The sequence below is a fragment of the Cryobacterium sp. Sr8 genome (assembly GCF_004403225.1).
GTDB classification, from domain to species: Bacteria; Actinomycetota; Actinomycetes; order Actinomycetales; family Microbacteriaceae; genus Cryobacterium; species Cryobacterium psychrotolerans.
Genome location: NZ_SOHO01000044.1, coordinates 1 through 56,142, shown reverse-complemented (window position 1 = coordinate 56,142; position 56,142 = coordinate 1). Strand labels below are relative to the sequence as shown.

Sequence of the window (56,142 nt, the reverse complement as noted above, 5' to 3'; positions counted from 1 at the left end):
AGGAAGAGCGAGTAATTGTTCCAGCCGGTTTCCTTCAGCGCCCGCAGCATGTCCGGCCAGACCGCCGCATGGCGCCCGGCGTACTCCTCGATCCGGTCGGGCTTGACCTGCAGCTGGAAGCACACGCGCTGCACAGTCATCGCCCCCCGAGGGTGACGTGGCGGTGCTCGATTCCGAGCAGGTTCGCGGCCGCCTTGATGTCGGCCGCGCGATGGCCGAGGCACAGCGCCCAGTGATGGCCGATGCCCGTCTGGCTCCACTCGTCGACCCAGGCGCCCGGGTCGCCGCCGAAGTCCACCCGGGAGGTAGTGTTGCCGATCGCGAGGAGCGGGCCGGGAGTGACCTCGCCCTCCGAGGTGACGAAGACGAAGCTGCCGTCACGGTCCTGGCCCACGCCGAAGGTGGTGACCGGTCCCGGTCGCACGTCGAACTCGACCGAGACCCCCCAGCCGCGCTTGCCGTGGTAGACCCCGAGCCCGCGCAGGAGCGGATCGTTCGAGCTGACGGCGAGGTGCGCGGGGCCGTCATGGCCCATCTCCACGACACCGTCGAAAAAATTCAGCGCCTGGATCTCGGTGAACGATCCGCCGGCGCCGATGGCGTGGCCGGCAAGCATGGCAATGGAGGTGCGCAGCTCGTATTCCCCGGCCATCGGGATGCCGCGGGCGGTCAGGATCGACGAGCCGAGGATCATGCCGGCACCAAGGCGCTCGTGCTGCTCGCCGGCGAGGCCGCGGTGGTAATAGGCGACGGAGTCGAGGTCGAAGTCGTCGACCAGCCGGTCCAGCCCGACCGAGACCTTGGCGCCCCACGCGAAGTCGTCTTCATTCACGGACTCGTCGAGCCGGAAGAGTTGCCGCGCGAGGTCCATGCGGTCGGCGACCTGGGCATCCGTCACCTCGTTCACGCGTTCGCGCAGGTCATCGAACTCGAGCACCTCGACGTGCGAGCCGAAGGTGGTCGAGACGGTGGTCAGGTCGGTCGAGACGTCGAGCATCCCCGGGTAGAGGTGGCCCATCAGGCCGTGCCGTGCGGTGCGGAGCGTTGCGCGTACGCCCGCGGCGTGCACCCACTGGTTGATCCGGTCCCACGCGCTGTCCTGGCGCAGGTAGCCGGAGACGGAGCGGAATGGGATGCCGGCCCGCCGGAACACATTGGCGACCTCCGGCACGGGGCACTGCCCGCAGTAGGCGAGCCACTTGCCGGTGTCGAAGTTTGCGTGGTCCATTGCCTCGGTCGGTTGAAGATCGATCACCAGGACCGGTGTCTTCGACTTCTGGGCGATGGGCAGCACCATAGAGGAGGTCAGGTAGGTCGCGAGGAAGACGACGATGAGGTCGCAATCGGCTACCCGCAGCTTTTCGGCGGCGACGCCGGCCTCCTGAGCGTCGGAGATGAAACCGACGTCGACCACATCGACGCCCAACTCGTTGAATCGGCCGGTCACGTAACGCGCGGATTCCTGCAGCTGGGGGAGAAGGTCGGGGAACTGCGGCCAGTACGCGCCGAGCCCGCCGGAGACGAGCCCGATCCGGGTCGGTGTGCGCTTCTTCGGCACGAGCAGCTCGCCGACTGAGCGGCGGGGGCTCTCGGTCATGGGTGTCTCCTGGTGATCCGGGGCGAGCAGTCGAAGGGGAAGAGGGGGTGGGGCGGATGCGTGAACATCCGCCCTCACCACCCCATGGTCACGGCGAGTTAGAAGTCGTACTCGTCGATGTTGTTCTTGTCGAACGTTGTCGGCGGGCCGACGATCACGATGCCGTCCTTGCCGACGGTGCGCTCGCCCATCTCTCCGGCGGTGAAGGTGTCGCCCTCCTTGCCGGTGATGTCGCCGTCGACGAGTGCCTTGCCGGCGAATGCGGCGACGTAGCCGAGCTGAGCCGGGTCCCAGAGCGCGAACGCGGTGACAGTGCCGTCCTTGACGAACGGACGCATTTCGTTCGGCAGGCCGAGCCCGGTCAGCATGACCTTGCCCTTGTAGTCCGAGGTGGAGAGGTAGCGAGCGGTCGCGGCGATACCGACGGTCGTGGGCGAGATGATGCCCTTGAGGTTCGGGTAGGCCTGGAGCAGGCCCTGGGCCTCCTGGAACGACTTGGTGTCGTCATCGTCGCCGTAGACCTTGGCGACGAGCTTGATGTCCTTGTAGTCCGGGTTGGACGCCAGCTCCTCCTCCATGAACTTGATCCACTCGTTCTGGTTGGTCGCATTGGCGGTGGCCGACAGGATCGCGATCTCACCCTTGCCGCCGATCTGCTCCGAGATCAGCTTGGTCTGGATCAAGGCGACATCCTTGGCCACGACCTGGCTGATGAACACGTCCCGGTACTTGGGGTTCGTGTCCGAGTCGAAGGCGACGATCTTGGCGCCCGCGTCTCGCGCCTCCTGGAGGGCCGGCCCGACGGCATCCGGGTCGTTCGCCGCGATCACGATGACGTTCGTTCCGGCCTGGGTCTCCGCGTTGATGAAGGAGACCTGGCTGGACGCGCTGGCCTCGAGCGGCCCGACGACCTGCGTCGACGCGAATCCGGCCTCCTTGGCGCCGTCCTCGCCGCCGCCGAGAACGACGTCGGTGTACGGGTTGTTGAGCTGCTTGGGGATGAAAGTGATGCTGAGGTCGCCGTCGGCGGCGGCCCCGTCGGTGCTGTCGCCCGTGCTGCCGGTTGCGCAGCCCGTCGCGACGAGGGCGAACGCGGTTGCCGCTGCGGCGAGGACGGAGACGCGTCGTGCGGTCCTGCCCTTCCGGGCGCGATTGCTAATGAACTCCATTGTCATTTCCTTTCCTGGACGCCTGGTGCGGAGGCGTTGGTTTCTCCCGAGGCGGGTACCTGGGGAAGACTGCGTCGGAGCCGGCGATTGTGTTGCCATCGCTTGATCCCCTCGAAGACGCTGGGTGCGACGACGGATGCGATCAAAAGCGTTCCGGTCACGATGATGAGTACGACATCGGAGACACGACCGAGCCGAAGTGCGAAGTTGATTGTTCCGATCAGGAGGACGCCCGCGATGACGCCGGGGATGGATCCCTTGCCGCCGAAGATTGAGACTCCGCCGAGCAGTACGGCCGCGATCACGGTGAGTTCGAGCCCGCTGGCGTTGTCGCTTCGGGCGCTCGAGTAGCGCAGGGTCCAGTAGATTCCGGCCAGGGCGGACACGGATCCGGACCCGACGTAGAGCCAGAACTTGGCGCGGGCGACCTTGATGCCGACGAACGTCGCGGCCTCCTTGCTGAAGCCGAGGGCGTAGAGTCCGCGGCCGAAGGGGGTAAAGTGCAGCAGGACGCCGAAGAAGAGGGCGACGAGCAGGACTCCGATCATCACCGTCGGGATGCCCGTGCTGCCGAGCTTCGAGGTGAAGAACGCCGTCAGTTCGGGCGGGAAGTTGGCCACGGCGTTGTCGCCGATGACGACAAGGGCGAGGCCGCGGAAGAGCGCCAGGGTGCCGATCGTCACGGCGAGGGAGGGGAGCCCGACCACCGCCACGAGGAAGCCGTTGAACGCGCCGGCGGCGACACCGGCCAGGAGGCTGATCGCCAGAACCGTGCCGATGTCGAGTCCGGCGGCCCAGAGTACGCCCATCAGGGCGCTGGTGAGTCCTGCGATGCTCGCGACCGAGAGGTCGATCTCACCCGTGATGATGATGAGGGTCATCGGCAGGGCGATCAGCAGCACCGGGATGACATCCAGAAGCAGGAAGCCGACCGTGACCGGTGAGGCGAACCGCGGGATGGCGATCATCCCGTAGAGGACGAAGGCGAGGAGCGCGTAGATCATCACGGCGTCCCGGCCGAGCAGCAGCCGGGCGGCGCCGGTGCGGCCGCGGGGTTCGGCGGCCAGTGTCTTGCTGGTGTCGAGGGCGGGGGTGGTGGTGACGGTGTTAGACATCGCGTGCCTCACTTACTCGGAGCTTCTTTGCCGTTCGCAGGCCGGCGATGCGGTCGATGATGATGGCCGCCAGGATGAGCGCGCCCACGATCGCCTGTTGCCAGAACTTGTCCACCCGGAGGGCGGTCAGGGCGCTGGTGATGGTGGTGAGCAGGACCGCCCCGATGGCCGCGCCCACGACGGAGCCGCTGCCTCCGAAGATGGCGACGCCACCGACGACGGCCGCGGCGACGACGTCCAGTTCGAGGCCGGATCCGGTGGTTGCGCCGACCGAGTTGAAGCGGCTGGCGTACAGCACCCCGGCCAGGCCGGCCAGGACGCCGTTGGTGAGGAATGCCAGGAACACGCGGCGGTTGACCGGGATGCCGAAGAGTTCGGCGGCTGCGGGGTCGGAACCGATCGCGTAGAGATCGCGGCCGGGCCGGGTGCCGACCATGTACACGGCCACCACGACGACGACGACGATCGCGATCAGGGTGATCAGCGGAAAGCCGAGGACAGTGTCGACCGAGAGCGAACCGAAGGTATCCGGTCGGTCGCCAGCGAAGTACTGCTTGCCGCCGGCCCAGGCGTTGTTCAGGCCCCGGTAGATGTACAAGGTGCCGAGGGTGATCACCAGGGCGGGGACCTTCGCGACGGTCACGAGCAGGCCGTTGACCGCACCGAGCAGGGCTCCGAGGGCCATGCCGGCGAGGAAGACGACGACGATCGGGATTCCTGGGAAGGTGGCGAACAGCGTGCCGGTGCTGAAGGCGACGAGGCCGAGGATCGAGCCCACCGAAAGGTCCACGTTGCGCGTGATGATCACGAGCGCCTGCCCGACGGCGAGGATGATGACGATCGTCGCGTTCAGGAGTAGATCCTTGACCCCCTGGGTGCCCAGGAAGAGAGGGTTGGCCAGGTAGGTGACCACCACGAGCACGATCAGAGCGAGCGTCACGGGGACTTCCCGGAGCCGGAGCAGGGCGCCCAGCAGGCGTGCGCCTCCGCCGGCTTTGCGTTCCGGGGCGGTCGGCGTGGATGTGGGTGTGGTGGTCACGGTGTGCGCTCCAATGATGCGGTCGCTGCGTGCATGATCGACTCTGGTGTCGCATCCGCCCGGTCGAGCTCAGCGGTAATTCGGCCTTCGTGCATCACGAGCACGCGATCGGCCATGCCGAGTACTTCGGGCAGCTCGCTCGAGATCATCAGGATCGCGATCCCCCGGCCGGCAAGGTCGGACAGCAGCCGGTGGACCTCGCTCTTGGTGCCCACGTCAATCCCGCGGGTGGGCTCGTCGACGATGAGGAATTTCGGCTCGGTGGCCAGCCACTTCGCGAGCACGACCTTCTGCTGGTTGCCGCCGGAGAGGGTGGAGACCTTGAACTCGGGGGAGCCCGTCTTCACCTGCAGCCGGCTGGTCCACTCGGCGGCGACGCGGCGTTCGGCCCGGGCATTGATCAGGCCGAAGCGCGCGAGGCGGTTGCGCAGCGTGAGTGCGGCGTTGCGTTCGACGGAGAGCTCCATCACGAGGCCCTGCTTGCGGCGGTCCTCGGGCACGAAGCCCATGCCGACGTCGATGGCGGTCTGCGGGTTGTGTGACTTGAGTCGCTTGCCGAGGAACTCGACGCTGCCGCGGTCGTACGGGTCGATGCCGAAAACCGCGCGGGCTACCTCGGTGCGGCCGGCGCCGACGAGGCCCGCCAGCGCGACGATCTCGCCCGCCCTGACCTCGAAGCTGATGTCGGAGAAGACGCCGGCGCGGCCGAGGTCCTTCACCTGCAGAACCGGGGCGCCGATCGCGGCGACCTCCTTCGGGAAGAGCTGGGCGATGTCGCGACCGACCATTTCGCGCACGATCTGCGGCACCGTGACCGCGCTGGTCCGGTGGGTCGCGATGTAGCGGCCGTCGCGCATGACCGTGATCCGGTCGCAGAGCGCGAAGACCTCGTCGAAGCGGTGTGAGATGAAGAGGATGCCCGCACCCTTCTCCCGCAGGCCGCGCGCGACCTGGAAGAGGCGTTCGACCTCGACGCCGGAGAGTGCGGCGGTCGGTTCGTCCATGACCAGCACCTTGGCGTCGAGGGAGATGGCCTTCGCGATCTCGATGATCTGCTGGTCGGCGATCGACAAGCCCTCGGCGACCCGGTCGGGGTCGATTCGCACGCCGAGGTGAGAGAACAGCGCCCTGGCCTGCTTGCGCATCGTGGCCCGGCTGATGAGGCCCAGGCGGCCCTTGGGCTGGCGCCCGATGAAGATGTTTTCCGCGACGGTCAGGTCGGGGAAGAGCGTGGGCTCCTGGTAGATCACGGAGATGCCGGCGGCCTTGCTGTCGGCGACGCTGCGGAACGCGACGGCCTCGCCGTCCACCCGGAAGTCGCCCGCGTCGGGGTGGTAGAGCCCGGCCAGCACCTTCACGAGGGTGGACTTTCCCGCCCCGTTCTCGCCCACGAGGGCGTGGATCTCGCCGGGCCGGATCTCGATCGTGCCTTCGGCAAGGGCGACAACGGCACCGAAGGCCTTGACCCCGCCGTGCAGGGACAGGACCGGCGCAGGTTCGAACGCGCCGCCTGTCAGGTCCGGGGCTGGGTGCATGAGCTGCCGCCTCCACGTTGAGGGAATGAAACTTGGGTAATGAATCGTTTCAAAGTGTGTGTTGCGAATATACAACGACCGCGCCGGGCACGTCAACACCGAATCCCGGCGGCCAGGCCAGCCGAGATGCAATTGAGATAAATCCAGAGCGCCCAGGAATGATTCGTTTCATTCGACGCTGACATAAACTGCGACCACGGGCTGTGTGCGAGAGGGAGACCGGTGACGTCGATCAGTGTGCGCGAGGTCGCGGCCGAGGCCGGGGTCTCGGTCGGGACGGTGTCCAATGTGCTCAATCGCCCGGGCAAGGTCTCTCCGGACACGGTCGCCAGGGTGCAGGCGGCGATCTCCCACCTGGGCTTCGTCCGCAATGACGCGGCCCGTCAGCTCCGCGCCGGTCGCAGCCGGAGCATCGGCCTCGTCGTGCTCGACGTCGCCAACCCGTTCTTCACGGATGTCGCCCGTGGGGCCGAGGACCGCGCCGCCGAGGAGGGCCTCGCCATCCTCCTCGGCAACAGCGACGAGACGCTCGACCGCGAAAACGCCTATCTCGACCTGTTCGAGGAGCAGCGCGTTCACGGCGTGCTGATTACGCCCCTGGGCGACCTGGGTGACCGGCTCACGCGTCTCCGCGAGCGGGGAACGCCCACCGTCCTCGTCGACCGCCAGGCAGAAGATCGCCGCTTCTCCTCTGTTGCCGTCGACGACGTCGCCGGCGGCTACCTCGCCGCCGACCATCTAGCCTCGATCGGGCGAGCGCGCCTCGCCTTCGTCGGCGGCCCGGCCAGCATCCGCCAGGTGACCGACCGGCTGGAGGGAGCGCGCAAGGCGGTGGCGGGGCATCCGGGCGTCTCGCTCGAGGTCATCGAGACCGAGTCCCTGACCGTGCTCGCGGGGCGTGATGCCGGGGAACGTATTCTCGCCCGGCCGGAGAATGAGCGCCCGGACGCGGTCTTCGCGGCGAACGACCTGCTCGCGATGGGGGTCCTCCAGGCGCTCAACATGTTCGGCGACGTGCGGGTGCCCGGTGACATCGCGCTCATCGGGTACGACGACATCGCCTTCGCCGCGGCAGCGGTCGTGCCGCTGTCGTCCATTCGGCAGCCCAGCGCCCTGATCGGCTACACCGCGGTCGACCTGCTGCTGCGCGAGGCCGCGGCCGGCGAGGGGTTCGAGCACGAGCAGATCGTGTTCCAGCCCGAACTCGTCGTGCGCGCGTCGACCATGCCCCGCTGAGGCAACCCGCGAGGTGATCCCGTGCCCCCCACCAGGGGGACTCGCGGGTAGGCTCTCCTGATGGCCAAAAGCGCTGAGCAGGAAGTGCCCTCCCACCCGGACCGCAGCTTCTTCGGACAGCCTCGCCCTTTCGCCAACATCTTCGGCGTAGAGATGTGGGAGCGCGTTTCCTTCTACGGCATGCAGGGCATCCTGGTGTTGTACCTGTACTACTCGGTTGCCGAGGGTGGTCTCGGTATCTCTACCTGTCGACGATCCTCGGCGCCTGGGTCGCCGACCGCCTGCTCGGCACCGAGCGGGTGCTGTTCTTCAGCGCCATCGTCATCATGCTCGGCCACGTCACGCTGGGGTTCGTGCCGGGCGTCCCGGGGGGGTCACGGCCGGGCTCATCCTGATTGCGGTCGGAAGCGGCGGGCTGAAGGCCAACGCGACCTCCGTCGTCGGCTCGCTATACAGCCGGGAAGACCCGCGCCGCGACGCCGGCTTCTCGCTGTTCTACCTCGGCATCAACCTGGGCGCCTTCATAGGCCCGATCCTGACCGGCCTGCTGCAGAGCACGGTCGGGTTCCACTTCGGCTTCGGGCTCGCCGTGGTCGCGTACTCCGCAGTGATCCTGACGAACCGGCAGGTCACCGCGGTCGAGCGCAAGCGGGTCTTCGCCTTCCTTCCCTTGTTCGTCGCGAGTGCGGCGTTCCGGTCGCTCTACCAGCAGCCGTCGACGACGATGAAATTCGCGATCGGCACCGCGGCCATGGGAGCGGCCTTCCTGCTCTTCCTGCCGTTCGCGGACGGGGGAGCCAACTCCACGCCTCTCCTGGCGATGATCGGCATCCTGCTGGCCTTCACGGTCGCCGAGCTGCTTCTCTCGCCGGTCGAACTGTCGGTCGCCACCAAGCTGGCGCCGGGGCCGTTCCAGACGCAGATGGTCGCGCTGTTCTTCCTGTCGATCGCACTGGGTTCGGCCGTGCCCGGCCTGCTCGCACAGTGGTACGCGACCGTGCCGGAGACCGTCTACTTCGGCGTGCTCGGCGGGATCGCCATCCTGCTCGCCCTGATCGCGCGCCCGATCCTTCGCCTGATGGGCGGTGTCGGCGAGGCTTAGCGCTGAGGCGAGCGACTCGGCTATTTGGCTGGGGATGGGGTGTGAGTTCGAGTGCGTCGCTGCCCGATGAGCAGGAGTACGGCAGTCACGGGCCCCCACAGCACGAAGATGAAGCCGGGGCCGAAGCCCTCCGGACCGACGAGGACGCTGGAGAGGGCGAATGCGCCAGCAAACACGGCAAGGCCGGACATCACCCAGTGCCCCCACAAGTCGCTGTTGGCCAGCAGCCACGCGATGAGCAGGACTGAGATCCCGAGGAGGACAGAGGCGGGGGCATGGAGTCCGTCACGCGAGAGTACCGCCGCCTGAGCGAGTCCGGGATCGAGGTCGTCGCGGAGCTTGCTGGCGCTCCTGTCGGCTGCCATGACGGGCCACAGGAGGGCACCCTCGGCGCCCACGTAGATGGCCGTCGCGGCTCCGGCCAAGGTGGTGGACAGGATGGCTGCGAGGTCCAGCCTCCCGCACGCGGCACGGACGACGGACACCAGCAGCACCAGGAGGATCACCCATTGCCCGATGAACAGCGTGGTGTTCAGAGGGATGCGGGAGACGTTGTCGACGTAGAAATCGATGAACTCCTGGTCAGGGGCGCCGAGCGCTGGGGATACGGGCCGGAAGCCCGCAATCGCCTCGATGACCCAGAACCACGGCAGCAGGCCCAGCCCCGCGACGGCCGCGACCAACCCTGCCCGCCGCCGCACCGCGGTCACGGCGGCTTCACATTCCTGAGGCGCAGCAAGCATCGGGCAGCCTTCCAAAGGATCGACGGGCGTGTCCATCGTACCCGCACACCGAGTTCAGCCCGTGGGTGGGCAGGGCGATCCGGACCGTTGATGCCCCCTCCTCACTCCATGCTCCCACCGGGAGGCTTAGCGGGGGGTGGTTGCCTCGACGATGGCGATCTCCCGGGTTGCCGTCTCGCGGTCGCGGCCGGCCCCGTCGTGCCGCACGAGCAGCCGCGGCGTGCCGCGGGGGCGGAAGCGCACGCGCAGCCGGCGGTACTTGATCATCCAGAACAGCACGGCTGCGGCGGCCAGGATCCCGGACAGGGCGGCGACCCCGAGCCCCCAGCGTGGGCCGTACTGGTCGGTGACCCAGCCCACCAGCGGGGCGCCGAGCGGGGTGCCGCCGGCGAAGATCGCCATGTACAACGCCATGACGCGGCCGCGCATGGCAGGGGTCGTCGTCGTCTGCACGTAGGCGTTCGCGGTCGTCATCAGGGTGATGGCGGAGAACCCGACGAGCGCCAGCGCGATCGCGAAGGCGGCGTAGGTGGGCATCAGGGCCGCAATCCCGCAGGCGATACCGAATGTCGCGGCGCCGACGACCACGAGCCGGAGCCGCGGACGGCTGCGGTGCGCCGAGAGCAGCGCCCCGGCCACCGACCCGATGGCCATGATCGAGCTGAGCAGGCCGAATTCCCCGGCGCCCATCCCGAACTCGACGGTCGCCATCGTCGCCGTGAAGATCGCGAAGTTGAAGCCGAACGTGCCGACCAGGAACACGGTGATCAGCACGACCACGATGTCCGGCCGGCGCCAGACATAGTGGAACCCGGCCACCAGCTGGCCTCGCTCCCGGGATGCCTTCGGTTGCGCGCGGAGTTTCTCCCGGCGCAGCAGCATCATCGCGAGCACGGTTACGGCGAAGGTCAGCGCGTTGATCAGGAAGACCCAGCCCGCACCGACGGCGACGGTGAGGAGGCCCGCGGCGGCCGGTCCGATCAGGCGGGCGCCGTTGAATGACGCCGAGTTCAGCGCGACGGCGTTCGACAGGTTGTCATCGGTGACGAGCTCGGAGACGAACGTCTGCCGTGCCGGCGCGTCGATCGCCGCGACGACGCCGAGGGCGAGGGCGAACAGGTAGACGTGCCAGAGCTCCACCACCCCGGTCACCGTGATGATGCCGAGCCCGAGGGCGAGCATCGCCATCAGGGTCTGGGTGAGGATGAGCAGCCGGCGCCGGTTGAAGCGGTCGGCGATCAGGCCCGACCAGGGCATCAGGAGCAGCTGCGGCCCGAACTGGAGCGCCATGACGATGCCGACCGCGGTGGCATTGTGATCGGTCAGCTCGGTGAGCACGATCCAGTCCTGCGCGGTGCGCTGCATCCAGGTGCCGATGTTCGACACGAGGGCGCCGGCGAACCAGATCCGGTAATTCACGCCGCCCAGGGAGCGGAACATCGCACTCAACTGTCGGCCAGTCCCCTCATGATCAGCGTCGCCTCGGCGAGCACGCGGCGACGCTCGGGGGTGAGGGCGCTGACGCGCGTGGCCAGCCAGGCGTCCCGGCGCATCCGGGTCTCGCGCATGAGCGTCTGGCCCTGCTCGGATGCACTGAGCACGACCTTGCGGCCGTCGTCTTCGGCTCCGGCCCGCTGCACGAGGCCCGCCTCGACGAGGCAGTTGACGGTGCGGTTCATCGAGGGCGGTGTGACGTGCTCGAGTTCGCTCAACTCGCCGAGGGTGAGCGGTCCGTCGACGAAGAGGGTGCCGAGGGCAGAGAACTGGCCGCCGCTGAGCTCGTTCTCCGCCTTCTCCTGGCGGAGGCGCCGGGCCAGCCGGCCGTTGGCGATCCGGAAGTCGTGGCTGAGTTCGGCAACGCTGCTGCGCCGGGCCGGCATCGGGGCGGGGGCAGGGGTCGCGGATTCCATAGGTATTGAGCATAACCAATTAGCATTGCTAAGTATTCCTCTGCGCTGCCGTCTGCTGCCAGAATGACACCGTGCCCACCTTCACGGATGATTACGGCGTCGAGATCACCTACTACGCCTGGCCGGTCCCGAACGCGAGGGCCGTGGTTCAGCTCGCTCACGGGGTGGGGGAGCACGCCGGCCGCTACGCGGACCTCGCGCGGGCGCTCAACGCCGCCGGCTACACGGTCTACGCGGACGACCACCGCGGCCACGGCCAGACCGGACTCGATCAGCACGGAGGAGACCTGTCGAAGATCGGTCGGCTCGGGCCGGGCGGGATGCGCGCGGCCGTCGCCGGCGTGCACCAGCTGAGCGGGATCATCCGCTCCCAGCAGCCGGGGCTGCCCCTCGTGCTGCTCGGGCACAGCTGGGGGTCGTTCATGGTGCAGATGATCATGAACCAGTACCCGGCTGACTACGACGCCATCGTGCTCAGCGGCACGGCGTATCGCTGGCCCGGCTACCTCGACAGCGGCGACCTCAACCGCAAACACACGCACCTCGGCACGACGGGCGTCGAGTGGCTGAGCCGCGACCCCGCGGTGGCCGACGCGTTCATCGCGGATCCGCTCACCACGACGACCCCCCTGGCCCGGCTTTTCGGGCTGCGCGAGGCGGCCCGGATCTTCGGTCGACCGGCCCAGGGGCTGCCGCCCGCCCTCCCGCTGCTGATCCAGGTGGGCGGCGACGACACCGTCGGCGGAGAGCGCAGCGCACGCATGCTCGTCAAGGCATATACGCGGCGATCCGGCCTGCGCGACGTGAGGCTGGTCGTGTACCCCGGCGCCCGCCACGAGGTCTTCAACGAAACCAACCGGGCGGACGTCGTCGCCGACCTCGTCGCCTGGCTCGATGAGCGCTTCCGCGCGCACACGGATGTCGGGGGCCCGGGCGATTAGGCTTGCCCCATGCACGGTGAATACAAGGTTCCAGGTGGCAAGCTCGTGGTTGTCGATCTCGACGTGGTCGACGACAAGATCGTCAACTTCCGGCTGGCCGGAGACTTCTTCCTCGACCCGGACGACGCCCTCGAGGACATCAACGCCGCGGTGAACGGCCTGCCGGTCGGCAGCGACGCCGCGACCATCGCCGCCGCGGTGCGGGGGGCGCTGCCCGCGCACGCGACCCTGCTCGGCTTCTCGCCGGAGTCCGTGGCGGTCGCGATCCGCCGGTCCCTGGCCCAGGCCAGCGGCTGGCGCGACTACGACTGGCAGCTCATCCACTCCAAGCCGGTTGCGCCGATGATGCAGATGGCGCTGGACGAGGTGCTCGCGATCGAGGTCGGCGAAGGACGCCGCAAGCCCACGCTCCGCATCTGGGAGTGGAGCGAGCCGGCCGTGGTGATCGGCAGTTTCCAGTCACTGAAGAACGAGGTCGACCCCGCCAACGCCGCCCTGCACGGCTTCACCGTCGTGCGCCGGATCACCGGCGGCGGCGCCATGTTCATGGAGGCCGGATCGGTCATCACGTATTCGATCTACGCGCCGGTCGAACTGGTCCAGGGGATGACCTTCGCCGACTCGTACGCCTTCCTCGACGACTGGGTGCTCACCGCGCTCAAGTCACTCGGCATCGACGCGTACTACCAGCCGCTCAACGACATCACGAGCCCGAAGGGCAAGATCGGCGGAGCCGCGCAGAAGCGGCTCGGCAGCGGCGCCGTGCTGCACCACGTCACCATGAGCTACGACATGGACGGCGACAAGATGGTCCAGGTGCTGCGCATCGGCCGCGAGAAGCTGAGCGACAAGGGCATCACCAGCGCGGCCAAGCGGGTCGACCCGCTGCGCAGCCAGACCGGCCTGGGCCGCGACGAAATCATCGAACGGATGAAGGACACCTTCATCGAGCTCTATGGTGCGCGTTCCGGCGACATCACCGACGAGGAGTACGCGAAGGCGGCCGAGCTTGTCGTCACCAAGTTCGGCACGGACGAATGGATCACCCGCGTTCCCTGACCGGATGCCGCCCGGCGGACTGCGCGCAGCTCGGTAGACTGGCGGAATGGAGTGGTGGTTTCCGATCGGCCTGGCCGGCTTTGTGCTGCTCGGATACCTGGCCAACCGGCTCGGCTGGATCGACCTTTCGAACAAGAACCATCGCCCTGGCGGCGGCGGAAGCATCGTGAGCATCGGCGACGAGGTCTTCGCGCCCGCTCGGCATGAGGCCGCCATCGAGCTGGACCGCCAGAGCGTGCTCCCGGCGCCCGCGCCCCTCGCCGGGGATCCGGCCGCAGACAAGGTCTACGACGGCCGCATCACCATCCAGCTGCGAGACGACGACCAGCTGCGAGACGACGAGCCGCGAATCGACCGGCGACCGGGGCCGGATCCCAGCTAGCTCCCGCGGGCTATGTCGACTGGCAGAATGAGGGAATGCCTATCGCGTGGTCACAGACGTCTCCCAGCCGCGTCATCCACGCCGACAACCTCGAGGTGCTCCCCGCACTGCCGGACGAGTCCTTCACTCTGATCTACCTCGACCCCCCGTTCAACACGGGCCGGGTGCAGAATCGCCGCACAACGACGTCGGTGCGCCTGCCGCCGCCGGCAAGCCCGGGCAAGGGCGCGCGTGCGGCCGGCACCATCACCGGCTTCAAGGGTCAGCTCTACGAGCGGATCAAGGGCGACCTGCTCGGCTACGACGACCAGTTCGAGGACTACTGGGCCTTCCTCGAACCGCGCCTGATCGAAGCCTGGCGCCTGCTCGCCGACGACGGCACCCTGTACCTGCACCTCGACTACCGGGAGGCCCACTACGCCAAGGTGCTGCTCGACGCGCTGTTCGGCCGGGACTGCTTCCTCAACGAACTGATCTGGGCCTACGACTACGGCGCGAAGTCGAAGAACCGCTGGCCGACCAAACACGACACGATCCTCGTCTACGTGAAGAACCCGGCCCGCTACTACTTCGACTCGAGCACCGTCGACCGCGAGCCGTACATGGCGCCCGGGCTGGTCACGCCCGAGAAGGTCGCGCGCGGCAAGCTGCCGACGGATGTCTGGTGGCACACGATCGTGTCGCCAACGGGCAAGGAGAAGACCGGGTACCCCACCCAGAAGCCGATCGGCATCCTGCGCCGGATGATCCAGGCCTCCAGTCGCGAAGGCGATTGGGTGCTCGACTTCTTCGCCGGCAGCGGCACCACCGGCGCGGTCGCCGCCGCCCTCGGACGCCGCTTCGTGCTCGTCGACCAGAACCCGGAGTCGATCGCGGTCATGCGCACGCGGTTCACGCCCCTGCCCGACGTCGAGTTCCTCGGCCCGCCCGCCCCGGAGGCCGAGCCTGTCGAGACCTGAAACACTGAACCCATGAGACTTCGCATCTTCACCGAACCGCAGCAGGGCGGCACCTACGACGACGTCCTCGCCGTCGCCCAGGCCACGGAGTCGCTCGGCTTCGACGCGTTCTTCCGCTCCGACCACTACCTCGCGATGGGCGACGCCTCCGGTCTTCCGGGCCCGACGGATGCCTGGACCACCCTGGCCGGGCTCGCCCGCGAGACGCGGCGCATCCGCCTCGGCACCCTCGTCTCGTCGGTGACCTTCCGTCCGCCGGGGATCCTCGCGATCCAGGCGGCCCAGGTCGACCAGATGTCGGGCGGCCGGGTCGAACTCGGCCTCGGCACCGGCTGGTTCGAGAGGGAACACCTCGCCTACGGCATCCCGTTCCCGCGGAAGCGCTTCGGCATGCTCGAGGAGCAACTCGAGATCGTCACCGGACTGTGGGAGACCCCGGTCGGACAGAGCTACAGCTTCGCCGGCGAGCACTACAGGCTCGTCGACTCCCCGGCGCTGCCGAAGCCCGTGCAGGCGCGCGTTCCGGTCATCGTCGGCGGCGGCGGGCGTAAACGCACCCCGGCCCTGGCCGCCCGCTTCGGCACCGAGTTCAACCTGCCGTTCCCCGAGTTCGCGGACATTCCGGGCAAGTTCGCCGGCGTCCGCGCGGCCTGCACGGCCATCGGCCGCGACCCGCACGAGCTCGTCTACTCGGCCGCCCTGATCGCCGTCGCGGGGCGGGACGAGGCAGAGTTCGCCCGCCGGGCCGCCGCGGTCGGCCGCGAGCCGGCCGAGCTGCGCCAGCACGGCGTGGCCGGCACCGCATCCGAGATCGTGGACCGGCTGGGCGCCCTCGCCGCCGACGGCGTGGAGTGCGTCTACCTGCAGATCATGGATCTGTCCGACCTCGACCACCTGGACTTCATCGCCCGCGAGGTCGTGCCGCAGCTGGACTGATCCCGACTGGCCTCGACCATCGGTGGTCGAGCTTGTCGAGACCCCGGCCCGATCACCGGTGGCCGGGCCCGTCGAGGCCCGGTGCCGATGGACGCCGCCGAATGCTGATCCTGTCGTAGGACCGCTCGAGGATCGCATCCGTCGGCCATCCCGCGATGAGGGCCAGTTGATCCCGCGCGAGCCCCTCGGCGTCTGCGGGATCCCAACCCTGGGCGGAGAGACCGGATGCGAGTGCAGCGACGTAGTCGCCGACCGTGAAGCCGGGAATCTCAGCGATCCGCGCAGTTGTCGTCGCGCGCTGGGAGCTCAGGCCGGCGAATGCGCGGGAGCAGCCGCAACCGGACTCCGGGTGGACGCTGTCGCACGCGCACGGTTCCTGGATCGTCACCAATTCGCCTTCGACGCACCAGTGGTAGTCGTCGTCTCGAGTGCCCTGGGACAGGGATGTCGCCACGAGAACGTTCATGTCGCTTCCTCTTTTGTTGGGATTCATTGCGACCGTTCTATCGGCACCGTCCGACATTCCTCGTCGTCGGTGCTAGCCCAGCGCCGCCACGGCGTCGGCGACGGGAACCGTGCCCGAGAGCAGGTGCAGCACCTGCCGCGTGCCGGCGCCGGTTCGCACCAGCTCGGCGAGCACGGCTGCGACGTCGGCGCGAGGAACGGTCCCTCGCGGCTCGGACCGGCCGGGCTCGAGGTGTCCCGGGCCGGTGAGGTCGAGCCGCACGGCCCCGGTGCCCGGGTCGTCGATGAGCCCGCCGGGGCGAACGATGGTCCAGGCCAGCGGGCGCGCGGCGAGATCCTCCTCGGCGGCCAGCTTGGCCCGGAGGTACGCAACGAAGTCGGCGGGCACCGAGTCGGGCACGGCACCGCCCCGCACCGATTCGACCCCGGTCGAGGAGATCTGGATGAAACGCGGCACGCCCGCGGCCTCGGCCGCGTCGGCCAGCAGCACGGATGCGCCGAGGTCGACCGTCTCTTTCCGGGCGTCTCCGCTGCCGGCCCCAGCCCCGGCGGCGAACACCGCAACATCCGCGCCGGACAGGACCCGGGCCAGATCAGCGACCGAGGCGCTCTCGAGGTCGAGCACTACTGGAGCCGCGCCGTCGACCATGAGGTCGGCGCCCTGCGCCTCGCCCCGGATCAGCCCGGTCACCTCGTGCCCGTCCCGAACCAGCGCCCGGGTCAGGTGTCGGGCGATCTTTCCGTGTGCACCAGCAATGACAATACGCATCTCACCGACAACCCGGTGCGGCCACCGTTCATTCCCCTCGGCGGTGCAGCTCACCGGAGCGGGCCGTTCCGCCTTCGCCGACGCGGGCGGCGCCGGTTGCCGCCGCGCGGCCGAGGGTAGGCTCGACCTCGTGCCTGACCAACGCCTGCCCGGTTCCGGCCCGGGAGGGCGGTGGCGCGTCCGCCGCGCCGTCGTGCTCGTGCCGGTGGCGGTCGTCCTGGCTGCCGGCGCCCTGATCGCCGGCGTGCTCTCCGCGTCCGCCCCCGCGTCCCGCAACTCCCCGGCGCCCAGCCCCGCGTCGGCCGAGCCGCCGCGGCCGGCGCCGTCCGCCGCGCCGACCGCGGTGCCGACGTTCGACCGGGGCGCCCGGTCGACCGACGACCCGGCCAGCCTGTGGGTCGTCGTGAACAAGAGACGTCCGCTGACTCCGCCGGACTTCGCCCCGACCGACCTCGCGGATGTCCCGGTGCCGCACGTGTACGAGCCGAGGCTGCGGCAGGAGGCATCCGTCGCAGCCGTGGCGATGTTCGCGGGCATCACCGAGGCGACCGGACTCCGCCTGCAGTCGCAGAGCGCCTACCGCGGCTTCGAGGCGCAGACCCGGGTGTACGACCGGGCGGTGCGCGCGAACGGACAGGCGTCCGCGGACGCCGCCATCGCCCGCCCCGGCTCGAGCGAACACCAGACCGGCCTGGCCCTGGACATCAGTTCGGTTCCGTCACGGTGTGCCCTGAGTGCCTGCTTCGCCGACACCCCGCACGGACGGTGGCTCGAGGCGAATGCGTGGCGCTACGGGTTCCTGCTGCGCTACCCGGCCGACAAGGTCGCCATCACCGGGTACGAGTTCGAGCCCTGGCACTTCCGCTACATCGGGGTGCAGCTGGCGGGCGAAATGCACCGCACCCGCGTGAGCACACTGGAGGAATTCTTCGGACTCCCCGCGGCGCCGGACTACGACTAGCGACGGGTCCGCCGCACCGGCGCCCATGGGTTTCGGATGCTTCGCACAGGGGTTTGCCATGGGGCGATGTTTACCTTTTGGGTCCCCTCCCCCCGAACAGAGACGATTTTGTGCGCCTGAATTCACCCCGAGACACCCGCAACCGGCCCCGCCACTCCACCGAGAGGCCCCGCGAGAAGCGGCACATCCTCCTCCCCGGAAGCATCATCGCAGCCAGCAGTGCCGTCGCCCTGTCGGTCGGCCTGGCCACCGGCGGAGGCGCGATCGGTGCGGTTTCCGAGCCGGGACCCTCGGCCGCCGCGGGCAGCGCCCCGGCCTGGCAGCCGGAGCCGATCGTGCGCAGCAGCATCATCGCGGCCAATGGCACCTCTGCCGGCTCCGTCGCCGGAGGCACCGTCGTGACCGTGACCGGCGCGGACCTGAACAAGGTGGCCAGCGTGAACTTCGGCGCCAACCCCGGCACGGTCGTCTCGGTCACGAGCGACACGGCCACCCTCAGCACCCCGGCCTCGACGCGCCTCGGAGCCGTCCCGGTGGAGCTCTTCGACGCCGACGGCGTCGCCGTACCCGTCCACTCGGCCGCGACTCCGTCCCTGGCCACCGCGCCGCTGAGCTTCCGCTACATCCCCGACCCGAAGGTCGCCGCGCAAACCGCCTATGTGCTGGCCCACTGGAAGGACTACAACTCCGCCGAGTACGGCCGGCTCCCCGGTAACGACTGCGTCAACTTCACCAGCCAGTCGCTGATCGCACGCGGCTGGACCATGGATGCCGAGTGGTCGTTCAACGCCGGAACCAGCCAGTACAGCGCGGCCTGGGCCAGTTCCACGGCCTTTGCCGCCTACCTGGCCGCACATCCGAACCGCGCCACCGCGCTCGGCGACGACCGGCGCGCGCAGGTCAAGGTCGGGGACGTCGTGCAGTTCGACTGGAACAGCTCGGGCGACCGCGACCACACCGGGATCGTCACCCGCGTCGAGAAGACGGGCGGCAGCGCGCGGATCTACTACGCCAGCCACACGATGGACAACGACTTCAAGTCTGTCGACGAGTCGCTCGCGAACGCCGGAGGAACGGTCTCATACTGGAGTATCACCTAAAGGCGGACCCGCATCCGCAGCCGACCAGGTGAACTCACCCCCAATGAATCGAGGATATCGTGGCGCTCTCCCGGCCCATCCGGATCGGCCTCGTGGCGCTCGCCGTCGGCGGCCTCATCGCGGGAGCGGCAGCGCTGACCTCGGTTGTGGTTGCACAGGATTCACCCTCCGCCGGCCGGGCGGCCACATCGGTGCCGACGGATACCGCGACCCCCCGAGCCACCCCGGACAGCCCGAACGCGCCGGTCCCGGTCGACCTCGCCGTACAGAAGCAGCTGGCCTATGCGCTGGCGCACTGGAAGAACTACAACGTCGCCGACTACGGGGTCGTCACCGGAAACGACTGCGTCAACTTCACCAACCAGTCGCTGATCGCGCGCGGCTGGGAGATGGACGCCGAGTGGCGCACCGCGGGCACCGGCTCCAGTTTTTCCTTCTCCAAACCCTGGGTGAGTTCGACCGCGCTGATGCGCTACCTCGCCGACTCCGGCCGGGCCACGGCCCTGACCGACGCCCAGCGTGACCAGGTGAAACTTGGCGACGTCGTGCAATTCGACTGGGACAAGTCGGGTGACCGCGACCACACCGGAATCGTCACCCGCGTGGAGAAGACCGCGGCGGGCGTGCAGATCTACTACGCCGGGCACACCGACGACAGCGACTACCTCTCGGTCGACTACGCGATCACGACGAAGCACCCGGGCGGCCGGGCGTACTACTGGAGCATCCCCTAGCGCGGGTCTCGACGAGATCAGGCGATCGCCGCGTCGACGATCGCCTTCGCCTCGACCTGCACCTGCTTCAGGTGCTCCGGGCCGAGGAACGACTCCGCGTAGATCTTGTAGACGTCTTCCGTGCCGCTCGGCCGGGCCGCGAACCAGGCGTTCTCGGTGACGACCTTGACCCCGCCGATGGCCGCGCCGTTGCCGGGCGCGTGGCTGAGCTTGGCGATGATCTTCTCGCCGGCCAGCTCGGTGGCCGTGATGGCGTCGCCGTCGAGCTTGCCGAGCTGGGCCTTCTGCGCCGGCGTCGCCGCGGCATCCACCCGCGCGTAGGCGGGCGTACCGAAGTGCTCGGCGAGTTCGGCATAGCGCTGGCTCGGCGTCTTCCCGGTTACCGCGAGAATCTCCGAGGCGAGCAGGGCGAGCAGGATGCCGTCCTTGTCGGTGGTCCAGACCGTGCCGTCGAAGCGCACGAAGCTGGCTCCCGCGCTCTCCTCGCCGCCGAACGCGACCGACCCGTCGATCAGGCCGGGGACGAACCACTTGAAGCCGACCGGAACCTCCCAGAGTTCGCGGCCGAGGAAGCCGGCGACGCGGTCGATCATGGTGGACGAGACGAGGGTCTTGCCGACCCGGGCGTCCGCCCGCCAGCCGTCGCGGTGGCTGTACAGGTAGTCGATGGCGACGGCCAGGAAGTGGTTGGGGTTCATCAGCCCGTCATCCGGGGTGATGATCCCGTGCCGGTCGGCGTCGGCGTCGTTGCCGGTGAGGATGTCGTAATCATCCTTGTGCGCCAGCACGGATGCCATCGCCGAGGGGCTCGACGGGTCCATCCGGATCTTGCCGTCCCAATCCAGGGTCATGAACCGCCAGGTCGGGTCGACCTTCGGGTTCACGACGGTCAGGTTGAGCTCGTACCGGTCGCGGATGGCGCCCCAGTAGCCCACGCTCGCGCCGCCGAGCGGGTCGGCGCCGATCCGGATGCCGCTGTCCTTGATGGCCTTCATGTCGATGATGTTCTCGAGGTCATTGACATAGTTGCCGCGGAAGTCGTAGGTCTCCACCGCGCTCGGCTCGCTCATCCTGACGTCTTTCAGGCCGCCCGCGATGAGCTCGTTCGCGCGGTTCGCGATCCAGGAGGTGGCGTCGCTGCCGGCCGGGCCGCCGTGCGGCGGGTTGTACTTGAAGCCGCCGTCGGAGGGCGGGTTGTGGCTGGGGGTCACGACGATCCCGTCGGCCTCGTCGCCGTTCCCGGCCCGGTTGTAGGCGAGGATGGCGTGCGAGAGGGCCGGCGTCGGCACATAGTCGTCGAATTCGTCGACCAGGGCGCGAACGCCGTTGGCGACGAGCACCTCGAGGGCGGTCGTGTACGCGGGGGCGCTGAGCGTGTGCGGGTCGGTGCCGATGAACAGCGGCCCGGTGATGCCCTGGGCGGCTCGGTACTCGACGATCGCCTGCGTCGTGGCGATGATGTGGTCCTCGTTGAACGCGAGGTTGAGCGAACTGCCGCGATGGCCCGATGTGCCGAAGACGACCCTCTGCGCCGGGATGGAGACATCCGGTTTCAGCGCGTAATACGCGTTGACGAGCGCCTCCGCGTCGATGAGGTCTGAGTCCTGGGCCGGGGTTCCCGCACGTTCATTCATGCCCCCATCTTGGCACTGCAACTAGGCTGTGAGCCATGGCCGAGTCCCCTAATGTCACCTACAGCTTCCTGGGGCCGGTCGGCACCTTCACGGAAGCCGCGCTGGCCCAGGTGCCCGAGGCGCAGGGAAAGCCGTGGCGTGCCGTCAACAACGTGGGCGAGGCCCTCGCGGATGTCCTCACCGGGCGCAGCGTCGCCGCGATGATCGCGATCGAGAACTCGGTCGACGGCGGTGTCTCGGCCACCCAGGACGCCCTCGCCGGCGCCCCGAACCTGCGGATCATCGGCGAATACCTGGTCCCGGTGAACTTCGTGCTCGTCGCCCGCCCCGGCACCGCGCTCGCCGACGTGCGGGTCATCAACGCGCATCCGGTCGCCTACGCCCAGTGCCGCACCTGGCTCGAGTCCACTCTGCCGCGCCACGGCCACATCCCGGCGTCGAGCAACGTCGCCGCGGCGGCATCCCTGTTCGAAAACAGCCAGGCGGATGCCGCCATCGCCCCGCCCGGCATCGAGAAGCACCACGACCTCGACGTGCTGGCCACGGACATCGGCGACAATCCCAACGCGGTCACCCGATTCGTGCTGGTGAGCCGCACGACCGAGCTCCCGGCCAGGACGGGCGCCGACAAGACGAGCGTGATCGTCGAATTGCCCGAGGACAGGTCGGGCGCCCTGCTCGAAATGCTCGAACAGTTCGCCACCCGCGGGGTCAACCTCAGCCTGATCCAGTCGCGGCCGATTGGCGACGCCCTGGGGCGCTACCGCTTCGTGATCGACGCCGACGGCCACATCCTCGACGAGCGTGTCGCCGACGCCCTGCTGGGCCTGCGCCGCTCGAGCCCCAACGTGATCTTCCTCGGCTCGTACCCGCGCGCCGACAAGCGGCCGATCGAGTTCACGTCCCGCTACGACGACGAGATCTTCATCGAGGCCCGCGCCTGGCTCAGCACCCTCCTCCCCTAAACCCCCCTTCCCCTCCCCCTAAAGAACCCCCCTTTTCCTTCCGCGAAACCGCAGTTGTGCGCGTTATTCGGGCGTTTTAGCGCGCACAACTGCGGTTTCGCGGGGAGGAAAGTCAGACGGGAGGGGACCAGGCGGGCACCCGCACGGCCAGCGCCTGCGGGTCCGACCGGAGGAACACCGACCGCACCATCCCGAATCCGTCGCCGTCGAGTTCGAGCGGCTGCGGGCTGTCCAGCCTGATCCGGATGTCGGTGCCGCGGAGCGTTTTCATCATGCGCTGGTTCCCCTTCTCGCGCAGGCGGATCACCTCGCGGCCCGCCGCCGAGCGGCGCAGCACGCCGTTTTCCCACATCACCCGCAGCCAGATCCTGAACCAGCCGCGCACGCCCTTGACCTGCATGATCGCCGTGTCGAGGATGCCGTCGTCGAGCCGGGCGTCGGGCAGGAACAGCATGTTCCCGGTCAGGGTGCCGCAGTTCGCGACGAGGATCGTGCTGATGTGCGCATGCCGCTCGGGACGGCCGTCGAGGCTGTAGCCGATGCGGAAGGGTTTGGCCCGGGGGATGACCCGTGCCCCCGCGTCGACGTACGCGAGCCAGCCGAACTGCTTCTTCAACGACGGCCGGGTCTTCGCGATCATCTGCGCGTCCAGGCCCACCCCGGCCATCACGACGAAGGCGTGCTCGATGGTCCGCCCGCCGGGGGTCGTCATCTCAGCGACGCCGACGTCCACCGGCCTGTCGATCCCCCCGAATGCGATCGCGGCCGACTCGTCGATGCTGCCCAGGGGCAGCCGCAGGTTTCGCGCGAGCAGGTTGCCGGTGCCGAGCGGCACGATGGCCAGGCTCACCTCGGAGCCGCGCAGGGCTTCGGCCACGGCCCGCACGGTGCCGTCGCCCCCGGCTGCGATCACGAGGGATGCCCCGCGGCGCACGGCTCGACGGGCGGCCTCGTTTCCGAAATCCTCGGCGCTCGTTTCGAACCAGAGTGTCGGGGCCCAGCCCGCGGCGGACTGCGCAGCGTGCACGCTCCTCCGAAGCCTGGCCAGGTCGACCTTGATCGGGTTGTAGACGACGGCGGCATACCGGTCGATGCGGGGCGGACCGGAGGCTGTCACGGGGCAAGGCTAGCAAGCCGCCCCGGTTCGCGCTTGTAGACTCGATGCTGTGATTGATCCGGTGCTGTTACGCGAGAATCCTGAGCTCATCAAGCGTTCGCAGGAGGCGCGCGGCGACTCCGTCGCGGCGGTCGATTCCGCGCTGTCCGCGGACGCCGCCCGCCGGGCGGCGATCACCTCCTTCGAGGCGCTGCGGGCCACGCAGAACCAGTTCGGCAAGCGCGTCGCCTCCGCCCCGCCCGAGGAGAAGAAGGCGCTCGTCGCGGAAGCGCAGAGCCTGGCCGCCGAGGTGAAGGCGGCCGGTGCCGCCGCGGCGGATGCCGAGGCGCGCTTCACCACGATCGTGCGCAGCATTGCCAACCCGGTCATCGACGGCGTGCCGTCGGGCGGCGAGGAGAACTTCACCACCCTCCGCACCCACGGCGAGACCCCCACCTTCGACTTCGAACCGCGCGACCACCTGGAGCTGGGCGAGCTGCTCGGCGCCATCGACATGGCCCGCGGCGCGAAGGTGTCCGGATCGCGCTTCTACTTCCTGCGCGGGATCGGCGCTCGCCTCGAAATCGCCCTGATGAACATGGCGCTCGACCACGCGCTCGCGGCCGGTTTCGTCCCCCTGATCACGCCGACGCTGGTGCGGCCGGAGATCATGGACGGCACCGGATTCCTCGGCGAGCACAACGACGAGGTCTACTACCTGCCCGGCGACGACCTCTACCTCACCGGCACCAGCGAGGTCGCGCTCGCCGGCTACCACAAGGACGAAATCCTCGACCTCTCGGCCGAGCCGCTCCGCTACGCCGGCTGGTCGACCTGCTACCGCCGCGAGGCCGGCTCCGGCGGCAAGGACACCCGCGGCATCATCCGGGTGCACCAGTTCAACAAGCTGGAGATGTTCACCTACGTGCTCCCGGAGAACGCCGAGGCCGAACACGATCGCCTCGTCGCGCTGCAGGAGGACATGCTTCAGGCCCTCGGACTGAGCTACCGGGTCATCGACGTCGCAGCCGGGGACCTCGGCTCGAGCGCCGCCCGCAAGTTCGACATCGAGGCGTGGGTGCCCACCCAGGGCGCCTACCGAGAACTGACCAGCACGAGCAACTGCACCACCTACCAGGCCCGCCGCCTCGACATCCGCTACCGCACGGAATCCGGCAAGACCGCGCCGGTCGCGACCCTCAACGGCACCCTGGCCACGACCAGGTGGATCGTCGCGCTGCTCGAGACCCACCAGCAGGCCGACGGATCCGTGCGGGTGCCCGAAGCGCTCCGGCCCTTCCTCGGCGGCCTCGAGCTGCTCGAACCGGTGAGCCGACCGTGACCGACGGGCGCTGGCTCGTCGCCCTCGACATCGACGGCACGACCATGCACGAGGACGGCACGATCAGCGACGCCGTGCTCGAGCAGATCCGGCGGCTCGCCTCGGCCGGCCACGAGGTGATGCTGGCCACGGGGCGGTCCGCCTCCGCCACCCTGCCCGTGCTCGAGCGCCTCGACATCGCACCCCGCTTCGTCGTCTGCTCGAACGGGGCGATCACCCTGCACCGCGACCCGGACGCGCCGACCGGTTACCGCCGGGAATGGGTCGAGACCTTCGACCCGACCGACGTTCTCACCTCGATCCGCTCGCACCTGACCGGCGCGCGCTATGCGGTCGAGGACGAGCACGGTTATTACCGCTACACCGAACCCTTCCCGGATGCCACGATCGGCCTGGACAGCGAACACGTCGACTTCGACCAGCTGCTCCTGCACGCCGCCACCCGGGTGGTTGTCATCTCGCCCGATCACGACATGGAGGAGTTCCTCCAGGTGGTCGAGAAGATGGGCCTCAACCGGGTCAGCTACGCGATTGGCTGGACGGCCTGGCTGGACATCGCGCCCGACGGCGTGAACAAGGCCACGGCGATGGAACGGGTGCGCGAGGAATTCGGGATTCCGCGCAGCCGGGTGATGGCCGTCGGCGACGGACGCAACGATATCGACCTGCTGCACTGGGCATCCGTTTCGGGGCGGGGCGTGGCCATGGGCCAGGCCCCCGCAGACGTGATCGAGGCGGCCGGCGAGATCACGGCCTCGGTTCTCGACGACGGACTCGCGCTCGTGCTCGGCACGCTCTAGACCCGCATGCAGCCGGTTTTCAGGTAATCCTGTCATTCTGGAGAGTCCGCCATCGGCTAGAATCGGGCCTTGTTCGTTCGCGAACAGGGAGGGCTGTCCGAGCGGCCGATGGAGCCAGTCTTGAAAACTGGTGGGCAGAAATGTCTCGTGGGTTCGAATCCCACGCCCTCCGCATTGCGAGGTGTCACCGCCAGCCAGGAACGAAGGGATCAGAGTGAGCGACCAGATGCGTCCACGCTCTTCGCGATCGAAGCTGAGCACCATCGCCCGGCACGGCCGGCTGAAGAAATCTAACCCGGTTACGACCGTGTTCAAGTTCATCGCCGCGGCCCTGGCCGTTCTCATGGTCAGTGGCGTGTCTGTCGCCGCGATCGCGGCCTACGACGTTGTGGCCAGCGTCAAGCCCGGTGTCCACCTCGAGAACGAGGTCGAGGGCGAGCCCGGTCCGAAGTTCAGCGCGATCAAGGGTGGCGTGAACCTGCTGCTCGTCGGCAGTGACAGCCGCAAGGGCCAGGCCGCCGTGTTCGGCGGCGAGGACGAAACCGGCGACCTCAACGACGTGACGATGCTGCTGCACATTTCGGAGGACCACAGCAACGCCTCCGTGATCAGTTTTCCCCGCGACATGTACGTGCCCATCCCCGGCTGCCCCGACGGCAAGGGCGGCACCTACGACGCGATGAGCAGCCAGAAGATCAACACGACCCTCACCTACGGCGGGCTCGCCTGCACCGTGCTCACGGTGGAGGAGCTCACCGGGCTCAAGATTCCCTATGCGGCCGAGGTGCAGTTCGGCGGGGTCATGGCCATGTCGACCGCGGTCGGCGGCGTCGAGGTCTGTGTCGCCGAGGACATCGAGGACAAGCACACCGACACCTACCTCAAGGCCGGCAAGCACACCCTGCAGGGCCTGGCCGCCCTCCAGTTCCTGCGCACCCGCCACGGCATCGGCGACGGCAGCGACCTGACCCGCATCAACAACCAGCAGGTCTTCATGTCCGCGCTGCTCCGCACGATCAAGAGCTCCGAGACGCTCTCCGACCCCACCAAGGTGTACTCGCTCGCCAAGGCGGCGACCGCCAACATGCAGCTGTCGACGAGCCTCAACAACGTCGACACCCTGATCTCGATCGCGTTGGCGCTCAAGGACATCGACCTGGACAAGGTGGTCTTCGTGCAGGTGCCCACGGGCGAGGTCGACAGCGGCGTCAAGCCCCTGCAGCCGGACTTCGAGGACATGTTCACGACCATCGCCGCCGACCAGCCGATCCAGCTGGGAGGCTCGACCGGCCGCGGAGCAACTGCTGACCCGGATGCCCCGGCAGCGCCCGAGCCGACCGCGTCGGCGGCACCGAAGCCCGGCACGTCGGCAACGCCGGCACCGAAGCCCAGCGCCCCGGCGACGGTGCTCCCCGACTCGGCCACCGGCCAGACCGCGGGAGAGTTCACCTGCTCGGTCGGCCGCACGCTCAACAACCAGTAGGGCCCGCCGGCGGCATCCGGGCCTGGTTCCTCCGGAGGCCCCCGGTGCGGTTATGATTGAACTCGTGTGTTTGCAGCGCAAGCACCAAGGAGACGTCGCATAGTTCGGCTTAGTGCACCACCCTGCTAAGGTGGAGTGCCCTTTACGGGGCACCGTGGGTTCAAATCCCACCGTCTCCGCACTGGCCCATTCGGTTTTTTCAGCGCTCGAGTTCGTTAAATTCTGACGATGCCCGGATATGCGCGGGTCTTCGGCTGAGCGTCGCCCCATTTGAGCGGGTTTTACATCGCGGAGCACCGTTCATTTGGTGCCTTCGATGCGCGCGGGTGTTTAAATGACTCTTCGCCCTGCTTTTCGGCAGGGCGAAGCATCTGGTACGCGGGTAGAGCGTGAATTGTTGATGTAGCCGGGGCTAGTCCTCAGGCGGCGGCGGTGACTCCGGTGGGGTGGCGGCCGACTCGTTGTCGTAACCTGGCGGGTCCTCGGCTGAGTAGTAGGTGTTCTCGAACGAGCGGTTCTTCGAGGTCACGTCCACCCGTGAAAGATGCGCCCGAATGAAGGTGAGAATCTTCCGGATGTTCGCGCTCACGAGTGCCATGGTCACGGCGAGCGACGCGAAGGTGTTACCGCGGGCTCGACGTTTCTTGGGGTCCTCGATGTCCTCGGTGGACGAGTCCTTGATGTACGCGTTCTGGGCTTCCACGGTGTTGCGGAGCCCATACCAGCCAGCCCACTTGGGCTCGTCGTGGGGGTATTCCTGGCCGAACTTCACCGCCTCGTGCTTCTTGTCACCTTTTCCCGTGGCCAATGGAACAACGATGGTCTTCTTTTCGATTGAGAGCAGTTCGCCCGTCTTTGGGTCGGCGACGGTGTAGCTGCTGGGGTCTGGGTACATGAACTGGCGCGACCCGTTCGGCCGTCGGATACCCTTCGGTTTCATGCGGAATGTCTTGCGCTCTGAGAGCCGCTGGGCGAGATTCTCTTTGGCGGCACGGATTGCTTCCGCGTCCTTGCCGGCCTTCTCATGGGCTTGCTCGTACAGGGCGTGCGCGTTGATGAGCGATTTGGGCATGATGTTGATGTACCAGACACCGCCGACCAGAATAAGGTCTTCGTACTGCGCCATCTTGCCGCGTTCCTTGTCTTTATCGTCGAAGACGAGCTTCGCGCCCAACAGCGCGAGCGGGAGCTGCAGTTCCTCGGCGACGGAGTTCGGCAGGTATGCGCGGTCCGCGATGAAGTGGTCGATTGTGTATCCACGGCTAAGGAGTGATTCGATGAGCCGAAGACCTTCGCCCTTGATGGCACCTGGTTTGTGGAAGCTGACGCCGTTGGCAAGCAGCGGGAAGGTGGCTGCTTCGCCGGGGGCGTTCGCGACCATCGTGGTGATTTCTGCTTCGATGGCCCAGCAGCGTTTGTCGTGCGAGGTCGAACCGCTGCCGTCGTGGCTTCCGTTTCGTACCCACCAGCCGCCGTCGTAGCTTGCGCTCAGGTGATGCCCGTTCGGGCGAGCTGAACTCGGGCCGCCGTATTTCCCGTTGAGCGGAATCTTGGTCGCATCCAGTGCGTGGTTCCCTTGGAAGCGTCGACGCAGTTCGCGTGGCATGAGGAGCACAGAACCCTCGACCAACCTGTTGCACAGGAGGGAGAGCCTCACTCGCTTGCGCTCACAAGCTTCTGGGTCTCGCGCGGCAAGGATGGCCGCGTAGCTCTCACGAGTGGGCAGCTTCTTCCGCGGGCCGGGGTAGGCGTCAACGAGGCGTTGGAGGCGCTCGACAGCGCTCCAGATGCGGTCGTACCAGTTTGGCTGAGTGATGTCGTGTTTGCGGATGCCCATGCGCTCGCGCTGCGAGTTCGTGAGCAGGGTGATGGTGTTGGCCATGTTGTTGAAGCGCAGGTCGCCGTCGACGCGCATCTGAACAAGCATGAGGGCGATGACGGCGCGCTCGCTGATGATTTGCTTGGCGCCCCGAGGGCCGAGCCCTTCTTCGCGTCGCCATTTGGGGATGAGGTCGTCGACTCCGGCGTTGTCCATGACACGTAGGGCGTCGAAGAGGCAGACCTCGAGGCTCTCATTTCTCTGCTTGCTCGTGTAGCGACGGTTGGTCATCCCGAAGGATTCCTGCATCCAGGCCTCAGCGTGATTGACGCGGTCGTGATGGCGGGCCGGAATCATCGGTTCGCCTCCCCGCGGAGGTGGCGACGGTATTCGACGGTGTCGAGTTCCGGGACGAATTTCAGCAGTCGGGCGAGGTTCTCGAACTTTTGGACCCCGCCGGCGCGCATGAGCGCACGCATGTTCGTGCGGTTCGCGAGGTGGGTGACCAGCCAGGTCGCTCGCATCCGGTTGGTCTGCGGGACGGGCATCTTGGAGGTCCTGCCGACACGCTGGATGAACTCGTTGACCACATTGCGACTTCCCTGGCGGGACGGGTCGCCGAAGACGAAATCACCGTCGTGCAGGTCGGAAATAGCCTCCTGCAGCCACGGTTCCCACTTGGCGAGCAGGGGCACGTACCGCGCCTTTGCGCCGCGGACGGTCGCTAGTACGCCGTCTTCGTCAAAGAGAAAGTCTTCGTGGCGTGCGGTCAGTATTTCGCCTGCCCAAAATCCCGCTCCCATGCTGAGAGAGAGCAGGACCATGGCGTTCCGTTCGCGCTCCGGAGACTTCTGCCCGCGTGCCCAGTTCTCGAGCCGCACCTCCTCGCTCGGAGTGTATGGACGCATCGAGTCCTTCGCGCTCAACGGCTTGAACGCCGTGGCGGGCGTGTCAGGAAGGAGCACCTCCGAAACGCGCATCAGGGTGGCACGGTAGTTGCGCCGAGTAGTCGCCGCGAGGTTCAGGCTCGGGTGGCTGACATAGCGTGCGACGACCTCGGGGCGGAATACAACATCGGCGCGAAGCGGGAGCCCGGCCTCGTTGACCGCCCAGTCGACGAACCTGCCGCAGATGACCAGGAGGCGTTCCTGAGTGTAAGCGCAGCGTGGCGTCGCGATAGCGGTGGCGTCTTCGACAAAGACCTGGATGCGTTCCCATCGCGCTGTGCTGATATTGCGTGGCGTGTAGGTCGTCATGGCCCGCACGCACGCCTCGGGGAGCTCCCGGTGAAATCGTGTCGCCATGTCGGCAACAGCTGCCGGCAGGTCGTCGGGAAGGGCGCGGAGAAGTCCGACGAGGAGGACGAGCGCGGCACCGTGTCTCCCCACGCTTCCGGAGTCACCCCAACATGGCCGCGCGAAGCACTGCNGGCGACGCGGGCTTGCGCCCAGCCGTCTCGAACGACGAGTTGGGCGAGTTTCAGGCGCCCTTCCGGGGTGAGCGAGGCGTTGGAATGGGTAACGTAAGAGATGAGGGCCTCCGTGGCATCGGCTTGAGTGTGGTAACCCAATCGATACCGGAGGTCCTCACCTTTTTAGCTCACGCCACGCACACAACCTCCGTGGGAACAACACCTAGCGGGCGGGGTCGTGGCGGATGCTGCAAGCCGTTACGCGGCGCTCCGGGCGTTGCGGCCTCCGCCCCGACCCCGCCAAGGGCAGGGAGCGGATTCGGGAACCGTCAGGTACTAGCACTCGCAAATGCGCTGGCGTCCGTCGTCCCGACCTCGCGAATGGGCGCGCTCCCCGTCCCTCATGCTCCGCCCGGTCGTAGACTCGACGAATGACAACAGCACTGCCGCTGCCGGTGATCTCCACGGCTCGCCATCCGGGAACCCCCGGCGCACTGGAGCGAGCCGCGAGCGGTGCCGCAGTGGGCGGCGACGACGCGGAGATCCTGTTGCAGGCTAGGGGCGGCGACCTCGACGCGCTGCTCGATCTAGCTGGCGCGCTGCGCGACCGGGGACTGGATGCAGCCGGCCGGTCCGGCGTGATCACATACTCCCGCAAGGTCTTCCTTCCGATCACCAACCTGTGCCGGGACCGCTGCCACTACTGCATCTTCGTGGAGACCCCCGGCCAGCTCTCCCGACAGGGTAAGTCGCTTTACATGTCGGCCGAGCAGATCCTCGCAGTCGCCCGGCAGGGCGCGGCGATGGGCTGCAAGGAGGCGCTGTTTACCCTTGGCGACCGTCCGGAGGAGCGCTGGCCCGAGGCCCGCGAGTGGCTGAACGAGCACGGCTACGCGACCACCATCGACTACGTCGCGGCGATGGCGCGGCTGGTGCTGCGCGAGACCGGCCTGCTCCCCCATATGAACCCCGGCGTGATGACCGCAGCCGAACTCGCCATCCTGCGTCCTTCCGCCCCGTCGATGGGGATGATGCTCGAGACCACGGCGACCCGGCTCTGGTCGGAGAAGGGCCAGGTTCATTTCGGCTCCCCCGACAAGGAGCCGGCGGTGCGGCTGAAGGTGCTCGAAGCCGCCGGCGAGGCAAAGGTGCCACTGACCACGGGCATCCTGGTCGGCATCGGCGAGAACTACCGCGAGCGAGCGGAGTCCCTGATCGCGATCCGGGATACCCACGCCAGGCACGGACACGTGCAGGAGGTGATCGTGCAGAACTTCCGCGCGAAGCCGTCCACCGCGATGCGCAACGTGGCCGACCTCGCCATGACCGACTACCTGGCCGCCGTCGCCGTCGCCCGACTGGTGATGGGTCCGCACATGCGGGTGCAGGTACCGCCCAACCTCTCCGACGTCGAGGAACTGCGTCAGCTGGTGCGCGCCGGTATCGACGATTGGGGTGGCGTGAGCCCGCTGACCGCCGACCACGTGAACCCCGAACGGCCGTGGCCGCAGGTGGATGACCTAGCCACCAGAACCGCGGAGGCAGGCTTCGCCCTGCGCGAGCGTCTCACCGCCCATCCCGAGTACATCGACGCCGAGTGGATCGACCCGGCGCTGCTGCCCAGGGTGCAGGAACTCGCGGAGCCAGGCACCAGGCTCGCCGTCGAGGGCAGGCGCCCGGTCGGGCACGGCGCCCGTGCGATCGGCTCGGCCTCCCGCTCCACACTCTCCCGCGCGGCCGACGATCCTGCCGGGCTCAGCGACTGCGACTACGCCGAATTGCTCGTGGCGGACGGTGACGACCTCGATCGCTTGACCGCCCTGGCGAGCGACCTGCGCCGCTACACGATCGGCGAGGCGATCAGCGTCGTCACCAACCGCAACCTCTCCTCCGACCGGCTGGGCGCAGAACTGCCCGAAATTGACGCGGTGGGCGCCATCGCGGCCGACGCCTGGGAGCTCGGCGCGACCGAACTCTGCGTGCAGGGCGTGCTGCCAGCCTGGGCCGACTACCTCGATGTCGCGCGGCGCGTGAAGACGGCGGCCCCCGGCATCCACCTGCACGCCTTCAGACCGGCCGACCTCGACGACGGGGTGCGGCGCAGCGGCCTGAGCGACCGTGAGTTCCTTGAGGCGCTGCGCGAGGTCGGGGTCGACTCGGTACCCGGAACCGGGGTGAAGATCCTCGACGAGTCGGTGCGGGAGCGCTTCGCGCCGGGCGACCTGCCAGTCGCCCGCTGGCTGGAGCTGATCCGCGCAGCGCACGGGCTGGGCATCCACTCGACCTCGGTGATGGTCTACGGGCTCGGCGAGACCGCCGCCGACCGGGTGACCCACCTGCGCACCCTGACCCGGCTGCAGGACGAGACCGGCGGCTTCCGCGAGTTCGTGCCGATGCCCGCGCTCGGCGGGGCGAAGCCGCTGGTGAGTGGTCGCAGCGAGACCGACGAGCACCGCGCGGTGCACGCCGTCTCGCGCCTCATGCTGCACGGGCGCATCAACCACATCCAGGTGCCGTGGACCCGGCTCGATACCGATCAGGTGAAGTGGATGCTGAGAAGCGGCGCCGACGACCTCGGCGGCACCCTGTTCAACGGCCGCGTGCTGCCCGAAGCCGGCGTCGAACACGGCAAGGAGCTGAGCCTGGACGCCGCTGCGCGGATCGCGCACTCCCTCTCCCGCCCGCTGCGCCAGCGCACCACCGCCTACGGCGAGCCGAGCGACGAGCGAAAGGCCGCGGTACGACGGTGACCACCACCCTCGTTCTCGTGCCGGGCCCGAGCGGCCGTGTCGCACACGACTTCGACTTTCTCGCCCCCATGCTGGCGCGTCGCCGCAAGGTGGTCGCGGTCGACCTGGAGCCCGGCGACCCGGTGGCGCAGCTCGCCGCTGCCGCTCCCGAGGGCGCGACGGTGCTGGGTTACTCGCTCGGCGCAGCGGTCGCGGCGCGCTACGCGGCCGAGCATCCGGATCGGGTGCGAAGCCTGATCCTCGTCTCCGGCTGGTTGTCTCCCTCGGCCAAGCTGCTCGCCTACGCCGCACTCTGGTCGGTCATCCACGATGACGCGGTGCTCGCCGAGGTCGCTCGGCAGTCGCTGTACAGCGCAGCCGGCTGGGATTACTCGCGGCCGGTTCCCGTCGACGCCCGCGCCCGTGGCCTGATCGCTTGCCTCAGCGCGTCCGTCGAGGCCGAGGCGATCACAGCGCCGACTCTGGTGGTCGGTGCGGCGTCCGACGAGGTCGTCGGCCGCCGGCAAACCCGGCTGCTGTTCGGAGCCATCGCCAACGCCCGATATGCGGAAATCGCCAGCGGGCACGCAATCGTACACGAGCGCCCGGCCGAGCTACTCGCCCTCGTCGACGCCTTCCTGCACGATCCAGAAGCGCAGCCGGCGGGGTCAACCCTGGCCCGGAGCCAGCCGTGAGTGGCACAGAGCACGTCGACCCGCGCGCCGCGGCGCGAGACACCGAGAAGGCGGAGCACCGCGACGTCGTCGTGGTGGGGGCGGGGTTCGCCGGGATCGGCGCGGGGATCCGGCTGAAGCGACGCGGCATCCGCTCGTTCCTCATCCTGGAGCGCGCGGACGAGGTCGGCGGTACCTGGCGGGACAACCACTACCCGGGAGTCGCCTGCGACGTGCCGTCGCACCTCTACTCCTTCTCGTTCCGGCCGAACCGCGACTGGTCGAGCGTGTTCTCGCCGGGCGGCGAGATACAGCGCTACCTCGTTGCGAGCGCCCGCGAGGAGGGCCTGGCGCCGCACCTGCGCTTCGGCACCGAGCTGCTCGACGCGCGCTGGGACGACGACGGGTTCTGGCGGCTTGACACCAGCACGGGGCGGCTGACCGCCGGCGCGCTGATCATGGCCTGCGGCAGGCTCAGCGAGCCGCGCATCCCCGAGGTGCCCGGGATCGACCGCTTCGAGGGCGAACTGTTCCACTCCGCCCGCTGGCGACACGACGTGGACCTGACCGGCAAGCGCGTCGCCGTGGTCGGCTCCGGCGCCTCCGCCGTCCAGATCGTGCCGCGGCTCGCCGAGATCGCCGCCGAGGTGGTCGTGCTGCAGCGCAGCGCGCCCTACATCGTTCCGCGCGACGAGCGCCGCTATACCGACGCCGAGCGTTCTCTGTTCCACCGGCTGCCCGAAGAGCTGGCCGAGCACCGGACCGAGCTGTTCTGGAAGGCCGAGGAGGCTTTCGCCCAGCGCTCGGGCGATCCGTCCAGCACCGATCGAGCGAGGCAACGAGCCCTTGGGCACCTGGCCGCGCAGGTTCCGGACGCGGTCATCCGCGACCTGCTCACCCCGGACTACGAGATCGGCTGCAAGCGGGTGCTGATCTCCAACGACTACTACCCCGCCTTCTCACTGCCGAACGTGCGGCTGGAGCGCTCGGCCCTCGCCGGGGTTGACGGCGGTACCCTGATCACGGCCAACGGCGCGAGGCACGAAGTGGATGTCGCGGTGCTCGCCACCGGCTTCCACTCGGCCGAGCAGCCTTACTCGGCCCTGGTGCACGGTCGAGGCGGGCTGAGCCTCGCCGAGCACTGGGTCGACGGCATGACCGCGCACGCCTCCACCGTCGTCCACGGTTTTCCGAACCTGTTTGTGATCAACGGGCCGAACGGAGGGCTCGGCCATAACTCTGCGATCTACATGATCGAGTCCCAGCTCGACTACGTGCTCGGCGCGCTGCAGTTCGCCGGGGACAACCTCGTGCTCGAGGTGAGCGAGGCGGCCGAGAACGACTACACGGCGATGATCGGCAAGCTCTCGGCCGGTACGGTATGGACTGCGGGTGGTTGCGAGAGCTGGTACCTGGATCCCCGGAATGGCAGGCTCACGCTGCTCTGGCCGGACTTCGCCCACGCCTTCCGAGCCGCCAACGGCGAGTTCGACCCGTCACCGTTCGATGCATCGGCACGCGAGGCCGTGCCTTGCAATCTGAGGAGGAATAAGTCCGTGCTGTTTAGTCGAGCAGAATGAGCTGGATAGCTATCGTTCCGGTGAAAGGCACTCGGGACGCGAAGAGTCGGCTTGATCCGATCAGGGCGAGGACCAGGCTGGCGCTGGCGTTTGCGCTCGATACCGTTGCTGCTTTGCGGGCCGCGACCGAGGTGCGCGACGTCTTCGTGATCACGGGTGACCACGGAATCGGTCACGCTTTTTCCGCTCTCGGTGCGAGCGTGCTGCACGATCTTGGTGCCTGGTGTGCCGGGTCGCGACACCCGGCCCACGTGGACGCGAAATTCTTCATACAAATAGGCGTCATTCGAACCTTCGCTTTCGAACCTCCGCTGGACATTTTCTTAGGTAGACCGAATCCTTTCACCAGAAAGAAAGCGGCAGGAAAACAAGAAAGGCGTCCTTGACGCATCATTCGGAGAGTCCAGCAGAAGAGGCCAGCGGTCCGCTCCGAACTCCGGGCCGCCGACCACCTCCGGTTTTGGTGAGGGCTATGCCACCGCTTTTGCCACGCGACACGGCCAGCTGCCGCGTGTATTTTTAGTTTCGACCCGCCGTTCCTCGCTGAGGCGTCAGTGGCCGAGCAACACGTCCGACGGTGCCGCGCGGCGCTCGACGCCGCGATCGATCAGGCGGACGATCGTATCGAAGAATTTCGGACGAAAATCGCTACCAGCGGCAACGGTGAAACTGCGGTCGGGATGACAGTTGAGGACCTGGACAATGCGGAAAGCCGTTCGAAAGTGGCGTCGTGACTTGGTCGTTATTAGGTTTCCGGACGAGTTGAAGAAGCCAAGTTATTCGCTGCGCCAAGCTCCTCGAGGTGTCCAGTCTGGACTGCTGTCGGTATGTCAGACTCCTCGGCGCAACCCACCGTTCCCTACATGGAGGGCCGGCATCGCTAGGACGGCGACCGATCGGGCACTGAGGTGGAATTAATTCGGCGATGTGATGGAATCGAAACTATTCGTCTCAGCTCCCTTTAGCTCTATGAGTGGCCTGTGGGAATTACGTGAACTACCCGCACTGGGGAATTCAGCCTGTGCAACGGCCGAGTTCGTTAAATTGCGAACTGCGCGTCGAGGGTCGCTAGGACAGCTTCTCGGTTTCGACGAACACGATCGTGGCTGAACCTCGGTTCGCCACGGTGTGCTCGGCGCCCGCCGGGCGAGTGTAGCTCTGGCCGATGCGCAGTTCCGCGGCAATCTCCGACCCGTCGGCGTTCGTGACATACATCGTGTCGTTGACGAGAGGCACCACGACGTACTCGAATTCGTGCCGGTGCATGGGGATCGCTCCACCGGGCTCGATCACCCACTTCGTCACCCGAAAGATGCCGTTGTCGATCTGGGTCTCGCTGATGGCCATAGCGGTTCCTTCGATTGTGTTGTCGTTGAGCCGAGCATACTTGCCCCGCTTGCCCTGGTCGCGCCGCTTACCCGGCGGCCGCTACGTCGTGTTGGTGGCCCAGCGCACGTTGACGCCCCAGCACAGGACTCTGGAGGCACAGGTACAGGTTCGTCACGAATGCCGCAGACGTGACCGGCTCGCCGAACAGCTCCTCGATCTTCCCGAGTCGATACCGGATCGTGTTGGCATGCACGAACATGGCCTGCGCGGTGGCTGAGATATTCAGATCCAACGCCAGATACGTCACCAGCGTTGCGTGCAACGTGTCGGCATCGCGGAGTTCGTGCAGAATCGGGCGCATGCGTGCCAGCAACTGCTGTCCATCCACCTGGGAGAGCAGCCAGGTCGCGAGGTCGACTTCGTCCAGGCGCACGATCTCGGTCGCCGTCGCAGGGCCGGCGTCGGCTGCAAAGGAGCGTGCCCGCGACCGGGCGATCTCCAGCGCCGTTTCGGCCTCGCGGAATGCCCCCGGGGTTTCCGCTAACGCCCCGAAGGGCGCCGACGTGCCCACGGTGAGCGTCTGCGCGACGTGATTGAGCCACGCCTCGGCACGTCCGGCCGCGGGAATGACCGCGCTGATGGTCGCCGGTGTCTCTTGATTAAGCCTGCGGATCGAAACGAGCAGTGCCACTCCGAAGCTCTTAGCCGAATCGATCAGCCGTTGCACGTGCGCCTCGGTCGCCGATTCGCCCCCGGGCGCCGCCGCCTCCAGCGCGCGCAGCGGCACATAACTCGGGAACTTGTACTGGGCCAGTCGTCCCCAGTGCCGGTGCTCGCGCGAGGGCAGAACCCCATCCTGCAGGGTGGCCAGCACGTGCGCGTTGTCTCGGCGATCGCGCAGGCTCGCCCCGTGCTGGATGCCATTCACCGCTGCCAGCATGCGCTCGGCGGTGTCGAGCAGCACGTCACCGAGCCGGGGCAGCAGATCCTCGCTTCGGGTGCCAATGGCCAGCACGTGCACGCCGTCGTGCAGGGCCACCGTGCGGGTGCGCAGGTGCCATCTACCAATCGAAAACTCCTGATCGGTCGCGTGCGAGGCTGCCACCTCGTTCCAGATCAGCCGGGTGGGGGCCTCGCCTGAGCTTTCGACAATTGCCCCGTCGGCGTCATACACCACGGCCGCGCCATGACACAGGTCGGCGACCCGTCCGACGAGCGCCTTCACCGGCTCCTCCATAGACACGGCGTTCAGTAGCAGGTTGGTGACTTTGAGGGTGAGGGTTAGCTCCGCGGCCTGGTCCGCAAGCGACGGGTTTGAACCGGTTCCCTGCTCCATGACTCTCCTCCGCGCCCGAATTCTGCCCGCGCGGAGGAAAAAATCTGAGAAAGTTCAGATGAGGTCCTGCGTTGTCCGGGGGGTTTTGGAGATTCTACAGGCGTGCCCCGGTCGAGGTTTGGATATTTCTAATGACGAACGGGAACCGTGCCCCCACAGTTGTCATCAATCCATTCATTGACCAGTCCCAGAAATCCCAGGAGGAACACCGATGACACAACTCCGCGTAGCCGTGGATGTTGGCGGAACCTTCACCGACGTGTGCATCTTCGACGAAGATACGAAGACCATGCGGGTGACAAAGGTTCCCTCAACGCCGCATGACCCAATGATCGCCGTCATGAACGGCGTTGAACGGGGTGAGATCAACCTGTCCGACGTCAGCCTGTTCTCGCACGGCACCACCGTGGCGACCAACGCTCTGATCACGAGGAAGTTTCCGGCCGCCGCCCTCGTCACCACCAAGGGGTTTCGTGACGTCATCGAGATTCGCGACGGTACCAAGGACGACCTCTGGGATGCCTACAACGACGTTTCTGGTCCCTACATTCGCCGCCGTGACAGATTCGAGGTGAGCGAGCGTATCGACTTCTCGGGACGCACGGTCACCCCGCTCGACGAGGAGGAGGCCCGCCGGGTGGCGGCCCTGCTGAAACGGCGCGGCGCCAAAACCATCGCCGTCTGCTTCCTCAACTCCTACGCGAATCCGGCCCATGAGACCCGTATGCGCGAGATCCTCGAAGAGGAGATCCCGGATGCCACCGTCTCGACCTCGGCCGAGATTCTGCCCGAGATCTTCGAATACGACCGGTTCAATACCGCGGTCGCGAACGCGGTGCTCGCTCCGCTCGTGTCGGGCTACGTGAACCGCCTCGCCACCCATCTGAAGGATGGCGGCTACGCCGGCGATCTGCTGCTGTTGCACTCGGGTGGCGGCTCGATGACCCCTCGCATGGTCGAGAAGTACCCGGTGCGCCTGGCCGCCTCGGGCATCGCCGCGGGGGCGATCTCCGCAAAGCACATCGCCCAGCAGTGCGGCTACGAGAACGCGGTCAGCCTCGACATGGGCGGCACGTCAACGGACATCGCCCTCATCGCTGACGGCGAGCTGCGCATCACCAAGGAGTGGCAGGTGGAGTACGGCCACCCGATCATCTTTCCCTCGATCGAAGTACTCACCATCGGCGCGGGCGGCGGATCGCTCGCCCACATCGACATTGCCGGCTCGCTACGTAACGGCCCCCAGTCGGCCGGGGCGGACCCCGGGCCCGCCTGCTACAGCATGGGCGGCGACCAGCCGACAAACACCGACGCCAACGTGGTGCTCGGCCGGCTCGGCACCTCGCTCGCCGGCGGGGCCAAGAGCCTCGACAAGCGTCTGTCCGCAGAGGCCATCACCCGATTCATTGCGGAGCCACTCAACCTGGAACTGGCCGAGGCAGCCCACGCGATCGTCGCGGTCGCCAACGCGAACATGGCAGACGCGGTGCGTCTCATCTCGATTCGTCGAGGCTACGACCCGCGCGACTTTGCGCTGCTCGCCTTCGGTGGCGCGGGTGCGCTGCACGGTGCTGACGTTGCCCGCGAATTGAACATCCCTGTCGTCATCGTGCCGCCGAACCCCGGCGTCACTTCGGCGATGGGATGCCTGCTCGTTGACATTCGTCACGACCTGTCACAGATGTACACCGGGCTGGCCGCAAACGCGGACGCCGATGACCTCGAGGCAAGCTTCACCGCCCTCGAGTCTGAGGCATCCGCCCGCTTGCGGCATGAGGGTGTCGCCGACGAAAACGCGCTGTTGCAGCGGCAAGTGTCGATGCGCTACCTGGGCCAGTGGCGTTCTCTCTCGGTGCCGATGGGGTCGGGCGAGGGAGCGCTCAAGCAGGCGATCACGGCGTTTCACGAGCAGTACGAGCGCGAGTTCGCCTTTCGACAGGATGGCACGCCGGTGGAGATCTACCAGTTGCACCTCGCCGCCATCGGCAAGACACCCAAGCCCTCGTTTCGACCGCATGCGCGCACGTCGACCCACCCCGGGACGCCGATCGATACCCATCCCGTGTACTTCGGCGCCGACGGATGGCTGGACACACCGGTGTACGACCGCGACACCATCCCGGCCGGGGCCAGGTTCCGGGGCCCGGCCATCATCAACCAACTCGACTCGACCACGGTGGTGCCGCCATACACCCACGCCGAGATCGACGAATGGCTCAACATCCGTATTCACCTCGAGGAGATACTCCATGGGTAACACCGCAACGGCAACCGCCCCCCTGACCACGCTGGATCCGGTCACTTTCGAGGTGCTCAAGAACGCCTTCGCAACCAGCGTTGACCTCATGAGCGAACAGATCCTGCGCACCTGCTACTCCTTCGTCATCTATTCGCGCGACTTCTCCTCGGCATTGTGTGATGCCGAGGGCAACACCGTGATGCAGGGTTCAGGGGACATCGCCGTCCACGTCGGCACGCTGCACTTCCAGTGCAAGGCCGTGATTGAGGAATTCGGGACGGACATTCACCCCGGCGACGTCTTCGCCATCAACGACCCATATCGAGGGGGCACTCACTTCAACGACGTGTCGTTCATTCGTCCGATCTTTGCTGATGGCGAAGTCATCGCCTATGCGCAGAACAAGGGACACTGGGCCGACATCGGTGGCAACGTGCCCGGTTCCTTCGATGTGAACGCCAAGGAGCACTTTGGGGAAGGCCTGCGCATAACTCCGGTGCGGGTCTGGTCCAAGGGCGTGTTTCTCCACGATGTGGCGCAATTGCTCGTCTCCAACACGCGTGCGCCTGCACAGGCCATGGGCGACCTGCACGCCCAGTCCGAGGCGACCGCCGTGTGCGAGCGACAAATGCAACGCCTCATTGGCCGATACAGCACCGCAACGGTGAAGACCGCGCTCAAGGAGACACAGGACTACGTGGAGCGAACCGTGCGCCGCCGCCTGGAGACGCTGCCGCGTGGCACCTGGGAAACAGTCGACTACATGGATGCCGATCCCGGAAAGGGTGAGGGGCTCGTACCCATCAAGATCAAGCTCACCCTGGACGGCGAGGGCATTCACTATGACCTCACCGGCTCGGCACCGGTTGTTGAAACATTCCTCAACTCGGGCTATGGCACAACGTTCTCAGCCATCTACGCCGGCACCAAGACGTTCTTTCCTGACGTGCCACTCAACTCGGGATTCTATGCGGCCGTCACCGCGGACATCGGGCCAGAGGGCACCGTCGTGAACGCTGGATGGCCCTACGCGGTCACCGGCTTCTGCTCCGGCCCCTACGAGAAGCTGATGAACGGCATTTTCGAAATTTGGTCCCAGGTCATGCCTGAGCGGGCCATGGCGTGTGCGTTCAATCTCGAATACCTGCTCGTGGGCGGCCGCGATGCGCGCAGTGAGAAGAAGCCATACTTCATGTGGTACGACTGGATGGCCGGCGGCTGGGGTGGCCGCGCGTCCAAAGACGGCTCGACGGCGACCGCACCAGTGTTCGGCCCCGGCCTCGCCGTGCAGCCGCTCGAAGGTCAGGAGCGTCTCTCGCCCGTGCTCACCTCGGTGCATCAGATTGCCGTCGACTCGGGTGGCCCCGGTCGCTTTCGGGGTGGCTGCGGCATCGAAAAGGGCGGGACGTTGACCGACGCCGAGTCCACAGTGATGAGCTACTCCTGCGACCGGGCTCGCTCCATCACCTGGGGCATTGAAGGCGGGCTGCCCTCGATCCCGCACGGTGTGTGGCTCAACCGCGGATCTGACAACGAAAGGTTCCTCGGCTCAAACTTCTCGTCGGTGCCCCTGCAGCCGGGAGACTCCTTCATCCGCCCCTCCGCCGGTGGCGGCGGGTACGGCGACCCGCTTGAACGCCCGGCGGAAGAAGTGCTGGACGACGTCATCGACGGCTACGTTTCGCTGCGTCGCGCTGCCGAGGACTACGGTGTGGTGATCGATGAGATCGATGCCGAGCTCGATGACTTCCGAATCGATTTTGCCTCCACCGCTGCCAAGCGCGAGTCAATCTCCGCGCAGCGGCAGGGGTGGCTCGAAGTCGACCCCACGGTGATCGCAGAAGGCTACAAGTCGGGCGAGATCGACATGCTCGATGTGATCCGCCGCCATGGCGTCATCCTCGACTGGGGCACGGGCGAGCTCTTTCCCACGACCACGGATCAGTTCCGTGCGCTGATGGAACGGCGGTCGGCGCAACACTGGGGCTGACCGCAGCAGACGCCCTGGAGGTCTGGGGCGGGCATCCGAGCGGGCATGCGCAAGTACGCGCGCGGTGCAGGATGCCCGCCCAGATATTGTGCAACAGCACAATAATTCGAATATTCCTCGGGCGCATGCCCACTTGTTAGCACCTGCAGTATTTACCCATGATTGCTGAATGTGAAAGCCTCGCGGCGCTCACACTTTCCCTCACCACGAATGACTGGGGCCGCGCACCGCTCGGCTCCCAGGCACGGCATCACCACACGACAGTCGCATGCGAGCGCCACCCACAACGACGTTCCGGCCGTTCGCGCCTGTCACTATCGGAGGTAACAGTGAACTTGAATTTGACCGGCAGCAACGACACCGTTGAGGCCACGGATGCGCTCTACAGAGAGGGCAACGATGAAGATCAGATGACTCGCGGCTCGCTCTCGATGGCGTGGTACGGCGTCGCCAGCGCGATGTTCTTCGTCTATATCGGGGCCGCCATGGCGATGGCCTACGGCACCCTCAACGCTGTTATCGGCCTCGTGCTCACGATCTTCGTCTACGGTCTGATCAACCGGGTGCTCGCCAAGTACGCGATCAACAACCGCACCACCGTGGCGTTGTTCTCGCGCACCATTCTCGGGACTGCCGGCTCGTCCATCGCCACGATCATCTTCGCCCTCGTCGCCATCTACTACGCGGTCTTCGAAGGATCCATCGTCGCCTACGCTTTCCAGACGGCATTCGGCGGCCCGACGTGGATGTGGTACCTGATTGTTGTGGTCTACTCCACGCCGCTGATCCTCGGCGGCGCACGCAAGTTCATCGACAAGCTCAACGGATGGCTCCTGCCCATCTACCTGGGCGGGCTCATTGCCGCCGTGATCTGGGCAGGCGTGCAGTACGGATTCACCGACACCTGGCTCACGCAGCAGGCTGACCTCGCTGTGCCGCTCGCCGTCGGCGGACCCGGCTGGCTGGCCACCTTCGCCGGCTACATGGGCGTGTGGATCATGATGATGTTCACCATGGACTACGCGGCCCTCGGCAAGCGCAAAGACATCAAGTTCCACCAGCGCTGGAGCTTCGGCTGGCTGTTCTACATCGTCGCTTACGGATTCAGCGCAATCGTGGGCATCTTCCTCACCTTCACCATTCCCGGCATGGAGGTCTCGGAGACCGGCGTGGCAGGCGGTCTCGTCTCCATGATGGGCATCCTCGGCCTGATCGTCGTCTTCGTCTCGCAGACCCGGATCAACACCGCCAACTATTACCTCGGTGCAGCAAACCTCAAGTCATTCGGGGAGCGCGTTTTCCGCGTCAAGCTGCCCAACCTGGTCTGGGTGCTCATCTCGTCGCTGATCATCTTCCTGCTCATGTTGCTGCCCATCGTGCAGTACATCCTGCTCGCGCTGGCGTGGCAGGGCGTTCTGGTCACGGCGTGGGTGGCGATCGCGCTGACGCACATTCTGCTGAACCGTGGCAAGAATGAAGAACATGGCATGCTCGGCGACGCGCACTACCGCTCATTCAACAACTCGGGCCTCATCGCCTGGATCGCGGCCACAGCCATCGGCATCCTCATGCTCCAGCTCGGGGCGATCAACCCGGACCTGGCCGGTGTGGGTGCGACTTGGGGCCCGATCACCACTGCGGTTGTTGCTGCGGTTGTCTACGCGCTCCTCTGGAACGGCACTTCCTCCAGAACCGCGCTCCGCGTCAAGCGGTAACCGCCGCCGCGGCTCACACAGGTGGGGGCGCCCTTCGGGGTGCCCCCACCTTTTTCATGCGCCCGCCCGTGCCGCGACGGCCGCGTCGGCGGAGTTACTGACTAGTGCGTCTCGAGGCCCGCGAGGCGCAACGCAAACAGGCTGGTGGCCTGGCCGTCGACGGTGTCAAGCTGCACTCGGAGCAGGTTCTCGATCTGGCGAAGCCGGTAGTTGAGCGTGTTGCGGTGGATGAACAGCGCGTCGCACGTTCGGGACGGTTGGGCGTTATGGCGCAGATACGTGCTCAGTGTGTCGAGGAGTTGGCTTGAGCGTTTGCTGTCATGTTCGACCAGCGGGGCGAGGAACCTGTGCGCGGCTTCACGCGCCCCACGGCCCGCGGTCGCGGTGACGACGGCGCTCAGCCCGAGCTCTGGCGCGAGCTGAGGCCGCTCGATGTGTCGCACAAGGTCGAGCGCGTGAGCGACCGAGAGCCGCAACTCGAAGAGGCTTGTGGTGGGTGCTTTAAGGACGAGCGGCTGTCTGGCGTGGATCCGAAGGAGTCGCTGGGCGACCGTGTCGAAGTCTTCCCGCGGCAGCTGCGCAAAGGCGACCAGTCGGCCGTCGAACTCGGTAACGCGCACCGTGTGGAAGGTGTCATGCAATGCGACTCGGAGCTGCCAGGACGTGGACGCGAATTCGCCGCTCATGTCGGCGACGAGGAGGGTGGTCTCGGAGCGCCGGTCGAGCCCGAGCGTGTTGAATGCTTTGGTGACGTCGGTGTGGGTCGCTTCTTCCCAGGCCTCGCAAACGGTCACGAGGAGCTTGATTTCCTGGTGTCGGCTCGCGTCGACGACGACCGAGCGATTGAGCTGCAGCGCGATGATAGACGCGACCGGCCCGAGAAGTGATGCCAGCGGAGTGTCATTATCGGGTTGCCGTACGGCGAGGTGGCACGGGTTGTTGAGCCCCATGGGGAGGGGGATGTTGAGTACTCCTGCCCTGGGCTTCTTGCTGATTCCGGGTGCCCAGGACACGATCTCCGGGTACTGGGCGATCACCGTCCCGTAGGCGTCGTAAACCGCGAGCGGAGTTTGAACCGTGTCGAAGACTGCGGCGAGCAGGGTGACGACTTCGGCGCCCTTGTTCGCGAGCCGCGCGCACTCGTCCGCGAGGGTCCAGCCGCGGTTCACGACGGCGAGGCGTTCTGCCTGCATGACACTTTCGACATGCCGGTCCACCTGGAGCGGCGGCACGACGGAGGGGACTTCGAGCAGCGGCACGTCGTAGGTGGCGCAGGCGGTGACGAGCCCCGGCGGAAGCACCCGGTGGGCCATCCCCGTCGCGAAAACGATCGCCGAAACGGGCACGTCGGCCAGGCGCTCGACGAAGGCATCCCAGGTTCGTTCTTCGCTGAAGTTCATGCCGATGCCGCTGGTGAGCAGGAGCGAGTCGGGATCGAGGTAAGGGGTTGGATCCATGAGTTCGGTAGGTGAGCAGCCGCTCACTTCGCGCTCAAGCCGAGCCTTCGTTGATGGCGTCTGGAGCCGGAGTTGAAGGGAAGGCTCAAGGAGAAGGTCAACAACGCGCATCAAAACCTCATTTTTTGTAAGCCTGCACAAATTTAGCTCAAAGCTTAGGGCAATTGCCTACTGGGAGCGACTCGGGGCGCGGGCGTAGCGTGAGTTTATGCTCCCTGCACAACGACGTTCAGAAATTCTGATTAATTCCGACATGGGCGAAGCGTTCGGTCTCCACAGCTTCGGCAACGACGAGGCCCTCATGGCGTTAATCGACGTGGCCAACGTCGCCTGCGGATTCCACTCCGGTGATCCGGACACGATGGATGCCACAGTGGCCCTGGCCAGGAAGCACGGCGTTCGCGTCGGTGCACACCCTGGCTTGCCCGACCTGGTCGGCTTCGGCCGCCGCGAAATGAAGCTCAACCCCGAAGAGGTTGAGTCCATCATCCGCTACCAGGTCGGCGCTCTCACTGGGTTTCTCGACAAGTACGACATGCCCCTCAACCACATCAAGCCCCACGGCTCGCTCTACGGCATGCTCGCCCGTGACGAAGCCCTCATGCAGGGCGCCGTGAACGTGGCAAAAACCTACGGGGTGCCCGTGTTCGGGATCGCCGGCAGCGCGCACCAGCGCGTGGCCGAGCGTGAAGGCGTCGAATTTGTTGGCGAGCTGTATGTGGACCTGGACTACAACCCGGAGGGTGGACTCATCATCCTTCGCCGCCCCGAGCACACCGACCCCGGAGCAGCCTCGGCACGTGTGCGTCGCGTGCTCGAAAATGGCACGGTTGCCGCGGTCGACGGTACGCTGCTCGAAATTCCCTTCGGCAGCGTCTGTGTCCACTCGGACACTCCCAACTCGCCGGAGGTCGCGGAGGCAGTCCGCGCGGCGCTGCGCGACTGACTGCCTGAAGCCACCTGGACCCACCTGGACCCACCGCACGCGAAGCGCCGACAGCGCCTGTGCCACCCAAGATCTCCCAATGAAAGAGAGCACATGAGCGAGAACATCATCTCCCCGCTGCCCGGTATTTTCTACCGCAAGCCCGGCCCCGGCAAAGACCCCTACGTGAACGAAGGTGACACCGTCGAGGCGGGCCAGACCATTGGCCTCATCGAGATCATGAAGCAGTTCAGCGAGGTGCGCGCCGAGACCGCCGGCATCCTCACGAGGTTTGAAATTGAAGACTTCGGCATGGTCAACCCCGGTGACGTCATCGCCGTGACCAACTAGTGCCAACGATGCACCCTAATCACGGGATTACTTCATGAAGAAACTGCTCGTAGCCAACCGCGGCGAGATCGCGGTCCGCATCATCCGCACCGCCCATGAAATGGGCATCGTCGTCGTCGTCGTCGTCAGCGAGGCCGACAAGACGTCATACGCCGCGGAACTCGCCGACGAAGTTATCGTCATTGGACCGGCGCCCGCCAGCCTCAGCTATCTCAACCAGGACGCCGTCCTCAAAGCCGCCATTGAGAGTGGCGCCGACGCGGTGCATCCCGGCTACGGCTTCCTCTCGGAGAATGCGGCATTCGCCCGCAAGGTCATCGCAGCTGGAATCACCTGGGTCGGCCCGTCACCGGAATCCATCGAACTCATGGGCGATAAGTCCCGGGCCCGTCAAGCCGCGATCGACGCCGGCGTTCCCACGCTGCGCGGCACGGAGGGGGCGCTCCGGGACGACGACGACATTGTCAGCATCGCTGCCGGAATTGGGTACCCGCTGGTCGTGAAGGCGTCCGCCGGTGGTGGTGGCCGGGGGATCCGCCTGGTGGCAAGCCCCGCCGACCTCGTTTCCACGGTCGGAATCGCGCAGGCGGAGGCGCTCGCCGCATTCAACTCGTCAGACGTCTATTTCGAACTTTTTGTCACGAAAGCCCGCCACGTTGAGGTGCAGATTTTTGGTGACGGGGAATCCTATGTGCACCTGGGCGACCGTGACTGCTCCATGCAGCGCCGCCAGCAGAAAGTGCTCGAAGAGGCTCCGGCGCCCGGGCTGCCGGACCATGTGCGTCAGCTGATGCGGGACTCGTCTGTTGACCTTGCGCGTCAGACCTCCTACGTCGGCGCCGGGACGGTCGAGTTCCTCTACGATCCCGAGACCGAGGAAGTGGCGTTCATTGAGATGAACACACGGCTTCAGGTCGAGCACCCCATCACCGAGGCGATCACGGGCATCGACCTCGTGCGCGAGCAGCTGCGCATCGCCTCCGGCGAGAAGCTCGGTTACTCGCAGGAGGACGTCGCCTTCGCCGGGCACGCGCTCGAGTTCCGAATCAACGCCGAAGACCCCAGCAACAACTTCATGCCCAGCCCGGGAGTGATCTCCTCCCTCCACCTGCCAGGTGGACCAGGGGTGCGAGTCGACTTCGGCTTCATCGCGGGCAACGCCGTGGCCCCCTTCTACGACTCGCTGCTGGGCAAAATCATCGTGTGGGCGCCCACCCGCGACCTGGCGATTTCGCGGGCCGAACGAGTTCTCGGCGAGGCGCGCATCGAGGGTGTCAAAACCACCGCAGGACTGTTGCGCACGCTCGTCGCACTCGATGACTTCCGTCAGGTCACCCACCACACCGCTTACATCGAATCCGTACCCGACTTGTTGGGAGTACCCGCATGACGCAACAATCCCAGGCGCGCTACACGTGGGGCGGCGACGAGTTCCTCTTCATTGAGATCGCGGAAGGGATGTCTCTCGAGGCCAACTTCATCTCGAACAGCATCGCGAACGCACTCGAAGCGAAGGCACTGGACGGGGTCATCGACATCTGCCCCGCAAATGCGTCACTCCTGATCCGCTTCAACCCGGATACGCTCCCACCCGCCGAGCTCGAACAGGTGGCGCGTTCCCTCGAGGCAGAGGTGCGTGCATCCACCAGGCAAGTGCTGGAAACCCGCATCGTTGAAATTCCCGTTTGGTACAACGACCCGTACACGAACGAGACCGGTGCGCGCTTTCGTGCCGGCTACCACCAGCGGCCCGAGGGCAACGACCTCGACTATGCCGCCGAAGTGAACAATCTTGCCGACGCCGCCGAATTCATCAAGCGGCACCACGAATCGCCCTGGCTCGTTTCCATGGTTGGTTTCGTGGCCGGTCTGCCGTTCCTCTATCAGCTCGTCGACCGCGAGCACCAGCTCGAGGTGCCAAAATACCTCAGCCCCCGCACCGATACCCCCGCCCTGACGATCGGTCACGGCGGATGCTTCAGCTGCATCTACTCGGTGCGTGGCGCGGGCGGCTACCAGATGTTCGGTGTTGCCGCCGCTCCCATCTTCGACCCGGGTCAGGAGCTGGCAGACTTCGCGGACTTCATGGTCTTCTTCAAGCCCGGCGACATCGTCAAGTTCAAGCCAGTCGACGAGGCCGAATACAAGCGCATTCAAGCCGAGGTCGAGGCGGGCACATTCACCTATCGGCAGGCGCCGGTTTCGTTTGATCTGGCAGCGGCACTCGCTGACCCCGAAGGCTACAAGGCGACGCTTCTGGAGGCGCTCAATGGCATTTGAAATTCGAGAGCCAGGCCTCTCCACCACAGTGCAGGACCAGGGCCGGATCGGTTATTACCGGTACGGGATCCCCCAGGGCGGGGCCATGGACCAGTATTCCGCATCTCTCGGTAACCGCCTCGTTGGCAATACCCCTGCAGAGGCCGTGCTCGAGTGCACCTACATCGGCCCCAGGGTTGTGACGACGACGGATGCCATAGTTGCCGTCACGGGCGCGCCCGTCGACGTGTTCATCAACGGCATGCCTGCCCCCCAGTACGCACGCCTGGCGCTTGCGGCAGGAGACGAGCTGCGGTTCGGCGTGATTCAAGGCGGCACGAAATACTTCATTGCCGTGCACGGCGGCATAGACGTGCCATCGGTACTCGGGTCGCGCTCCACCTACCCGATTGGGGCAATCGGCGGATTTGAGGGCAGGGCGCTCGCCGCCAATGACGTGCTGCCCGTGGGTGCGCCGATTGACAATGGGTTGCCCGTTTTGTCAACGATTGCAGAGGAAGACCGGCCGGTCTTCTCGCGCGATGTGAGCGTGCGCGTCATGCTCGGCCTGTACGACCATCACCTCTCCCCAGAGGGGATCGACAACCTCTTGAACGCCGAGTGGACACTGACCCCGGTTGCCGACCGGATGGGTCTGCGCTACAGCGGCCCGGGTGTCCAGTGGCGGGAGCGCGAACAGCCGTTCGGCGCCGGCCAGGACCCGTCGAACATTGTGGATGCCGGGTATGCCGTGGGTTCGATCCAGATTCCGGGCGGCACCCAGCCGATCATCCTGCACCGCGACGCGGTGTCGGGCGGAGGCTACGCGATGGTCGCCACCGTGATTTCAACCGACATGGATCTTGTGGCGCGGTGTGCGCCGGGCACAAAGACGCGCTTCGTGGCCGTCACGATGGATCAGGCGCTCGAGGCCCGGCACGAACACGCTGCGCAGGTCGCGAAGATCTGGTCGTAGGTCGGCTGCCCCCGATTCTGCCTTGCCCCAATACTGAAGGAGAAAGACAATGCCGTTCGTGACTGTGAAGGTCTTCGAAGACCGCTTGTCGGATGATGAGTTTGCGGGCCGGCTGACATCGGCGGTGACCGAAGCTGTGGTGTCCGTGTGCGGCGAGAGCTCACGAGAGAACACCTGGGTAGTAGTCGAGGGTGTGCCTCGAAGTCACTGGTCGTTCGGTGGGGAGCGAAAGCTCTAGCTGTCACTCCCAAGGACGTTGTGAAGGGACTGCCCCGAGGTCAGTTGACTCAAGGGGGGTGCCCCTATGTCTTTGTCAAGCGGCGAGTGGGTGCTTGGTTTGATAGAGCGTGCCGTCGCGGAGCATGGCGAAGAGAACGTCGCAGCGGCGGCGGGCGAGGGCGATGAGGGCTTGGTTATGGCGCTTGCCCTGGGCGATCTTGCGGTCGTAGTAGGCCCGTGAAACCGGGTCGCGGAGCGCCGCGAACGCGGAGAGGAACAGAGCCCGTTTGAGGATCTTGTTCCCTCGCCGGGACGGGTGTTCACCGCGGATGGAGCTGCCGGAGCGCCTTGTCACGGGGGCAAGGCCGGCGTAAGCGGCAAGGTGGCCGGCGGTCGCGAAGTCCTTCCCGGAGACTTCGGTAAGGAGTCTGGCGGCGGTCCTGACCCCGACTCCGGGCATGCTGATCAGGACGGGATGAAGAGGGTGAGCCTCCACGAGCCGTTCAACCTCGACCGCGATCTCCGCGCGCTGTCGGCGCAGCGCGGCGAGCTGTTCCGCGAGCCTGGGGAGCACGGTGCTGGCAGCGTTCGTGCCGACCACGACGACCGTCTGCTCGCTCAGCGCTTGGGTGATTTGTTCGGCGAGGCGCCGGCCCATCCGAGGTGCGAGCTTGACCAGGCGGTTGCCCAGCCGGAGCGTGCCGGCTGCTTTCATGGCTGCTGGTGACGGGTATCGCTGCAGCAGGTCCAGCACCGCCGGGTGATCCAAGTGCGGGCCCAGGACCCGCTCCAACGCTGGGTGGATCTGGGTGAGAAGCCCTCGGATGCGGTTGCTCGTAGCCGTGATCTGGCCGACGACGTCATCATCGAAGCCGCAGAGCATGGAGAGTTCCGCGACCTGCTCATCGGCGAGCTGAAGCGATCGCAGCGCATGCGGGAGCGTCCTCGCGGCTTGCGCGATGATCGCGGCGTCGCGGGCATCGGTCTTCGCTTCGCCTGCGTGCAGGTCAGCGATTCGCCGCATTGCCAGACCGGGCAAATAGCCCACGAGTACGGGCGGTTTCTAGCGGTCGTCGCAACACTGCGGTAGAGCAGGAGGGCTTTGCCCTCGGGGATCTTGCGGATGTCTTCGACCTTCATCCGGCGCTCTTCCCGCTCGCTGGTGGAGGTGGAGGTGGTGCCCTGGCCTGCGCCGTTTCGTTGCAGGGATTTGCTGGTTTGGGTGACCTGGTGGGTGCCGATGAGTCGGGAGATCTTCTCGAGGAAGGTTTCGTCGGCGAGGCCGCCGAAGATGATCTTCGCGGACGAGGACTCAAAGATCGTGGTGGCCGCTTCTGGTCCCCATTTACCGACGAGCTGGGACATGGATTGGGCGAAGATCCAAGTGTGGAGGCCGCGGCCGTCGCCGTCGCTCATTAGGTTCGGGAGTTGCGGGAGCGGGGACACGTTGGCGACCTCGTCGAGGACTCGCGGGAATCATCCACCAGGCAGTAGATCGTGCCGGTGCGAGATCCTCGGCGCCCAGCTCGTCGCCTCCCTCGGCCGGGTGTCGAACACGCGCTCCGTGCGCGAATGGGCGGAAGGCTCCCGCGCACCTGGTGCGGACGTCGTCCAGAGACTGCGTACCTCCTATTACGTTGCCGGCATTCTCGTCGAGCGCGAGAGCGCGAAGACGATCCAGGCGTGGTTCCAGGGAATGAACCCGCAGTTGGGTGACCAGTCCCCGGCTGCGTTGTTGCGTGGCGAGCCACTGGACGAAATCGGCCCGAAGGTCATTTCGGCCGCTCGCTCCTTTGCCGCCCATGGATAGCCGGCAGACTCGCCGACCTCGCCGACACGTTGCCAGACTCGGTCGGCGGCTCAGTCCGTGGCCTTCGAACTGAGATACCGGCGTAGACCGGGGATGGCGAAGTCGACTTTGCCGTGCCCCACCGATTCAATGAGTCCGGCGGCCAGGAGCCGTGTCCGGTAGTTGGCGACAAGGTTTGTCTTGGCGCCCAGCCGTTGCCCGATGTCGCCGGCGGCCGACGGTCCGTCGTCTTTGGCCATGGCATGAAGGAATTCCATGTCTTTGGGAGAGGCTGTCGAGAGAGCAGCTTCGATCACGGTGCGTGCGTTGCGTCGGTGGGCGGCTTCAATGGCCCTGCCGACCGACTCCGCATCGAGCGCGCCCTCGTTGCTTTCGGCTTCCCTCCAGAGGAAGTAGCCGACCAGCTGGATGAGAAACGGGTATCCCCCAGTCGCTTCAGAGGCTTGCCGGACCAGGGCCGGGGAGATGTTGAACCCCGCCGTCGCGAACGTGTCGGCGAACGATGTCTCCACGTCCCGGACTGCGGCCGCATGCAGGTCGATCTTGTCGGCGCGGCGGAGGAACGTCGCCACGCCTTCGTTGAGCAGGTCCGACACCGCGGCCGGCAGGCCGGCGAAGACCAGCCCGATGGGAAGCCGGTCCTGGATCAGGTGCTGGACACTGGCGGCCAGCTGCGCCAGTTCAGCACGGTCAGCGGCGTGGATTTCGTCCACGGTGATGACCAGACCGGTACCATGGCCCTGGAGGAGCCGGAGGAGTTCTTCGGCGAGGTTCCGCCAGGCGACTTGGCGTTCGGGCGGGAGCTCTGTCGTGAGGCTGAAACCGGCGGCGGAGACCGCTGTGATCCGGCGACCCTGCGGCCCGTTGCCGAGTTCTTCGGCCAGCTGGCGCATGGATTCGCCAATCCTCCCCATGAAACCGCCCGTGGCCGTCTCGGAGATCACGGCCCATCCGCGTTCCCTGGCCATGTCGTGGGCGGCACCGAGCATGACGGTCTTGCCGATGCCACGGGCACCGGTGAAGATGGTGAGGAGTCCCGGCGCCCCTGAGCCCAGGCGTAGGCCGTAGTCGAACTCGTCGAGGAGGCCTCCGCGGCCGATGATTTCCGGCGGTGTCGCGCCGGCTGAGGGCCGGAATGGGTTCTCCATGGTGGATTCCTTGTGAGTGGCTGTGTATCTTGTGAGTCTTGTTGGATCTGTGAGTCTTGTGAGCCTCGGCACCACCATACCTGCCCGCATCGACATTCCTACCAATTGCGGGCATGAGTATCCCCGCGCCCGCCAGCCTGGCTACCAGGACTCTGTGTGGCTGGACGCCGGCGGGAGCGTCATTGTCCTGCGCAAGATCCTCGGCGCCCAGCTCGTTGCCTACCCGGGCCGGGTCGAACACGCGCTCCGTTCGTGAATGGGCGGGAGGCTCCCGTGCGCCTGCTGCAGACGTCGTACAGAGACTGCGTACCTCCTATTACGTTGCTGGCATTCAAATGTGAAGAACGTAGGTCTTGAGATCGCTCATGGTCTGGGCCATGTGGCTGTCCATAGCGAGTCGCGCGCGCTCGGGGTCACCGGAGGCCAGAGCTTCAAGTATTTGGGCGTGTTCGCGGAGGGCGTTCGCCTGAATTTGCACGACTTTGGAGGTCTGAGCGCGCCGTGCTGAAAGCACGTGTGACAGCGGTGCGAAAAGGACGGCTACAAATACGTTGCCCGAGGCGTGCAAGATCACGTCATGGAATGCGAGGTCCGCTTCGACGAAGCGGCCGACATCGTTGGCCTCGTGAGCCTCGCCCATTGCTGTCACGTGCTCGAGCATGCTCTCAAGTTCTTCCGCGGTAATGCGGGTGGCAGCGAGTTCGGCGGCACCGGACTCCAACATTCGGCGCAGTTCGATCAGCTGAACCGCTGCAGTGGCGTCATTCTCGCCCTCGGCGGCTGCGCGCAGGACGGCCCCCATCGATGTCCAGCGCCGCAACTCATTCACGTAGGTGCCGCGGCCGCGCTCGATCCGGACCACGCCCTGGGCTTCCAGGGTTTTGACGGCCTCGCGGACCGTCATTCGGCTGACCTCGTGCTGCGCCGTGAGCTCGAGCTCGCCCGGCAGGGTGGACCCGGGCGGGAATTCACCGGACACGATCCGGTTCAGGAGGTCATCCGATACCATGCCCACCAGTGACTGACGTGCCATGGCTGCTCTCCTCCCGAGAATTTCCCGTTCAGCTTACGGTGTGACACACACGCGACGGGTGCGGCAACAGCGCGCTGACCCGCGCGCTCTTCAGATCTTACTAAAGATAAGATGTCAGACACGCGCGCAGTGCGAACTTGAGCGTCTTCAGCCATCAATCTTCGGGAGATGTCACCATGCAAACGCCGATCGACAGTCAGGCCAGTCAGGCCATCGTCACCGTTCTGGGCCTTGGTGCGATGGGCCTACCCATAGCCACCCGGCTGGTCCGGCAGTTCCGAGTCAACGGCTTCGACCTTCATGAGAATCGGAGACGTCTGGCTGCCGCCGCCGGCGTAGAGACTTTCGATTCTGCTGCTGCCGCCGTGTCCGGAGCTGGAATTGTCCTAGTCGCCGTGCGAACCGGCGAGCAACTCAATGACGTGCTCTTCGGTGCAACAGGAGTGGCCGAAGCACTGTCGCCTGGTTCCGTCGTTATCCTGACCAGCACCGTCGGCAGGGATGCGATCCCGGCGGCGGAGAGGTTGGCCGACCTGAACGTCGCCCTCGTGGACGCACCGCTTTCGGGAGGACCGTTGCGGGCCAGCGAAGGCGACCTGCTCATCATCGTAGGAGCCGAGCCCCGGGCGTTGGAACGGGCGCGGCCCGTTCTGGAGTGCCTTGCCTCCACTCTCACCATCGTTGGAGACAAGCCCGGGGACGGCCAGGCGCTGAAGACGGTCAATCAGCTGCTCTGCGGTGTGCACATTGCGGCAGCGGCGGAGGCGCTGGCGCTGGCGGATGCCCTTGGCCTGGACCAGGCGAGGACTCTCGAGGCGCTTGAGGCCGGGGCCGCTGGCTCCTTCATGCTGTCCAACCGCGGCCCTCGTATCCTCCAGGCGTACGACGAGGATGGTGCCCAGGTGCTCAGCCGGCTGGACATCTTCGTCAAAGACATGGGGATCGTCGGCCGAGCCGCGCGCGCCGCCGGGTTGCCCTCCCCGCTGGCCGCTGCCGCGGAACAGCTTTACCTGCTGGGCCAGGCGCAGGGCCTGGGTGCGGCAGATGATTCCGCCATCATCAAGGTTCTCGCACCATCCAAACGGTCCTGACCCAACACAAAGGAAGTCTCATATGCGCACTCAACTTGACGTCCTCGTCCGGACCGCACTCGCCGGCGGAGCGGCGGTGCCCGCCTTCACCTGCTACGACTTCACGACGGCGCTGGCCGTGGTGGAAGCCGCCGAACACGTCGGGGCGGGGGTCGTCCTGCTCGTTGCACCCAAGACGGCCGCTTCGGCGGCTGGGCTTCGTCTCATCCGTGCTCTGCGAGGACTTGCCGACGCTGCCGCGGTTCCCGTTTCCATCCAGCTTGACCATGCCGGTGAAATCGCGGCCATCCTGGCTGGAGTGGCCGCAGGCGCCGACGCCGTCCTGGTGGATGGCTCGGCTCTGACCTACGAGGAGAACATCCGGCTGGTTCGGGCGGCACGGGACGCCATCAACGACCCCCGAATCGTGCTGGAGGCGGAATTGGGGGGTCTAGCCGGGGACGAGGACAGGGCCTTTGCCCTGACCGCCTCCGGGCTCACCGATGCCGACCAGGTGGCCGACTTTGTGGCCCGTTCCGGGGCGCAGTTGCTCGCCGTTGCGATCGGCAATGTGCACGGACGATACGCAGGCGAGCCCCGGATCCGCTGGGATGTACTGGACGACATCACCAGCAGAACCAACGCCCCTGTAGTGCTCCACGGAGCGTCCGGACTGGCTGCCCAGGACCTGGCACAGGCACCGGCGCGTGGGGTGGGGAAGGTGAACTTCAACACAGAACTGCGCACCGGAGTGCTGTCCATGCTGCAGATGGAAATCCTTGCTCACCGCGAGGACGGGGAGAACCTTCTGGGGCTCCTTAACCTCTGGCGGGAGACCGTGCGGGCATTCACCACGGCGTCCCTGAATACGCTCTCAGGACGCGCGAGCCACTAGTAGTACTTAGTTAGGTTGGGCGTGTCGGCTGTTAATCGTCGCTGGGATCTGTTAATTTTCAGGCGTGAATCCTGATGAACTCACTGAGACCAAAGCCGAGTTGGA

General features: G+C 66.6%; 51 protein-coding genes, 2 tRNA genes and 4 pseudogenes (1 of these 57 only partly in view). 34 read left to right on the top strand and 23 right to left on the bottom strand.

The features are described 5' to 3' along the window. The 6 genes from E3T54_RS09910 to E3T54_RS09885 form a co-directional block, all read right to left on the bottom strand. Window positions 1–140, bottom strand: the 5' portion of a protein-coding gene (locus tag E3T54_RS09910) for an L-rhamnose mutarotase (protein ID WP_134475531.1). 256 nt of this gene lie to the left of the window's left edge; 140 of the gene's 396 nt are visible here — the first part of the coding sequence; its start codon is at window positions 138–140; its stop codon lies beyond the left edge, outside the window. Beyond that, the gene (locus E3T54_RS09905; RefSeq protein WP_134475530.1) at window positions 137–1,597 is read right to left on the bottom strand and encodes an L-fucose/L-arabinose isomerase family protein; all 1,461 of its coding nucleotides are present in this window, start codon (window positions 1,595–1,597) and stop codon (window positions 137–139) included. Before E3T54_RS09905 ends, E3T54_RS09910 begins: the two co-directional genes overlap by 4 nt. A gap of 98 nt (window positions 1,598–1,695) precedes the next feature. Then, entirely contained in the window at window positions 1,696–2,766 is a 1,071-nt protein-coding gene (rhaS, locus tag E3T54_RS09900) for a rhamnose ABC transporter substrate-binding protein (protein WP_134475529.1), read from the bottom strand. Window positions 2,767–2,768: 2 nt separating this feature from the next. Further along, window positions 2,769–3,881, bottom strand: coding sequence for an ABC transporter permease (locus E3T54_RS09895; protein WP_134475528.1), 1,113 nt, complete (start codon window positions 3,879–3,881; stop codon window positions 2,769–2,771). Next, window positions 3,874–4,920 carry an ABC transporter permease gene (locus tag E3T54_RS09890; protein WP_134475527.1) on the bottom strand — a complete coding sequence of 349 codons (1,047 nt, stop codon included), beginning with the start codon at window positions 4,918–4,920 and terminating at the stop codon, window positions 3,874–3,876. The genes E3T54_RS09895 and E3T54_RS09890 overlap by 8 nt, the downstream gene beginning before the upstream one ends. Beyond that, complete coding sequence (locus E3T54_RS09885; RefSeq protein WP_134475526.1) at window positions 4,917–6,455, bottom strand: sugar ABC transporter ATP-binding protein; 1,539 nt, start codon at window positions 6,453–6,455, stop codon at window positions 4,917–4,919. The genes E3T54_RS09890 and E3T54_RS09885 overlap by 4 nt, the downstream gene beginning before the upstream one ends. A 222-nt stretch (window positions 6,456–6,677) precedes the next feature. Between E3T54_RS09885 and E3T54_RS09880 the strand changes: the two genes are divergently transcribed. After that, window positions 6,678–7,691: a LacI family DNA-binding transcriptional regulator gene (locus E3T54_RS09880; protein WP_134475525.1), complete on the top strand. Its 1,014-nt coding sequence runs from the start codon at window positions 6,678–6,680 to the stop codon at window positions 7,689–7,691. Window positions 7,692–7,751: 60 nt separating this feature from the next. Beyond that, window positions 7,752–8,793, top strand: a pseudogene (locus E3T54_RS09875) (peptide MFS transporter). 20 nt (window positions 8,794–8,813) lie between these two features. Here E3T54_RS09875 and E3T54_RS09870 read toward each other — a convergent pair. The 3 genes from E3T54_RS09870 to E3T54_RS09860 all read right to left on the bottom strand — a co-directional run bounded on the left by E3T54_RS09870 (window position 8,814) and on the right by E3T54_RS09860 (window position 11,446). Beyond that, window positions 8,814–9,536: a hypothetical protein gene (locus E3T54_RS09870; protein WP_166804883.1), complete on the bottom strand. Its 723-nt coding sequence runs from the start codon at window positions 9,534–9,536 to the stop codon at window positions 8,814–8,816. Window positions 9,537–9,662: 126 nt separating this feature from the next. Further along, window positions 9,663–10,976 carry an MFS transporter gene (locus E3T54_RS09865; RefSeq protein WP_198414459.1) on the bottom strand — a complete coding sequence of 438 codons (1,314 nt, stop codon included), beginning with the start codon at window positions 10,974–10,976 and terminating at the stop codon, window positions 9,663–9,665. Between the two features lie 5 nt (window positions 10,977–10,981). Further along, the gene (locus E3T54_RS09860; protein ID WP_241977159.1) at window positions 10,982–11,446 is read right to left on the bottom strand and encodes a MarR family winged helix-turn-helix transcriptional regulator; all 465 of its coding nucleotides are present in this window, start codon (window positions 11,444–11,446) and stop codon (window positions 10,982–10,984) included. Window positions 11,447–11,517: 71 nt separating this feature from the next. Between E3T54_RS09860 and E3T54_RS09855 the strand changes: the two genes are divergently transcribed. Genes E3T54_RS09855 through E3T54_RS09835 form a run of 5 tightly spaced genes read left to right on the top strand, consistent with a single transcriptional unit; the run spans window position 11,518 to window position 15,723 of the window. Then, complete coding sequence (locus tag E3T54_RS09855) at window positions 11,518–12,387, top strand: alpha/beta fold hydrolase (protein WP_134475522.1); 870 nt, start codon at window positions 11,518–11,520, stop codon at window positions 12,385–12,387. A 9-nt stretch (window positions 12,388–12,396) separates the two neighbouring features. Beyond that, complete coding sequence (locus tag E3T54_RS09850) at window positions 12,397–13,446, top strand: biotin/lipoate A/B protein ligase family protein (protein ID WP_134475521.1); 1,050 nt, start codon at window positions 12,397–12,399, stop codon at window positions 13,444–13,446. Between the two features lie 46 nt (window positions 13,447–13,492). Next, window positions 13,493–13,828: a hypothetical protein gene (locus tag E3T54_RS09845; RefSeq protein ID WP_134475520.1), complete on the top strand. Its 336-nt coding sequence runs from the start codon at window positions 13,493–13,495 to the stop codon at window positions 13,826–13,828. A gap of 35 nt (window positions 13,829–13,863) precedes the next feature. Further along, window positions 13,864–14,787: a site-specific DNA-methyltransferase gene (locus E3T54_RS09840; RefSeq protein ID WP_134475519.1), complete on the top strand. Its 924-nt coding sequence runs from the start codon at window positions 13,864–13,866 to the stop codon at window positions 14,785–14,787. A 12-nt stretch (window positions 14,788–14,799) separates the two neighbouring features. Further along, window positions 14,800–15,723: an LLM class F420-dependent oxidoreductase gene (locus E3T54_RS09835; RefSeq protein ID WP_134475518.1), complete on the top strand. Its 924-nt coding sequence runs from the start codon at window positions 14,800–14,802 to the stop codon at window positions 15,721–15,723. A gap of 52 nt (window positions 15,724–15,775) precedes the next feature. Here the strand turns inward: E3T54_RS09835 and E3T54_RS09830 are convergent, their stop codons facing one another. Further along, a complete protein-coding gene (locus E3T54_RS09830; RefSeq protein ID WP_134475517.1) occupies window positions 15,776–16,189 on the bottom strand; it encodes a hypothetical protein in 414 nt (137 codons plus the stop codon). A 72-nt stretch (window positions 16,190–16,261) separates the two neighbouring features. Beyond that, window positions 16,262–16,957: an NAD(P)H-binding protein gene (locus tag E3T54_RS09825; protein WP_134475516.1), complete on the bottom strand. Its 696-nt coding sequence runs from the start codon at window positions 16,955–16,957 to the stop codon at window positions 16,262–16,264. A 130-nt stretch (window positions 16,958–17,087) separates the two neighbouring features. Here E3T54_RS09825 and E3T54_RS09820 point away from each other — a divergent pair, with 130 nt between their 5' ends. The 3 genes from E3T54_RS09820 (at window position 17,088) to E3T54_RS09810 (ending at window position 19,752) form a co-directional block, all read left to right on the top strand. Then, window positions 17,088–17,918 (top strand): M15 family metallopeptidase, encoded by an 831-nt coding sequence (locus E3T54_RS09820; RefSeq protein WP_241977158.1) that lies wholly within the window; start codon window positions 17,088–17,090, stop codon window positions 17,916–17,918. 110 nt (window positions 17,919–18,028) lie between these two features. Continuing rightward, complete coding sequence (locus E3T54_RS09815; protein WP_166804882.1) at window positions 18,029–19,018, top strand: amidase domain-containing protein; 990 nt, start codon at window positions 18,029–18,031, stop codon at window positions 19,016–19,018. A gap of 59 nt (window positions 19,019–19,077) precedes the next feature. Further along, window positions 19,078–19,752 (top strand): amidase domain-containing protein, encoded by a 675-nt coding sequence (locus E3T54_RS09810; protein ID WP_166804881.1) that lies wholly within the window; start codon window positions 19,078–19,080, stop codon window positions 19,750–19,752. A gap of 17 nt (window positions 19,753–19,769) precedes the next feature. Here E3T54_RS09810 and pgm read toward each other — a convergent pair whose 3' ends face one another. Beyond that, complete coding sequence (pgm, locus tag E3T54_RS09805; RefSeq protein WP_134475512.1) at window positions 19,770–21,386, bottom strand: phosphoglucomutase (alpha-D-glucose-1,6-bisphosphate-dependent); 1,617 nt, start codon at window positions 21,384–21,386, stop codon at window positions 19,770–19,772. A gap of 35 nt (window positions 21,387–21,421) precedes the next feature. Here pgm and pheA point away from each other — a divergent pair, with 35 nt between their 5' ends. Next, a complete protein-coding gene (gene pheA / locus E3T54_RS09800; RefSeq protein ID WP_134475511.1) occupies window positions 21,422–22,351 on the top strand; it encodes a prephenate dehydratase in 930 nt (309 codons plus the stop codon). Window positions 22,352–22,463: 112 nt separating this feature from the next. Here pheA and E3T54_RS09795 read toward each other — a convergent pair whose 3' ends face one another. Beyond that, on the bottom strand, window positions 22,464–23,468 hold the full coding sequence (locus E3T54_RS09795) for a diacylglycerol kinase family protein (RefSeq protein WP_134475510.1): 1,005 nt from the start codon (window positions 23,466–23,468) through the stop codon (window positions 22,464–22,466). A gap of 49 nt (window positions 23,469–23,517) precedes the next feature. Here E3T54_RS09795 and serS point away from each other — a divergent pair, with 49 nt between their 5' ends. From serS to E3T54_RS09770, 5 genes are all read left to right on the top strand, one after another. Next, window positions 23,518–24,789 (top strand): serine--tRNA ligase, encoded by a 1,272-nt coding sequence (gene serS, locus E3T54_RS09790; protein WP_134475509.1) that lies wholly within the window; start codon window positions 23,518–23,520, stop codon window positions 24,787–24,789. Then, a complete protein-coding gene (locus E3T54_RS09785) occupies window positions 24,786–25,589 on the top strand; it encodes an HAD family hydrolase (RefSeq protein ID WP_198414458.1) in 804 nt (267 codons plus the stop codon). The genes serS and E3T54_RS09785 overlap by 4 nt, the downstream gene beginning before the upstream one ends. Before the next feature lie 87 nt (window positions 25,590–25,676). Continuing rightward, window positions 25,677–25,761, top strand: a tRNA-Ser gene (locus E3T54_RS09780). A 42-nt stretch (window positions 25,762–25,803) separates the two neighbouring features. Then, window positions 25,804–27,072, top strand: coding sequence for an LCP family protein (locus E3T54_RS09775; protein WP_134475508.1), 1,269 nt, complete (start codon window positions 25,804–25,806; stop codon window positions 27,070–27,072). Between the two features lie 88 nt (window positions 27,073–27,160). Continuing rightward, window positions 27,161–27,251: transfer RNA gene (locus E3T54_RS09770), tRNA-Ser, on the top strand. 233 nt (window positions 27,252–27,484) lie between these two features. Here the strand turns inward: E3T54_RS09770 and E3T54_RS09765 are convergent. The 3 genes and pseudogenes from E3T54_RS09765 to E3T54_RS17325 all read right to left on the bottom strand — a co-directional run. Continuing rightward, window positions 27,485–29,248 carry a hypothetical protein gene (locus tag E3T54_RS09765; protein WP_134475507.1) on the bottom strand — a complete coding sequence of 588 codons (1,764 nt, stop codon included), beginning with the start codon at window positions 29,246–29,248 and terminating at the stop codon, window positions 27,485–27,487. After that, window positions 29,245–30,279 (bottom strand): hypothetical protein, encoded by a 1,035-nt coding sequence (locus E3T54_RS09760; RefSeq protein WP_166804880.1) that lies wholly within the window; start codon window positions 30,277–30,279, stop codon window positions 29,245–29,247. The genes E3T54_RS09765 and E3T54_RS09760 overlap by 4 nt, the downstream gene beginning before the upstream one ends. Window positions 30,280–30,320: 41 nt before the next feature. Beyond that, window positions 30,321–30,422: pseudogene (locus tag E3T54_RS17325) on the bottom strand (IS481 family transposase); the annotation flags it as partial. A gap of 311 nt (window positions 30,423–30,733) precedes the next feature. Here E3T54_RS17325 and cofG point away from each other — a divergent pair. The 5 genes from cofG to E3T54_RS09730 all read left to right on the top strand — a co-directional run bounded on the left by cofG (window position 30,734) and on the right by E3T54_RS09730 (window position 36,019). Further along, a complete protein-coding gene (gene cofG / locus E3T54_RS09750) occupies window positions 30,734–33,052 on the top strand; it encodes a 7,8-didemethyl-8-hydroxy-5-deazariboflavin synthase CofG (protein WP_134475505.1) in 2,319 nt (772 codons plus the stop codon). Then, entirely contained in the window at window positions 33,049–33,726 is a 678-nt protein-coding gene (locus E3T54_RS09745) for an alpha/beta fold hydrolase (protein WP_134475504.1), read from the top strand. Before cofG ends, E3T54_RS09745 begins: the two co-directional genes overlap by 4 nt. Further along, window positions 33,723–35,285, top strand: a complete 1,563-nt coding sequence (locus tag E3T54_RS09740) for an NAD(P)/FAD-dependent oxidoreductase (RefSeq protein ID WP_134475503.1) — start codon at window positions 33,723–33,725, stop codon at window positions 35,283–35,285. Before E3T54_RS09745 ends, E3T54_RS09740 begins: the two co-directional genes overlap by 4 nt. After that, on the top strand, window positions 35,282–35,671 hold the full coding sequence (locus E3T54_RS09735; protein ID WP_134475502.1) for a hypothetical protein: 390 nt from the start codon (window positions 35,282–35,284) through the stop codon (window positions 35,669–35,671). The genes E3T54_RS09740 and E3T54_RS09735 overlap by 4 nt, the downstream gene beginning before the upstream one ends. A 168-nt stretch (window positions 35,672–35,839) precedes the next feature. Continuing rightward, window positions 35,840–36,019: a hypothetical protein gene (locus E3T54_RS09730; protein WP_134475501.1), complete on the top strand. Its 180-nt coding sequence runs from the start codon at window positions 35,840–35,842 to the stop codon at window positions 36,017–36,019. 334 nt (window positions 36,020–36,353) lie between these two features. On the opposite strand, the gene E3T54_RS09725 is transcribed toward E3T54_RS09730, so the two are convergent. Continuing rightward, entirely contained in the window at window positions 36,354–36,632 is a 279-nt protein-coding gene (locus E3T54_RS09725) for a cupin domain-containing protein (RefSeq protein WP_134475500.1), read from the bottom strand. Window positions 36,633–36,699: 67 nt separating this feature from the next. After that, window positions 36,700–37,950: a CdaR family transcriptional regulator gene (locus E3T54_RS09720; RefSeq protein WP_134475499.1), complete on the bottom strand. Its 1,251-nt coding sequence runs from the start codon at window positions 37,948–37,950 to the stop codon at window positions 36,700–36,702. 211 nt (window positions 37,951–38,161) lie between these two features. Here E3T54_RS09720 and E3T54_RS09715 point away from each other — a divergent pair, with 211 nt between their 5' ends. The 3 genes from E3T54_RS09715 (at window position 38,162) to E3T54_RS09705 (ending at window position 43,894) form a co-directional block, all read left to right on the top strand. Next, on the top strand, window positions 38,162–40,207 hold the full coding sequence (locus tag E3T54_RS09715; protein WP_134475498.1) for a hydantoinase/oxoprolinase family protein: 2,046 nt from the start codon (window positions 38,162–38,164) through the stop codon (window positions 40,205–40,207). Then, window positions 40,200–42,179: a hydantoinase B/oxoprolinase family protein gene (locus E3T54_RS09710; RefSeq protein ID WP_134475497.1), complete on the top strand. Its 1,980-nt coding sequence runs from the start codon at window positions 40,200–40,202 to the stop codon at window positions 42,177–42,179. The genes E3T54_RS09715 and E3T54_RS09710 overlap by 8 nt, the downstream gene beginning before the upstream one ends. Window positions 42,180–42,508: 329 nt before the next feature. Then, on the top strand, window positions 42,509–43,894 hold the full coding sequence (locus E3T54_RS09705; protein ID WP_092323286.1) for a cytosine permease: 1,386 nt from the start codon (window positions 42,509–42,511) through the stop codon (window positions 43,892–43,894). Window positions 43,895–43,995: 101 nt separating this feature from the next. Here the strand turns inward: E3T54_RS09705 and E3T54_RS09700 are convergent, their stop codons facing one another. Then, entirely contained in the window at window positions 43,996–45,462 is a 1,467-nt protein-coding gene (locus E3T54_RS09700; RefSeq protein WP_134475496.1) for a PucR family transcriptional regulator ligand-binding domain-containing protein, read from the bottom strand. 97 nt (window positions 45,463–45,559) lie between these two features. Here E3T54_RS09700 and pxpA point away from each other — a divergent pair, with 97 nt between their 5' ends. The 6 genes from pxpA (at window position 45,560) to E3T54_RS17695 (ending at window position 50,100) form a co-directional block, all read left to right on the top strand. Then, on the top strand, window positions 45,560–46,297 hold the full coding sequence (gene pxpA / locus E3T54_RS09695) for a 5-oxoprolinase subunit PxpA (protein ID WP_092323289.1): 738 nt from the start codon (window positions 45,560–45,562) through the stop codon (window positions 46,295–46,297). Window positions 46,298–46,390: 93 nt separating this feature from the next. Continuing rightward, complete coding sequence (locus tag E3T54_RS09690; protein ID WP_134475495.1) at window positions 46,391–46,627, top strand: acetyl-CoA carboxylase; 237 nt, start codon at window positions 46,391–46,393, stop codon at window positions 46,625–46,627. 34 nt (window positions 46,628–46,661) lie between these two features. Beyond that, window positions 46,662–48,017 (top strand): acetyl/propionyl/methylcrotonyl-CoA carboxylase subunit alpha, encoded by a 1,356-nt coding sequence (locus E3T54_RS09685; RefSeq protein WP_134475494.1) that lies wholly within the window; start codon window positions 46,662–46,664, stop codon window positions 48,015–48,017. Continuing rightward, window positions 48,014–48,907: an allophanate hydrolase subunit 1 gene (locus E3T54_RS09680; protein WP_092323293.1), complete on the top strand. Its 894-nt coding sequence runs from the start codon at window positions 48,014–48,016 to the stop codon at window positions 48,905–48,907. The genes E3T54_RS09685 and E3T54_RS09680 overlap by 4 nt, the downstream gene beginning before the upstream one ends. Beyond that, entirely contained in the window at window positions 48,897–49,862 is a 966-nt protein-coding gene (locus tag E3T54_RS09675) for a biotin-dependent carboxyltransferase family protein (RefSeq protein ID WP_134475493.1), read from the top strand. The genes E3T54_RS09680 and E3T54_RS09675 overlap by 11 nt, the downstream gene beginning before the upstream one ends. A 49-nt stretch (window positions 49,863–49,911) precedes the next feature. After that, window positions 49,912–50,100, top strand: coding sequence for a tautomerase family protein (locus tag E3T54_RS17695; protein WP_092323296.1), 189 nt, complete (start codon window positions 49,912–49,914; stop codon window positions 50,098–50,100). Between the two features lie 75 nt (window positions 50,101–50,175). On the opposite strand, the pseudogene E3T54_RS09665 reads toward E3T54_RS17695, so the two are convergent. Next, window positions 50,176–51,135, bottom strand: a pseudogene (locus E3T54_RS09665) (IS110 family transposase); the annotation flags it as partial. Window positions 51,136–51,224: 89 nt separating this feature from the next. Further along, window positions 51,225–51,497 (bottom strand): annotated as a pseudogene (locus E3T54_RS17690) (TraM recognition domain-containing protein); the annotation flags it as partial. Between the two features lie 130 nt (window positions 51,498–51,627). Here E3T54_RS17690 and E3T54_RS09655 point away from each other — a divergent pair. Then, entirely contained in the window at window positions 51,628–51,891 is a 264-nt protein-coding gene (locus tag E3T54_RS09655; protein WP_198414457.1) for a hypothetical protein, read from the top strand. 50 nt (window positions 51,892–51,941) lie between these two features. On the opposite strand, the gene E3T54_RS09650 is transcribed toward E3T54_RS09655, so the two are convergent. Next, on the bottom strand, window positions 51,942–53,039 hold the full coding sequence (locus E3T54_RS09650) for an ATP-binding protein (RefSeq protein WP_134475490.1): 1,098 nt from the start codon (window positions 53,037–53,039) through the stop codon (window positions 51,942–51,944). Window positions 53,040–53,097: 58 nt separating this feature from the next. On the opposite strand from E3T54_RS09650, the gene E3T54_RS09645 reads away from it, so the two are divergent. Further along, a complete protein-coding gene (locus E3T54_RS09645) occupies window positions 53,098–53,295 on the top strand; it encodes a hypothetical protein (RefSeq protein ID WP_134475489.1) in 198 nt (65 codons plus the stop codon). Between the two features lie 75 nt (window positions 53,296–53,370). Here E3T54_RS09645 and E3T54_RS09640 read toward each other — a convergent pair whose 3' ends face one another. Further along, complete coding sequence (locus E3T54_RS09640) at window positions 53,371–54,072, bottom strand: FadR/GntR family transcriptional regulator (RefSeq protein WP_134475488.1); 702 nt, start codon at window positions 54,070–54,072, stop codon at window positions 53,371–53,373. A 176-nt stretch (window positions 54,073–54,248) separates the two neighbouring features. Between E3T54_RS09640 and E3T54_RS09635 the strand changes: the two genes are divergently transcribed. Together E3T54_RS09635 and E3T54_RS09630 are read left to right on the top strand one after the other, a co-directional pair. After that, window positions 54,249–55,163, top strand: coding sequence for an NAD(P)-dependent oxidoreductase (locus E3T54_RS09635; RefSeq protein WP_134475540.1), 915 nt, complete (start codon window positions 54,249–54,251; stop codon window positions 55,161–55,163). Window positions 55,164–55,185: 22 nt separating this feature from the next. Continuing rightward, complete coding sequence (locus E3T54_RS09630; RefSeq protein ID WP_134475487.1) at window positions 55,186–56,037, top strand: class II fructose-bisphosphate aldolase; 852 nt, start codon at window positions 55,186–55,188, stop codon at window positions 56,035–56,037. Window positions 56,038–56,142: the final 105 nt, after the last annotated feature.

What these genes read in the sequence shown, in the direction of transcription:
- pheA (WP_134475511.1), top strand. Translation starts at nt 21,422, where the DNA reads ATGGCCGAGTCCCCTAATGTCACCTACAGCTTCCTGGGGCCGGTCGGC.
- E3T54_RS09860 (WP_241977159.1), bottom strand. Translation starts at nt 11,446, where the DNA reads ATGGAATCCGCGACCCCTGCCCCCGCCCCGATGCCGGCCCGGCGCAGC.
- E3T54_RS09865 (WP_198414459.1), bottom strand. Translation starts at nt 10,976, where the DNA reads ATGTTCCGCTCCCTGGGCGGCGTGAATTACCGGATCTGGTTCGCCGGC.
- E3T54_RS09895 (WP_134475528.1), bottom strand. Translation starts at nt 3,881, where the DNA reads ATGTCTAACACCGTCACCACCACCCCCGCCCTCGACACCAGCAAGACA.
- E3T54_RS09850 (WP_134475521.1), top strand. Translation starts at nt 12,397, where the DNA reads ATGCACGGTGAATACAAGGTTCCAGGTGGCAAGCTCGTGGTTGTCGAT.
- E3T54_RS09640 (WP_134475488.1), bottom strand. Translation starts at nt 54,072, where the DNA reads ATGGCACGTCAGTCACTGGTGGGCATGGTATCGGATGACCTCCTGAAC.
- E3T54_RS09710 (WP_134475497.1), top strand. Translation starts at nt 40,200, where the DNA reads ATGGGTAACACCGCAACGGCAACCGCCCCCCTGACCACGCTGGATCCG.
- E3T54_RS09680 (WP_092323293.1), top strand. Translation starts at nt 48,014, where the DNA reads ATGACGCAACAATCCCAGGCGCGCTACACGTGGGGCGGCGACGAGTTC.
- E3T54_RS09650 (WP_134475490.1), bottom strand. Translation starts at nt 53,039, where the DNA reads ATGGAGAACCCATTCCGGCCCTCAGCCGGCGCGACACCGCCGGAAATC.
- E3T54_RS09725 (WP_134475500.1), bottom strand. Translation starts at nt 36,632, where the DNA reads ATGGCCATCAGCGAGACCCAGATCGACAACGGCATCTTTCGGGTGACG.
- E3T54_RS09700 (WP_134475496.1), bottom strand. Translation starts at nt 45,462, where the DNA reads ATGCGCGTTGTTGACCTTCTCCTTGAGCCTTCCCTTCAACTCCGGCTC.
- E3T54_RS09825 (WP_134475516.1), bottom strand. Translation starts at nt 16,957, where the DNA reads ATGCGTATTGTCATTGCTGGTGCACACGGAAAGATCGCCCGACACCTG.
- E3T54_RS09630 (WP_134475487.1), top strand. Translation starts at nt 55,186, where the DNA reads ATGCGCACTCAACTTGACGTCCTCGTCCGGACCGCACTCGCCGGCGGA.
- E3T54_RS09685 (WP_134475494.1), top strand. Translation starts at nt 46,662, where the DNA reads ATGAAGAAACTGCTCGTAGCCAACCGCGGCGAGATCGCGGTCCGCATC.
- E3T54_RS09690 (WP_134475495.1), top strand. Translation starts at nt 46,391, where the DNA reads ATGAGCGAGAACATCATCTCCCCGCTGCCCGGTATTTTCTACCGCAAG.
- pgm (WP_134475512.1), bottom strand. Translation starts at nt 21,386, where the DNA reads ATGAATGAACGTGCGGGAACCCCGGCCCAGGACTCAGACCTCATCGAC.
- E3T54_RS09835 (WP_134475518.1), top strand. Translation starts at nt 14,800, where the DNA reads ATGAGACTTCGCATCTTCACCGAACCGCAGCAGGGCGGCACCTACGAC.
- E3T54_RS09830 (WP_134475517.1), bottom strand. Translation starts at nt 16,189, where the DNA reads ATGAACGTTCTCGTGGCGACATCCCTGTCCCAGGGCACTCGAGACGAC.
- pxpA (WP_092323289.1), top strand. Translation starts at nt 45,560, where the DNA reads ATGCTCCCTGCACAACGACGTTCAGAAATTCTGATTAATTCCGACATG.
- E3T54_RS09870 (WP_166804883.1), bottom strand. Translation starts at nt 9,536, where the DNA reads ATGCTTGCTGCGCCTCAGGAATGTGAAGCCGCCGTGACCGCGGTGCGG.
- E3T54_RS09720 (WP_134475499.1), bottom strand. Translation starts at nt 37,950, where the DNA reads ATGGAGCAGGGAACCGGTTCAAACCCGTCGCTTGCGGACCAGGCCGCG.
- E3T54_RS17695 (WP_092323296.1), top strand. Translation starts at nt 49,912, where the DNA reads ATGCCGTTCGTGACTGTGAAGGTCTTCGAAGACCGCTTGTCGGATGAT.
- E3T54_RS09735 (WP_134475502.1), top strand. Translation starts at nt 35,282, where the DNA reads ATGAGCTGGATAGCTATCGTTCCGGTGAAAGGCACTCGGGACGCGAAG.
- E3T54_RS09905 (WP_134475530.1), bottom strand. Translation starts at nt 1,597, where the DNA reads ATGACCGAGAGCCCCCGCCGCTCAGTCGGCGAGCTGCTCGTGCCGAAG.
- E3T54_RS09765 (WP_134475507.1), bottom strand. Translation starts at nt 29,248, where the DNA reads ATGATTCCGGCCCGCCATCACGACCGCGTCAATCACGCTGAGGCCTGG.
- E3T54_RS09635 (WP_134475540.1), top strand. Translation starts at nt 54,249, where the DNA reads ATGCAAACGCCGATCGACAGTCAGGCCAGTCAGGCCATCGTCACCGTT.
- E3T54_RS09675 (WP_134475493.1), top strand. Translation starts at nt 48,897, where the DNA reads ATGGCATTTGAAATTCGAGAGCCAGGCCTCTCCACCACAGTGCAGGAC.
- cofG (WP_134475505.1), top strand. Translation starts at nt 30,734, where the DNA reads ATGACAACAGCACTGCCGCTGCCGGTGATCTCCACGGCTCGCCATCCG.
- E3T54_RS09885 (WP_134475526.1), bottom strand. Translation starts at nt 6,455, where the DNA reads ATGCACCCAGCCCCGGACCTGACAGGCGGCGCGTTCGAACCTGCGCCG.
- E3T54_RS09715 (WP_134475498.1), top strand. Translation starts at nt 38,162, where the DNA reads ATGACACAACTCCGCGTAGCCGTGGATGTTGGCGGAACCTTCACCGAC.
- E3T54_RS09845 (WP_134475520.1), top strand. Translation starts at nt 13,493, where the DNA reads ATGGAGTGGTGGTTTCCGATCGGCCTGGCCGGCTTTGTGCTGCTCGGA.
- E3T54_RS09840 (WP_134475519.1), top strand. Translation starts at nt 13,864, where the DNA reads ATGCCTATCGCGTGGTCACAGACGTCTCCCAGCCGCGTCATCCACGCC.
- rhaS (WP_134475529.1), bottom strand. Translation starts at nt 2,766, where the DNA reads ATGGAGTTCATTAGCAATCGCGCCCGGAAGGGCAGGACCGCACGACGC.